This is a genomic window from Bacillus sp. EB106-08-02-XG196 (genome assembly GCF_013396335.1).
Lineage (GTDB): Bacteria > Bacillota > Bacilli > Bacillales > Cytobacillaceae > Neobacillus.
Map to the genome: position 1 here is coordinate 57672 of NZ_JABWSY010000008.1, position 57671 is coordinate 115342.

The 57671-nt window shown below is 39.7% G+C and carries 57 protein-coding genes (2 of these 57 cut by a window edge); 18 read left to right on the top strand and 39 right to left on the bottom strand.

What is annotated here, in order from left to right; all coding sequences use genetic code 11:
* The 3 genes from MLOOGBEN_RS13740 to MLOOGBEN_RS29260 all read left to right on the top strand — a co-directional run.
* Positions 1 to 281, top strand: partial view of an SDR family NAD(P)-dependent oxidoreductase gene (locus tag MLOOGBEN_RS13740; RefSeq protein ID WP_179158834.1) — the final stretch only. The gene continues 505 nt to the left of window position 1, outside the view; 281 of the gene's 786 nt are visible here — the last part of the coding sequence; its start codon lies off the left edge, out of view; its stop codon occupies positions 279 to 281.
* A 712-nt stretch (positions 282 to 993) separates the two neighbouring features.
* Positions 994 to 1650 (top strand): DUF346 domain-containing protein, encoded by a 657-nt coding sequence (locus MLOOGBEN_RS13745; RefSeq protein ID WP_256989086.1) that lies wholly within the window; start codon positions 994 to 996, stop codon positions 1648 to 1650.
* Entirely contained in the window at positions 1589 to 1831 is a 243-nt protein-coding gene (locus MLOOGBEN_RS29260; RefSeq protein WP_368737788.1) for a DUF8189 domain-containing protein, read from the top strand. The genes MLOOGBEN_RS13745 and MLOOGBEN_RS29260 overlap by 62 nt, the downstream gene beginning before the upstream one ends.
* 654 nt (positions 1832 to 2485) lie before the next feature.
* Here the strand turns inward: MLOOGBEN_RS29260 and MLOOGBEN_RS13750 are convergent.
* From MLOOGBEN_RS13750 to MLOOGBEN_RS13760, 3 genes are all read right to left on the bottom strand, one after another.
* The gene (locus MLOOGBEN_RS13750) at positions 2486 to 3424 is read right to left on the bottom strand and encodes a TRM11 family SAM-dependent methyltransferase (protein WP_179158835.1); all 939 of its coding nucleotides are present in this window, start codon (positions 3422 to 3424) and stop codon (positions 2486 to 2488) included.
* A 55-nt stretch (positions 3425 to 3479) separates the two neighbouring features.
* Positions 3480 to 3836, bottom strand: a complete 357-nt coding sequence (locus MLOOGBEN_RS13755) for a nucleotide excision repair endonuclease (RefSeq protein WP_179158836.1) — start codon at positions 3834 to 3836, stop codon at positions 3480 to 3482.
* Positions 3837 to 4006: 170 nt separating this feature from the next.
* The gene (locus tag MLOOGBEN_RS13760) at positions 4007 to 5122 is read right to left on the bottom strand and encodes a mechanosensitive ion channel family protein (protein WP_256989087.1); all 1116 of its coding nucleotides are present in this window, start codon (positions 5120 to 5122) and stop codon (positions 4007 to 4009) included.
* Between the two features lie 180 nt (positions 5123 to 5302).
* Between MLOOGBEN_RS13760 and MLOOGBEN_RS13765 the strand changes: the two genes are divergently transcribed.
* On the top strand, positions 5303 to 5515 hold the full coding sequence (locus MLOOGBEN_RS13765) for a hypothetical protein (protein WP_179158837.1): 213 nt from the start codon (positions 5303 to 5305) through the stop codon (positions 5513 to 5515).
* A 48-nt stretch (positions 5516 to 5563) separates the two neighbouring features.
* Here the strand turns inward: MLOOGBEN_RS13765 and gloA2 are convergent, their stop codons facing one another.
* A complete protein-coding gene (gene gloA2 / locus MLOOGBEN_RS13770) occupies positions 5564 to 5950 on the bottom strand; it encodes an SMU1112c/YaeR family gloxylase I-like metalloprotein (protein ID WP_179158838.1) in 387 nt (128 codons plus the stop codon).
* Positions 5951 to 6466: 516 nt separating this feature from the next.
* Between gloA2 and MLOOGBEN_RS13775 the strand changes: the two genes are divergently transcribed.
* Together MLOOGBEN_RS13775 and MLOOGBEN_RS13780 are read left to right on the top strand one after the other, a co-directional pair.
* Positions 6467 to 6685 carry a DUF1659 domain-containing protein gene (locus tag MLOOGBEN_RS13775; protein WP_179158839.1) on the top strand — a complete coding sequence of 73 codons (219 nt, stop codon included), beginning with the start codon at positions 6467 to 6469 and terminating at the stop codon, positions 6683 to 6685.
* Positions 6686 to 6718: 33 nt separating this feature from the next.
* Positions 6719 to 6937, top strand: coding sequence for a DUF2922 domain-containing protein (locus MLOOGBEN_RS13780; RefSeq protein ID WP_179158840.1), 219 nt, complete (start codon positions 6719 to 6721; stop codon positions 6935 to 6937).
* Positions 6938 to 7134: 197 nt separating this feature from the next.
* Here MLOOGBEN_RS13780 and MLOOGBEN_RS13785 read toward each other — a convergent pair whose 3' ends face one another.
* The 8 genes from MLOOGBEN_RS13785 to MLOOGBEN_RS13820 all read right to left on the bottom strand — a co-directional run bounded on the left by MLOOGBEN_RS13785 (position 7135) and on the right by MLOOGBEN_RS13820 (position 16842).
* Complete coding sequence (locus MLOOGBEN_RS13785; RefSeq protein ID WP_218781181.1) at positions 7135 to 7605, bottom strand: hypothetical protein; 471 nt, start codon at positions 7603 to 7605, stop codon at positions 7135 to 7137.
* A gap of 182 nt (positions 7606 to 7787) precedes the next feature.
* Positions 7788 to 8864, bottom strand: a complete 1077-nt coding sequence (locus MLOOGBEN_RS13790; RefSeq protein WP_368737789.1) for a glycosyl hydrolase family 18 protein — start codon at positions 8862 to 8864, stop codon at positions 7788 to 7790.
* A 19-nt stretch (positions 8865 to 8883) separates the two neighbouring features.
* A complete protein-coding gene (locus MLOOGBEN_RS13795) occupies positions 8884 to 10530 on the bottom strand; it encodes a polysaccharide deacetylase family protein (protein WP_256989088.1) in 1647 nt (548 codons plus the stop codon).
* A 56-nt stretch (positions 10531 to 10586) separates the two neighbouring features.
* Positions 10587 to 12446 carry a glycosyltransferase gene (locus MLOOGBEN_RS13800; protein WP_179158843.1) on the bottom strand — a complete coding sequence of 620 codons (1860 nt, stop codon included), beginning with the start codon at positions 12444 to 12446 and terminating at the stop codon, positions 10587 to 10589.
* An 82-nt stretch (positions 12447 to 12528) separates the two neighbouring features.
* The gene (locus MLOOGBEN_RS13805; protein WP_256989089.1) at positions 12529 to 13968 is read right to left on the bottom strand and encodes a polysaccharide deacetylase family protein; all 1440 of its coding nucleotides are present in this window, start codon (positions 13966 to 13968) and stop codon (positions 12529 to 12531) included.
* A 397-nt stretch (positions 13969 to 14365) separates the two neighbouring features.
* Positions 14366 to 15256 (bottom strand): acyl-ACP desaturase, encoded by an 891-nt coding sequence (locus MLOOGBEN_RS13810; RefSeq protein ID WP_179158844.1) that lies wholly within the window; start codon positions 15254 to 15256, stop codon positions 14366 to 14368.
* 343 nt (positions 15257 to 15599) lie between these two features.
* Positions 15600 to 15908: a monooxygenase gene (locus MLOOGBEN_RS13815; RefSeq protein WP_179158845.1), complete on the bottom strand. Its 309-nt coding sequence runs from the start codon at positions 15906 to 15908 to the stop codon at positions 15600 to 15602.
* A gap of 13 nt (positions 15909 to 15921) precedes the next feature.
* Complete coding sequence (locus tag MLOOGBEN_RS13820; protein ID WP_179158846.1) at positions 15922 to 16842, bottom strand: DsbA family protein; 921 nt, start codon at positions 16840 to 16842, stop codon at positions 15922 to 15924.
* A gap of 143 nt (positions 16843 to 16985) precedes the next feature.
* On the opposite strand from MLOOGBEN_RS13820, the gene MLOOGBEN_RS13825 reads away from it, so the two are divergent.
* The gene (locus tag MLOOGBEN_RS13825) at positions 16986 to 17546 is read left to right on the top strand and encodes a TetR/AcrR family transcriptional regulator (RefSeq protein ID WP_179158847.1); all 561 of its coding nucleotides are present in this window, start codon (positions 16986 to 16988) and stop codon (positions 17544 to 17546) included.
* 607 nt (positions 17547 to 18153) lie between these two features.
* Positions 18154 to 18528, top strand: coding sequence for a YmaF family protein (locus tag MLOOGBEN_RS13830; protein WP_179158848.1), 375 nt, complete (start codon positions 18154 to 18156; stop codon positions 18526 to 18528).
* Between the two features lie 364 nt (positions 18529 to 18892).
* Here MLOOGBEN_RS13830 and MLOOGBEN_RS13835 read toward each other — a convergent pair whose 3' ends face one another.
* The 4 genes from MLOOGBEN_RS13835 to MLOOGBEN_RS13850 all read right to left on the bottom strand — a co-directional run bounded on the left by MLOOGBEN_RS13835 (position 18893) and on the right by MLOOGBEN_RS13850 (position 23459).
* On the bottom strand, positions 18893 to 19156 hold the full coding sequence (locus MLOOGBEN_RS13835; RefSeq protein WP_179158849.1) for a hypothetical protein: 264 nt from the start codon (positions 19154 to 19156) through the stop codon (positions 18893 to 18895).
* A 175-nt stretch (positions 19157 to 19331) separates the two neighbouring features.
* Entirely contained in the window at positions 19332 to 19505 is a 174-nt protein-coding gene (locus MLOOGBEN_RS13840) for a YjcZ family sporulation protein (protein WP_306430741.1), read from the bottom strand.
* A gap of 280 nt (positions 19506 to 19785) precedes the next feature.
* Positions 19786 to 21063 (bottom strand): MFS transporter, encoded by a 1278-nt coding sequence (locus tag MLOOGBEN_RS13845; RefSeq protein ID WP_179158850.1) that lies wholly within the window; start codon positions 21061 to 21063, stop codon positions 19786 to 19788.
* A gap of 104 nt (positions 21064 to 21167) precedes the next feature.
* Positions 21168 to 23459, bottom strand: coding sequence for a glycoside hydrolase family 3 C-terminal domain-containing protein (locus MLOOGBEN_RS13850; protein WP_179158851.1), 2292 nt, complete (start codon positions 23457 to 23459; stop codon positions 21168 to 21170).
* 137 nt (positions 23460 to 23596) lie between these two features.
* On the opposite strand from MLOOGBEN_RS13850, the gene MLOOGBEN_RS13855 reads away from it, so the two are divergent.
* Complete coding sequence (locus MLOOGBEN_RS13855; protein ID WP_179158852.1) at positions 23597 to 24838, top strand: helix-turn-helix domain-containing protein; 1242 nt, start codon at positions 23597 to 23599, stop codon at positions 24836 to 24838.
* A 207-nt stretch (positions 24839 to 25045) separates the two neighbouring features.
* Here the strand turns inward: MLOOGBEN_RS13855 and MLOOGBEN_RS13860 are convergent, their stop codons facing one another.
* From MLOOGBEN_RS13860 to MLOOGBEN_RS13870, 3 genes are all read right to left on the bottom strand, one after another.
* Positions 25046 to 25471, bottom strand: a complete 426-nt coding sequence (locus MLOOGBEN_RS13860) for an SRPBCC family protein (protein ID WP_179158853.1) — start codon at positions 25469 to 25471, stop codon at positions 25046 to 25048.
* Positions 25472 to 25705: 234 nt separating this feature from the next.
* Positions 25706 to 25852: a hypothetical protein gene (locus tag MLOOGBEN_RS13865; RefSeq protein ID WP_179158854.1), complete on the bottom strand. Its 147-nt coding sequence runs from the start codon at positions 25850 to 25852 to the stop codon at positions 25706 to 25708.
* 55 nt (positions 25853 to 25907) lie between these two features.
* Positions 25908 to 27035 carry a 2-methylaconitate cis-trans isomerase PrpF family protein gene (locus MLOOGBEN_RS13870; protein ID WP_179158855.1) on the bottom strand — a complete coding sequence of 376 codons (1128 nt, stop codon included), beginning with the start codon at positions 27033 to 27035 and terminating at the stop codon, positions 25908 to 25910.
* 145 nt (positions 27036 to 27180) lie between these two features.
* On the opposite strand from MLOOGBEN_RS13870, the gene MLOOGBEN_RS13875 reads away from it, so the two are divergent.
* Both MLOOGBEN_RS13875 and MLOOGBEN_RS13880 read left to right on the top strand, forming a co-directional pair.
* Positions 27181 to 28044, top strand: coding sequence for a LysR family transcriptional regulator (locus MLOOGBEN_RS13875; protein WP_179158856.1), 864 nt, complete (start codon positions 27181 to 27183; stop codon positions 28042 to 28044).
* 215 nt (positions 28045 to 28259) lie between these two features.
* Positions 28260 to 29576 (top strand): CitMHS family transporter, encoded by a 1317-nt coding sequence (locus MLOOGBEN_RS13880; RefSeq protein WP_179159011.1) that lies wholly within the window; start codon positions 28260 to 28262, stop codon positions 29574 to 29576.
* Between the two features lie 71 nt (positions 29577 to 29647).
* Here the strand turns inward: MLOOGBEN_RS13880 and yyaC are convergent, their stop codons facing one another.
* Positions 29648 to 30217, bottom strand: coding sequence for a spore protease YyaC (yyaC, locus tag MLOOGBEN_RS13885; protein ID WP_179158857.1), 570 nt, complete (start codon positions 30215 to 30217; stop codon positions 29648 to 29650).
* A gap of 56 nt (positions 30218 to 30273) precedes the next feature.
* Positions 30274 to 31404 (bottom strand): AbrB family transcriptional regulator, encoded by a 1131-nt coding sequence (locus tag MLOOGBEN_RS13890; RefSeq protein WP_179158858.1) that lies wholly within the window; start codon positions 31402 to 31404, stop codon positions 30274 to 30276.
* 150 nt (positions 31405 to 31554) lie between these two features.
* On the opposite strand from MLOOGBEN_RS13890, the gene MLOOGBEN_RS13895 reads away from it, so the two are divergent.
* Positions 31555 to 32427 carry a LysR family transcriptional regulator gene (locus MLOOGBEN_RS13895; RefSeq protein ID WP_179159012.1) on the top strand — a complete coding sequence of 291 codons (873 nt, stop codon included), beginning with the start codon at positions 31555 to 31557 and terminating at the stop codon, positions 32425 to 32427.
* Between the two features lie 59 nt (positions 32428 to 32486).
* Here MLOOGBEN_RS13895 and MLOOGBEN_RS13900 read toward each other — a convergent pair whose 3' ends face one another.
* A complete protein-coding gene (locus MLOOGBEN_RS13900) occupies positions 32487 to 32984 on the bottom strand; it encodes an SRPBCC domain-containing protein (RefSeq protein ID WP_179158859.1) in 498 nt (165 codons plus the stop codon).
* A gap of 81 nt (positions 32985 to 33065) precedes the next feature.
* Entirely contained in the window at positions 33066 to 33437 is a 372-nt protein-coding gene (locus tag MLOOGBEN_RS13905; RefSeq protein ID WP_483296392.1) for a PHP domain-containing protein, read from the bottom strand.
* Positions 33438 to 33750: 313 nt separating this feature from the next.
* On the opposite strand from MLOOGBEN_RS13905, the gene MLOOGBEN_RS13910 reads away from it, so the two are divergent.
* Positions 33751 to 35214 carry a S8 family serine peptidase gene (locus MLOOGBEN_RS13910; protein ID WP_179158860.1) on the top strand — a complete coding sequence of 488 codons (1464 nt, stop codon included), beginning with the start codon at positions 33751 to 33753 and terminating at the stop codon, positions 35212 to 35214.
* 410 nt (positions 35215 to 35624) lie between these two features.
* Here the strand turns inward: MLOOGBEN_RS13910 and MLOOGBEN_RS13915 are convergent, their stop codons facing one another.
* Positions 35625 to 36632: a bifunctional metallophosphatase/5'-nucleotidase gene (locus tag MLOOGBEN_RS13915; RefSeq protein WP_256989091.1), complete on the bottom strand. Its 1008-nt coding sequence runs from the start codon at positions 36630 to 36632 to the stop codon at positions 35625 to 35627.
* A gap of 250 nt (positions 36633 to 36882) precedes the next feature.
* Between MLOOGBEN_RS13915 and MLOOGBEN_RS13920 the strand changes: the two genes are divergently transcribed.
* Positions 36883 to 37362 (top strand): GNAT family N-acetyltransferase, encoded by a 480-nt coding sequence (locus MLOOGBEN_RS13920; RefSeq protein WP_179158861.1) that lies wholly within the window; start codon positions 36883 to 36885, stop codon positions 37360 to 37362.
* Between the two features lie 108 nt (positions 37363 to 37470).
* On the opposite strand, the gene MLOOGBEN_RS13925 is transcribed toward MLOOGBEN_RS13920, so the two are convergent.
* The 4 genes from MLOOGBEN_RS13925 to MLOOGBEN_RS13940 form a co-directional block, all read right to left on the bottom strand.
* The gene (locus MLOOGBEN_RS13925; RefSeq protein WP_179158862.1) at positions 37471 to 38295 is read right to left on the bottom strand and encodes an aldo/keto reductase; all 825 of its coding nucleotides are present in this window, start codon (positions 38293 to 38295) and stop codon (positions 37471 to 37473) included.
* Between the two features lie 273 nt (positions 38296 to 38568).
* Complete coding sequence (locus MLOOGBEN_RS13930; protein ID WP_179158863.1) at positions 38569 to 39576, bottom strand: GGDEF domain-containing protein; 1008 nt, start codon at positions 39574 to 39576, stop codon at positions 38569 to 38571.
* Between the two features lie 19 nt (positions 39577 to 39595).
* Positions 39596 to 40498 carry an EAL domain-containing protein gene (locus MLOOGBEN_RS13935; protein WP_179158864.1) on the bottom strand — a complete coding sequence of 301 codons (903 nt, stop codon included), beginning with the start codon at positions 40496 to 40498 and terminating at the stop codon, positions 39596 to 39598.
* A 171-nt stretch (positions 40499 to 40669) separates the two neighbouring features.
* Positions 40670 to 40912, bottom strand: a complete 243-nt coding sequence (locus MLOOGBEN_RS13940; RefSeq protein WP_179158865.1) for a YczF family membrane protein — start codon at positions 40910 to 40912, stop codon at positions 40670 to 40672.
* Between the two features lie 128 nt (positions 40913 to 41040).
* Here MLOOGBEN_RS13940 and MLOOGBEN_RS13945 point away from each other — a divergent pair, with 128 nt between their 5' ends.
* The 3 genes from MLOOGBEN_RS13945 to MLOOGBEN_RS13955 are packed head-to-tail and all read left to right on the top strand — an operon-like array spanning position 41041 to position 45005.
* A complete protein-coding gene (locus MLOOGBEN_RS13945; protein ID WP_179159014.1) occupies positions 41041 to 42660 on the top strand; it encodes a spore germination protein in 1620 nt (539 codons plus the stop codon).
* Positions 42650 to 43867: a Ger(x)C family spore germination protein gene (locus MLOOGBEN_RS13950; protein ID WP_179158866.1), complete on the top strand. Its 1218-nt coding sequence runs from the start codon at positions 42650 to 42652 to the stop codon at positions 43865 to 43867. Before MLOOGBEN_RS13945 ends, MLOOGBEN_RS13950 begins: the two co-directional genes overlap by 11 nt.
* 31 nt (positions 43868 to 43898) lie before the next feature.
* A complete protein-coding gene (locus tag MLOOGBEN_RS13955) occupies positions 43899 to 45005 on the top strand; it encodes a GerAB/ArcD/ProY family transporter (RefSeq protein ID WP_179158867.1) in 1107 nt (368 codons plus the stop codon).
* Positions 45006 to 45098: 93 nt separating this feature from the next.
* Here MLOOGBEN_RS13955 and MLOOGBEN_RS13960 read toward each other — a convergent pair whose 3' ends face one another.
* The 8 genes from MLOOGBEN_RS13960 to MLOOGBEN_RS13995 all read right to left on the bottom strand — a co-directional run bounded on the left by MLOOGBEN_RS13960 (position 45099) and on the right by MLOOGBEN_RS13995 (position 53788).
* Positions 45099 to 46574, bottom strand: coding sequence for a glycosyltransferase family 39 protein (locus MLOOGBEN_RS13960; RefSeq protein ID WP_179158868.1), 1476 nt, complete (start codon positions 46572 to 46574; stop codon positions 45099 to 45101).
* A gap of 57 nt (positions 46575 to 46631) precedes the next feature.
* A complete protein-coding gene (locus MLOOGBEN_RS13965) occupies positions 46632 to 47570 on the bottom strand; it encodes an FTR1 family iron permease (RefSeq protein WP_179158869.1) in 939 nt (312 codons plus the stop codon).
* A gap of 24 nt (positions 47571 to 47594) precedes the next feature.
* The gene (locus tag MLOOGBEN_RS13970; protein ID WP_179158870.1) at positions 47595 to 48350 is read right to left on the bottom strand and encodes a hypothetical protein; all 756 of its coding nucleotides are present in this window, start codon (positions 48348 to 48350) and stop codon (positions 47595 to 47597) included.
* A gap of 101 nt (positions 48351 to 48451) precedes the next feature.
* Positions 48452 to 49216 carry a glycosyltransferase family 2 protein gene (locus tag MLOOGBEN_RS13975; RefSeq protein WP_179158871.1) on the bottom strand — a complete coding sequence of 255 codons (765 nt, stop codon included), beginning with the start codon at positions 49214 to 49216 and terminating at the stop codon, positions 48452 to 48454.
* Entirely contained in the window at positions 49213 to 50679 is a 1467-nt protein-coding gene (locus tag MLOOGBEN_RS13980) for an alkaline phosphatase family protein (protein ID WP_179158872.1), read from the bottom strand. Before MLOOGBEN_RS13980 ends, MLOOGBEN_RS13975 begins: the two co-directional genes overlap by 4 nt.
* Before the next feature lie 2 nt (positions 50680 to 50681).
* On the bottom strand, positions 50682 to 51617 hold the full coding sequence (locus MLOOGBEN_RS13985) for a lysylphosphatidylglycerol synthase transmembrane domain-containing protein (RefSeq protein WP_179158873.1): 936 nt from the start codon (positions 51615 to 51617) through the stop codon (positions 50682 to 50684).
* Positions 51590 to 52540 carry an NAD-dependent epimerase/dehydratase family protein gene (locus tag MLOOGBEN_RS13990; protein WP_179158874.1) on the bottom strand — a complete coding sequence of 317 codons (951 nt, stop codon included), beginning with the start codon at positions 52538 to 52540 and terminating at the stop codon, positions 51590 to 51592. The genes MLOOGBEN_RS13985 and MLOOGBEN_RS13990 overlap by 28 nt, the downstream gene beginning before the upstream one ends.
* Before the next feature lie 51 nt (positions 52541 to 52591).
* Positions 52592 to 53788: a hypothetical protein gene (locus MLOOGBEN_RS13995; protein ID WP_179158875.1), complete on the bottom strand. Its 1197-nt coding sequence runs from the start codon at positions 53786 to 53788 to the stop codon at positions 52592 to 52594.
* A gap of 278 nt (positions 53789 to 54066) precedes the next feature.
* Between MLOOGBEN_RS13995 and MLOOGBEN_RS14000 the strand changes: the two genes are divergently transcribed.
* The gene (locus MLOOGBEN_RS14000) at positions 54067 to 55371 is read left to right on the top strand and encodes a UDP-glucose dehydrogenase family protein (RefSeq protein WP_179158876.1); all 1305 of its coding nucleotides are present in this window, start codon (positions 54067 to 54069) and stop codon (positions 55369 to 55371) included.
* A gap of 72 nt (positions 55372 to 55443) precedes the next feature.
* On the opposite strand, the gene hprK is transcribed toward MLOOGBEN_RS14000, so the two are convergent.
* The 3 genes from hprK to MLOOGBEN_RS14015 form a co-directional block, all read right to left on the bottom strand.
* Positions 55444 to 56373, bottom strand: a complete 930-nt coding sequence (gene hprK / locus MLOOGBEN_RS14005; RefSeq protein WP_179158877.1) for an HPr(Ser) kinase/phosphatase — start codon at positions 56371 to 56373, stop codon at positions 55444 to 55446.
* Positions 56374 to 56849: 476 nt separating this feature from the next.
* Entirely contained in the window at positions 56850 to 57593 is a 744-nt protein-coding gene (locus tag MLOOGBEN_RS14010; RefSeq protein ID WP_218781183.1) for a hypothetical protein, read from the bottom strand.
* Positions 57580 to 57671 carry the 3' end of a hypothetical protein gene (locus MLOOGBEN_RS14015; protein WP_179158879.1) on the bottom strand. It continues 979 nt past the right edge of the window, so the window shows 92 of its 1071 coding nt (coding positions 980-1071); its start codon lies off the right edge, out of view; its stop codon occupies positions 57580 to 57582. The genes MLOOGBEN_RS14010 and MLOOGBEN_RS14015 overlap by 14 nt, the downstream gene beginning before the upstream one ends.

Here is a 57671-nt window from a genome sequence, read left to right on the forward strand (position 1 = left end):
ATTTAGAGCTTAGAGATACCAATGTTGGCGTAACCGTCGTCTTTCCTGGAGGAGTCGACACGAACATTGTCCAAAATGCTGGAATTGAAATAACAGGCGTTGAAAGCCATTCATATAAGATGCTCAGCCCAAATGAAGCAGCTGCCATCATTATTAAAGGGATGGAAAATAAAAAATACCGAGTATTAGCCGGAAACGATGCAAAAATAATGGACTTTTTATATCGACTAAATCCGAAAAAAGCAACGGACATCATTGCTAAAAAGATAAAAACACTTTAGAAAAAAGAATGACCGCCCACCCTTCTATGAATATTTTTCGTAAACTTTGTTGCTTTCTGTACAAATTACGCTAAATTAATCGCTACTTCGGACAAGTTTGATGAACTTTAGAGTCATGGTGTCCGAACCAGAGGTGACTTCAGACAAGTTTGATGAATTTAAGAGTCGTGGTGTCCGAACCAGAGGTGACTTCAGACAAGTTTGATGAATCTAAGAGTCATGGTGTCCGAACCAGAGGTGACTTCAGACTAGCTTGATGAATCTAAGAGTCTTGGTGTCCGAACCAGAGGCGACTTCAGACTAGCTTGATGAATCTAAGAGTCTTGGTGTCCGAACCAGAGGCGACTTCAGACTAGCTTGATGAACTTAAGAGTCATGGTGTCCGAACCAGAGGCGACTTCAGACTAGCTTGATGAATTTAAGAGTCATGGTGTCCGAATCAGAGGTGACTTCAGACAAGCTTGATGAATCTAAGAGTCATGGTGTCCGAACCAGAGGCGACTTCAGACTAGCTTGATGAATCTAAGAGTCATAGTGTCCGAACCAGAGGCGACTTCAGACTAGCTTGATGAATCTAAGAGTCATGGTGTCCGAACCAGAGGCGACTTAAGCAAAAAACGTATTAACCAATAATAAAAACAAGCTCCTTATTCATTTTCATTCCCAAGTGTCTTTCCCAAACCTATGCTAATGAAAAAGAGGAGGAATCTACATGTATAGAAACCCATATTATTATTGGGTGCAACCCAATATGCCCATGTACTACAATGATTATTCGTATTTAAACACTCGCCAGCAAGTAACTGCCCAGGAGGTTATGCAGAGACTCCGTTCCCAACATAATAATTTATTTTCCCAGCTCGAACGTGCGGGAATGAACAGACAAATTACGGAATATGTTTTTCTTTTTATCGTTAATTACACGCTTAACCAGACAGACACGAATCAATCGGCTACACAAATTTATCGACAGTTTCAAAGACAGGTACCATGGTTTCGCTTATTATTTACGCAATTGAATATACCGGAAAATACCATGGATCGTGTATTAACGAGGGTCATTGAAATTGTATTGGATCTACTGAATTCCGATGGTGGTGGCGGTGGCGGTCAACCTGGCCAAGGCTGGTCAGGATGGGAAAGCCTTGGTGGCACATTAACCTCTGCACCTACTGTTTCCTCTTGGCAAAACAATCGTCTGGATGTCTTTGGCCGTGGCACAGACAATGCACTTTATCATATTTGGTGGGATGGCAGTAGATGGAGTAACTGGGAAAGCCTTGGCGGTGGGTTGACATCTGCTCCAGGTGCTGTTTCTTGGGGACCAAATCGAGGATTGGGAAGACCTTGGCGGTACATTAACCTCTGAACCCGCTGCGGTTTCCTGGAATCCAAACCGGATAGATGTTTTTGCAAGGGGACAAAATAATAATTTAATTCATAAATGGTGGAATGGCCGCTCTTGGAGCAATTGGGAGAACCTTGGAGGAACACTAACAAGTGCTCCAACCGTTTCCTCCAGACGTCCAAATCAATTGAAGGCAGCTTAACCTCAGCACCAGCCGCCGTCTCATGGGGACCAAATCGTACGGATGTCTTTGCCAGAGGACAAAATCAGGATTTAATCCATTTATGGCAAGGTCAATAAGTAACATTTTCACAGGTGCGCTTCCAAGCGCAATTAGAGGGTGCCCCTAACCTTTGGGGCACCCTCTAATTTACAGCATTTCTGTATATTAGGAATGAAGTCATCTTCGACAAATTCCTCCCCACATTATTAAATAAAAGCCTCAATTAGCAGCCATTACTACGAAACTAATCAAACGTTTGATTAGCCAAAAATAAACCAATTAATCGTTTGATTAAAAATGGCTAAAACCCTTTTGGCAATAAACTCAAGCATGCTTACTAGAAAAATTCCTGTCGACGAACCAGTTCAGGCATCGATAAATCTCCCCAATAATAATTCATAAAAACTAGTATTCTACAAAAATCCACACGTTTTGATATTACATAAACGTTTAATTAAAACCACACAGAGCACCTATAAACAAAGAACTTCTGTTATTAAAATGGGGGGAAATATGTCGAACTTGAAACAGTGCCCCTCTGGTAAACCGTGGGGACGGTTCTCCTGGCCTTTTTCACTTGTTTATTGGTTACAAAGGTAGTGAGACTCTTACCAAGTAAGAATAACCAAAGAATTAGTCACGGAGAACCGGTCCCACGGCAACAATTACTTCACGAATAAATACCCCTTTTTTCGCAATAGCTCGATCAACAATCACAAACCCCGCTTCAAGTAGAATCTCATCAACATGTTCAACCGTTACGACTATCACTTTATCCGCAAACCTGCGGGCACTTTGAAGCATCTCCAGCTGTACTTCAGGTGAAATAACCGAACACAAATTGTAGGGGAAATCAATAATTGCGACATCGTAATGCTTGGTGATGTTCCGCATATCTTCAAACTTCACTTCACATGAATACCCAAAGTGTGCGATGTTCTCTCGTGTTCCCGCCAGAATAACAGGGTTATTGTCGCTCCCCACGATGTCAATGCCCATCGACAGTGCTTCTACCAGGACAGTTCCGATTCCACAGCAAGGGTCAATGGCTTTGAGTCCGGCTGGATCCGGAATGGCTATATTCACCACTGCTCTGGCCACACGGGTGCTGAGCGCAGTGGAATATTGATGCGGCTTCTGCTGATGCTGATACCACACCGATTCGCTTTCCACATAATCACCAAATATCCATCTTCCGTTGATATTCATGACCCCAAACAATCGCTGCGGCTGCCGAATATCAGCCACACCATTTATATGTAAACCGACTTCCCTCTCAATGGCGCGCCGCTTCTCGAAGGTTTCCTCAACACTTCCAATTTTCACATACATCACTTTAAACGTTTCCCCGATTTGCAAGGTTGCGGCTTTCTCAAGAAGCTTGTGATAACTCTCCTCTTCAAAAATGACGGCTATTCTTTCTTTAATAAACGGACTTCGACTGGGATCAATTTTTACAGAACTCTCCAAAATACTCGTATGAGATTCATTCCCTAATAATGAGCGCATCTCCAAAGCCCTCAAGGACCGTTCATCTTCATAGCTTGCGTAAGTATAGATATAGGTAGCCATTTCCCTCACCTTTCCATATAAAAAAGACAACAGGATTTCCCCATTGCCTCATTCATTATCTAAAAAATACCTTGTCAACGTTATACTTTGCCTTGGATTCATTAATGATAAACGTCTCATAAATTTCTCTATGTACGGGATCTTCAATGACACAGACTTCAATTTTTGTGACTTCATCACGATGGTTTTTGATAGGGGACACCGTATCCTCAAAATGCTTTTTGATTCGAGGGCGTAACTTCCTTGCTTTCCCTACAAACAGCAGCTCATCGTTTTTGTTATAAAACATGTAAATGCCGCCCTTTTCACGAGTGATAAGGTGAAAATCGGTAAATCCATAAATATTACTCAGCTCAGGGTTTTCCTGTTTGGTAATCGTAACGTCTGGTTTTGGAACAGTTATATTAATCACGTATGCTCACTTCCTTTTCTATATCGCTGTATATGCTAACACAAATCCTTATATAATACTATCTCCTGATTTCAAGCTTTTAAAACCCTGCCAGTGGGACGGTTTTCATCGTTCTTTTTTGAGGTCAGTGTGACCACGAGAACCGTCCCCGAGGTCACGAGGTCACAATTTTAATCAAAAGATCCCATAGTTTGAAATAATTCACTTGATTGTGGAGATACGTAAATGGTTCGGCTTGGAAAGGCGACTTCTACTCCCTCTTCCTCTAATATCCCCATGATATCAATGTTAATTTCATGTTTGATTTTTACATGTTCTGCCCAAACGGTCGTATTCGTGAAAAAATACAACAGAATATCAAGACTGCTATCATTGTACTGATCGAATGCTACCATAATCGTATCCGGATGAATTTCTTCATGCGTTCGTAACATTTGTTCAATTCGATGAACCACTCTTTGGATTTGTTCCTTTGAGGTTTGATAATTAAGTCCCAAATGGAAAGTGATGCGTCGTTTCCCCATACGGCTCCAGTTGGTAATCGGTTCGTTCGCAAGTGTTGAATTGGGAACCGTGACAAGCGCTTGACTAAACGTTCGGATTTTTGTACTTCGGAAGTTAATATCTTCCACTGTCCCCTCCACGCTAGGGGTTAAAATCCACTCACCAATGGAAAAAGGCTTTTCAGTTACAATAACAATTCCACCGATCAGGTTTCCTACCGCTTCTTTTGCAGCTAAGGCAAACGCCAATCCGCCTAACCCAAGGCCTGCGACCAAACCATTTACGTCATAATCAAATTCCTGACCAACAATACTAATGCTAATGGCAATAAGGATGACACGAACCGTTCTTGATATAAACGGAAGAAGAATTAAATCAATCTTATTGTTCATCTTTTGATTCACACTGACTAAAATCCCCGTAGAAGGCGAGGATAAATTAAACAATCCCCATGTAATTAAAACAATAACCATCGAACGCAAAAATTTTAAAAATAACGCATTGTGCTGTTCGATAAAAGGAAAATAGTCCATAGCGAGATACAAGCCTAAAATAATGAACCCCCAGCCTAACGGACGTTCAAAACTCAAACATATTTGTGTGAAAAAATCAGTTGGTGTTTTTCTAGACAATTTTAATATCAACTGAAAGACATACTTCGTAAAGAGGTTTCGAAAAAGAATAAATAAAACCAAAATCCCGATAGAAATTCCTACATTTTTTAACATGTCATAGTCAATCCCTATCGGCAAAAAAGCCATGACAAACCTATCCAAAGACATTCTAAAAATACCTTCTCTCTTTTATTGAATTCAAACCATTCCATCCAAATATAATAACTTCATAAACCGGATATTTGAATACAACAAAAGTCATAGATTTATTATTTTTTTCAGCGTTGACAGCCTTATTAATTAGCTGTGACATATAGTAGTTAAAAGCCATTTTAAGGTGGTGTTATCATGACCAGTATCCAGGATGTAAGTGATGTCCTCTCCAGCCTTCCTCATCACCTGGCCAGAAAGTGGCTGGGCAACGACCTCATCAAAAAAACGATTGCAGTAAGCTATGATTATTGGTTAGAAGATACCGGCATCCCCATGACCTTAGAGGAATTTGTGCTGCAGTATCTTGACCACTCTGAATATCTGGGTGAATTGTTTGCTGATGATTAGTTAAAATTGTAGGGGGAAATCCTGTGATTTCCCCCCTTCAGCTCGATATTAACATTCATAAAGTTCTATAGGTAACTCGTCCGGATCAGCAAAGAAGGTGAATTTCTTTTGAGTCCAGGGATCTATACGAATATCCTCCACTTCCACTTGCATGGTGGTTAGATGACGAACTACCTCTTCGATATCGTCTACTTCAAAGGCCAAATGTCTTAAACCCGAAGCCTCCGGATAACTCGGCCGTGCTGGCGGGTTCGGAAACGAAAACAGCTCAATTTGATATTGGCCATTCACCTCGAGATCTAGTTTATAAGAGTCTCTTTCCTCTCGATACACTTCTCTTATTGGAGCAAGCCCTAAAATTCTTACATAAAAATCCTTTGATACTTCATAGTTAGAACAAATAACAGCAATATGGTGTATTTTCTTTAACTTCATAGCTACACTTCTTTCATCTCGTTATTGAACTGCGCCTTAAATTCTAATGATTAGTATAACATTCGACTGTTTTCTACGAACTCCTCCCTAATCAAACGTTTGATTAGTTCTGGAATATTGACTTGTATATAACGTATTTTCTCATTTCCAAGGAAATTTTTTGTCGAATCCCTTGCTGGCTTTTCTCTGAAAATTCCACACTATCCCTGAAAAAAAATTAAATTCTCCCTTACTTAACATTCTTCTATCATTTTCCCTATACCAATATTCTAACCAAACGTTTGATTAGTTTTTGTTAAAATCCCTCTAAATCAATATTTCTCCACTCCTTTGCAGTAAAAAAGGTGTCGGTTTAATGTTTATTCATAGCTTAAGGCAAACCTTCTATACAACTCAATGCCATGAAATTTTAACTCACTAAAATGAGCTAAATCCTTTTTTAAAAATTTATTTTCAAGGACCCTGTCCTTTTCGCCTACTTTTCCATATATAAAGGGGTGAAAGGAGGTGATTACGATGGCAAGAGCAATTATAGCAACGTCTAAGCTGCGTTTGGTGTTCCAGGTGGGGATGGAAGATGACGGTAAACCGATTCTAAAGGCGAAAACTTTCAACAATATCCAAAAGTTAGCGACAGCTGACCAACTTCTACAAGCAGCACAAGCTGTTATCAATTTGTCCAATGATTCTCTCAACAGCATGGAGAGAGTCGACAGTTCTGAATTACTAGCGTAATGGGAAAATAACGGATAGGGGGAGGTGAATGAAATGGCTAAAACATTAGAATTGGAGTTTGTGACAGAGTATGGGAAACCCGCTCGTTTATCAATCGAAAATCCGAAGGAACCGATTGATGGAACAGTGGTGAAGGCTGCGATGGAAGCAATGATCGCGTCTGGAGTTTTCACTTCTACTAATGGTAACTATGCTTCGGTTAAAGGAGCACGAGTAATTGACCGCAATGTAACAGAGTATGAAATAGTTTAATAGAGTTCGAGGCCGGTTTCCAATGGAAGCCGGTCTTCATTATATTAAAAAAGGAGGTTTCTAATTTAATAGAACCCCTCCCTAACAAAGTTACCAGCATCTACATTGGAATAAACAATTAATATTCCTGCATTGTCTGCGTTCACTGTAATCATGATCATTTTTTTGGTCTCCACAAGGATTACAAGAATCTTTTTTCATTTGATTATACTTGTTGGTTTGTTTATACGTACGGGTATAATCATTCTTTTTGCATCCACAATCATTATGCTTGTCATTCTCGTCCTGCTTTTTGCAATCATCCTGCCTGTCGTTTTTGTCTTGTTTTTTGCATCCGCAATCATTATGCTTGTCATTCTCGTCCTGCTTTTTACAATCATCATGCCTGTCGTTTTTGTCATGCTTTTTGCATCCGCAATCATCGTGCTTGTCATTCTTATCCTGCTTTTTGCAATCATCCTGCTTGTTGTCTTTGTCTTGTTTTTTACATCCGCAATCATCGTGCTTGTCATTCTTGTCCTGCTTTTTGCAATCATCCTGTTTGTTGTTTTTGTCTTGTTTGTTGCAGCCGCAATCATCGTGTTGGTCTTTTTTGTCTTGTTTATTACTATCTTCATGCTTGTCGTTTTGATCATGTTTTTCCTTGTTGTCATGCTTGTCTTTACCATGATGATGCTTATGATGATGTTTCTTCTTCCCTTTCATTCTCCTACTCCCTTTCTTAACAAACCTTTTTATATAATTAGTTTATTAAGAATATGGAAAATGGTTTGGACGAACTACCCTCATTGACAAAGCGTTTTTTCGCTGGCTTCTAAAAAGGGCACCTCGAGGAAAGGGGCATGGACCTTTAATACTCCATTAAAACATCAATGGTTTTTTGATTGATTTCACCTAATCGCCAAAGTGCAATTTTAGTAATTCCCGCTTCTTTGGCAGCTTCAATCCACTTTTTTATTGTTCGGTAGTCCCCATACCATACGGTGTGCTTCATTCCTGTATCGTCCACATACTCGAAGCTTAAACTTCCACTCTCCTCATCCCGCTCAGGAGGTTTACTGCTTAAAGTTGATAACGCGATTGCCTTTTCTTCTGTCAAAGAAGTGATTTTACCATCTTCTCGCCAATCAAAACCGCCAGCCGATAGTGCAATGTAATGCTTGCCTGAAAGATGGGATAATTTCTCCGCGACATTGGAGATTAAGGCTGGATCGGCTTTTGGACCTGGTCCACTATGTGTTCCGTACAAATTATAGGCCATCATCACATAAACAGGCCCTTCAGGAAAGTGGAGACTCTCAAGCGGTGCCTTCGTCTCTAGAACAATTCGCAGCTTCTTCCCTTTGTCCTCTAACGCGCTGTACAACTCTCTGTAAAAAGCAATCAAGTTGTTCCAATCGTTATCAGTGACTTTTTCATAATCAATCTCCACACCAGCAAGCTGATACAAATCTACCATTTCGATGATTTTATGAATGTGCTGGCTTCGACTTTCCTCTGATCCTACGAGCTGGCTAATTAGGTCGGGATCCTTTTGAACGGAAGTTCCATCAAGCTGAATCCGGTCATTAACGATCGTCATAAATACCTCAGAATCATCGATGGATTCCTTATATTTCGGAAGCATTTCCTTAAAATTATGGGTTAACAATAGCTCACCGTCATGATTAAAATAGGCGGCAAAGAGCTGCAGGCTCGTTAAACTTTTGGAAAGACCTTTTGCATCTTCAATCCCAGCTGGCCAATGCCAATCCACCAGCCACGCCGACAATTCAATTGGCACAGGTTCCTCTACCGGCAGCACTAGCTGCTTCTTTTCAGGTGCATTTTTTATCGACTTTAGAAAGAAGCAGGAACCCATCACAACCAGTAAAATAATAGAAGAAGTAAGCAAGTACCACTTTCTCTTTTCTTTATGCTTTGACACTAAATGTCCTCCCTATATGTTAAAAGGTTGCGATTGTCCAATCGATTAGATCCTTCATTTCCTCATCTACCAATTCAATTGCTTTTTGGACTCCTGAATTCGTATTAGAAAATAAAGTTTCTGAACTAGTGAACTCGACAATTTGGACATTGGTAAATACGCTATCATATATGTCTTCTAGATCACCCAACTCATCCTCTTTTATCTCTCGGGGTTCCGAAGCCAATGCCAAACCACCGCTATCAAGCACGGCATCAAATGGCAGCTTTTCGAAAAGAGGTTTTTCATCCTGCCAAAGTGATAGCTGTTGATTGTTCAACTCAACGATAATTTCTTCCTTGTTTACTTCTACTCTTTTTAATATCTCTGCTTTATTGTTGGCCGACGTTTGAATGACGGAAAGTTCATTATTCTCAAGGACCAGCTTGAGATTTGTTCCCCTTTGCTGATTATACCGAAGATAGATGGATTGCTTCCCTTCCGGAGTCCCTCCCACACGCAGGTTTATCCGGTAATTTGGGGTAGAATCGCTATCCCTTAAGAAAAGGAGACCTTCTTTTCCAGGAGGAGAGGTCAGAATCACTTTATTTTCTGCAAACTGAACAGCTCCACCTTGAAGCTTCCAATCCTTAGCAAGCTGCTCATCACCCGTCTCAAAGGTAACCTTTTGACCAGAATCTTCACGGATTTTCATCATTAAGGTGTTGGCAGACCAGTGCGGTTCTGGCTGAACTCTTGTCAGATTGTACTGATTTGAATCTAGAGCATTATAAGCTTGTCCTTCCCGATTAAAATGCAGCTTAAACATCGACTTTATGTTCTGATCATTTGCCTTTTCCACTAAGTTATTCATTCCGTTATAAAGCGAATTCGCATGCATAATCATATAGACATCAGGAATAAACCCAAGTTCCCTAGTATATGTTTTTTTCATCAAGTGGTAGTCAGTGTTAATCCGTTTTTCCATTTCAGCTCTGTCTTCAACAGGGATTCCATTCTTATCACGCAGAAAATCCATTAAATAATGATTAGATTTCTCTATATTGAAAGCTTCAAAATCTGTTTCATCAATCCTATCAATAAAATATCCATCTTTATCATAGTTGTTAATATAGGTTAACCGGTATCCATTGCTTCCGATCTCCCAATATCCCGATTCTTTCATTTTCAATAAATCTTTCGGCTGCAAAAGTTTATATTCCCTCTTACCCAATTTATTTGCATGGGTCAGAATCGTTGCCTTAAAATTAAACTTCTCCAACAGAGTCTGAGCAAGAATACTAGAATCGTTCCGTCCATCCTCAAAGGATAAGAATAACGCTTTATCTGGCAATGGTTCTCCCTTTTGATAAAAATTAATAATATCCTGCTGCGAAACCGTTACATACCCATTGTCCTTTAGCACTTGAAGCTGTTCCTCCAGCTGCTTTTTGGCGATCAAGGTTTGACTTCCAGATGTGCTGACACCGAAATAGGACAAAGCGATAAACCCTTTTTTATTACTCCAGCTCGATTGCTCGAGTGCGGTATAACTTTCATGATTAAATGCAGCTTTAATCAAGAGTGATGCTAAAAAGAAGAGAAAGATCAATTGGAATGTGGTTCTTGTAGTCTTTTTCCTATCCTTCTTTTGATAATCAAGAGCGCTGGATTGCTTCTTTTTCAACCTGCCAAACCTCATTTCCAACCTACCCTCTAACATTAATAAGTTTATAACCCGCTTTATAATGGAAGACTAAATCTCTTTTTATTTCTTAGTTTTCTAGCTTTTCTTTTTTCATCTGCTTCCATATCCTGCGGTGTCATTCTTGTTCCCCATGTTGACTTCCAAAAGGTAAACCAGGCAATCGGCATCTGCCATAACAAAACCAATTCATAATATAAGCAAAAAACAATACCGAATATCCATAAATTACTTCTACGGAACATGAGATGAGAAAAGCTCATAAGCAAAGACATTAACAAAAGCCCTAACAAAAAGGTCGTCGGGAATATCCCATGAACCAATGGAACATAAATAAGGTTATGAACCACAATGGCTGGAGCGGCAATCGGAACGAGTAAACCAATATAAAAGAATAGTGACATCAAAGGTTCCTTGCGCCAGATAAACGAGGCAGCTCTTAATGACTCACGCAGCCATGACCGCTTCCACCTCATTTGCTGTTTCAAAAACACAGTTGTTTTTGAAGGCGCAATCGTCGAACAAATCGCACTATCCTGATAGCCAGTCCGGTGTGTCCGCAGGATATAGTTAGTCATACTGCGATCATCACCAAATGTTGCAGGGTGGCCAAAAAATTTCTGATTCAGCCAATCCTCCTTGTGCTTTAAGACAAGATCCTTTCGATAACAGGATAATGGCCCCGATAAACAAGTGACACTATCAAATATCGATTCTGCAGCCTTCATGACCCGAAAAGCAATATAATAACGTACCGTCTGAAGCTTTGTCAGTGTATTCGTATATTTATTTTCAACATCTGTTCGTCCCGCTACACCGCCCATTTTAGGATCCTGAAATGGCTGGACAATATTTATTATCGCTGTGGATTCTAAGAAACTATCAGAATCTACAAATACGACTAAATCATGTTTGGCGATTTCAACCCCTTTTACTAAAGCTTCCCGTTTCCCTTTATTTTCAGGTAGTGCAAGCATGTGAACACGTTCCACTGTTTTAAACCGTGCGGCTTCTTTATGTAATAAATCGATTGTCTGTTGGATCACCTTAACAGACTGGTCGGAAGAGCAATCATCGACAACAATGACCTCTAATTTATCAATCGGATAATCCTGGTTGATACAGCTTTTGATCGTTCTACCAATCCATTCTTCTTCATTAAAACAGGGGATGACGATTGAAACACCTGGGGTAAAGTTGGAATTAATCGGGACATCCTTATAAAATGCACCAAATAAATATCTTGATAATAAAAAGACAGCCGCAATAATGCTATATAAATAGAGGATAAAGTTGTATTTTAAATAGATGATGCTTTCTAGCCGCATGAGTAATACGAAAACTGTAACCATAAGGAGCAGGATACTTGCAATTGGCAGGGAATAACCCCAGCGTCTCTTTTTATGATAGACAAATAGAGGAATCGAAAATTCAAATGCCACCATCCATTTTTCTTTGCCTTCAACCTCTTGGATAAAGGTTCGAACAACCTTAGCATCCATTTTCACTTTCGACTCTAACCCCTCTGGAATAGTCCCTGGCGGTATGGTAAAACGGAGAAAATAGGTTTCCCCCTTTTCAAAGGTTGTTAGATTAGCTGGAACTTCTAACAGGACCCCGGTAACAGAAATATCGGCCACACGAACATGAATCTTTTGGTCTTTCGCCTTTTGATCTTTTGTAAGAATAGCAGGGAAATCAGCAACATACCTGGCACTAAAATCATTCTCATCCTTCGCATCCCTCACTACTCCACTAAGATCAGGGTGCTTACTCCCTCTTCGATCGGCTGATGTTCGTACAAAATCTGGATCTGGCACTTTCGATAGAAGTCGTCGATCAGGCTTGGTACCAGCCAGTACTTCAACCCTTTCCTTCTTAATTTTTCTATGATTCATGGTATCCAACTCTAACCGATTCCTAATTTTCCCCAACTCCTTCTCAGTGTGGTCTTTAACATAGCCAATGATTTAAAAAACGTTAATTCATCCAATCGGTTATTTTTACAAAGGTATAGCCTTTGCGTTTGAGTTCTTGTATGACAGCAGGCAGCGCTTCTGCGGTGTTAATTTCATCTAGTAAATGAAGGAGGATAATACTGCCATTTTCAGTCTCCTTCAATATAGTGGAGGTGATTTGCTCGGCGCTGACACTTACATCCCAATCCAGTGATGTAACATCGTATAAAATAATCGATGGATAGCCTGCTGCTGCAACTATTTTTGCAGTCTTATCATCAATTTCCCCAGTCGGCGGGCGGAAAAGCATCGCTGGCTTCTGTTGAATCGCTTCGGTTAATACTTGATGTGATTTGACCACTTCATCCTGAATTTCTTCCAAGGTCAAATCCGAAATAACCGGATGGGAATATGTATGATTCGCGACTTCATGCCCCTCTTCGACAATGGCTCTTGCCAGGTTAGGGTTCCTTTCAACACCATTCGTCCGTAGAAAGAAGGTGGATTTCACATCATACTCTCGTAATATATCTAATATTTGCGTTACCTTATAATCAGTGCCCCAATCATCAAAGGTTAAGGCAATTTCCTTTTTATCCGTATCCTTGGACTCGATGATTTCATACTTCGATTGCTGATAATCTTTATTTCGTTTCGCTGCATCATACCCTGGAATTTGAGCTAACAGTTTCCTTTCACTGCCACCTGCAGCCAGTTTCCCCAATGGGACAATCTCATAGCCAACCCGCTTCACCGCTTCGGCAATTAATGGAATCGCCTTAATAACCTCGGGGTTTACATCGGAATTTAGGGTAATAATCCCACCTCTTGTAATATATTTTGAAACATATTCAGCGATTGTCTGGGCATCCTTCATATCCCAATCTTGAGGGTTTACACTGTAATACACGACAGCATCGAGCCCCGCTTGTGCGGCGGCTATTCTTACCTCTTCATTGTATTCACCTGTTTTCGTTCGAAGGTATTTTGGTGTTATCCCCGTCTTCTCTTCAATAATCTCATTCGCTAATTGAATCTCCTTAAAAATCTCAGCATAAGAAAGCTTTGTCAGGTCCAATCGGTTCAGGGTATTGTTCTCAAGCTCATGTCCTCTCGAAACAATTTCTTTCGCAATATCCGGCTCCTCTGCCACTCTCATACCTGGAACAAAGAATGTCGCTTTGATATCATATAAGTCTAATTGATCTAAAATTTGCTCCATCCTATCTTTGTCACCCATACCGTTAAACGTAATCGAAAGCTCCTTCTTCGTTGTATAAACAAATGGCAGTTCTTTACTCATTTCACCCTCGTACCGGGTTTGGGCTCCTGCCTTCGGATCGGGCAGTCCTGATTTATTTCTCCCATCTACTTCGCTGGTTGAACAACTAGTTACCATCAACATGAAAATAACCACCACGATAAACATCCACTGTTTTCGTTCCACCCGAATATTTTCCATTTTGCTCTCCTTCTACTAGAACTTCCTACAACAAATCAAACCATTTATCATAATAATCTATACTCATAATGGAACATCAACAAAATATGTTTTTAATGTTAGGAATATTAAAAATAATTATGCCGCACATACGACTAGATTAGTAGTATTTACACAGGATTAACTTACTGTATAAATTGAATAATCACCCTTTTGCTAATTCGATTATACCATTTCCAATCGGCCGAAATTGCTAATTTTTGATAATGTTCTACTATTTTTTTTACAAAAAACGAGAAAAAAAGGAATCAGCGAGATGATCACTGATTCCTTTTCTATGGGTCCTTGGTGGTCCTTGGGGATGGTTCTCATGGTCCTATTTGGTTAGTTCTGACCACAAGAACCGTCCCCACGGTCACTATTTTTTAGCGTAAAATCGATCTCGTACGCGTTTAAGTCTTGCATGGTAGTTAAGGATATCTAACCGCGCCTTTTCTGCTTCTGGAGCAATCGGTCTAAGATTGGCGATGTCCCAATAATCAACTATGACATCCAGTACTTGATCAAAATACTCAAGCGGTCCGTAATTGGCTTCCTTTGCAATAATAGCCATCCGGTCATCAAAATCAGGCATAACTGTACCCGGCATCTGGAAATTTTTAATTACATAACCGAGATAGTAGCAATAATTCGGCTCCAGTTGCAGGTGTAGCTTAATGACATCGCGATAGAAAGCATAATGCAAAGTTTCATCCTTGGCAAGCCGTCTAAGGAGCGTAGCCAATTCTTTGTCATGCGGTCCTGCTACCTTCGCCACATTATAATAGAAAACCATGGTCGCGAGTTCCTGCAGGGAAGTGTAGACCATCGTCTCAAAAGGGGTATGAAAATCAGGCTCCCATCCACCTTCAACCGTCTGTTTGTGCAATTGGCGAATGCGCATAGGATCAGCGTTTCTAGTAATCAACAGATAGGTCTCCAAAAGGTTTGAATGCTGGTCCTCTTCCGCCGTCCAAGTATGGACAAAATCCTTGATGACCGTCAGCGACCCCTTAAAGGTTTGATCTAGGTAGGATGTGAACCAAGGCAGATTCACCTCTGTCAAAAGAGCCGTCTCTACTGCCGTTACCACACCCGGCGGCAGTGTTACCTGTTCAGGGTTCCAGGGCACCCTCCTGAAATCCTGCGCCTTATCCCAAGGCAGGAAATCATGATAGCCCCAATCTATTTTTTCAGCCCTTCTCTTGTGTTCCTCATAGAGCTCCTTTAATTGCGGCTCCAGTCTAAAGTCTAAATGGTTTGTCAGCAAATAGTTCCCTCTCCTTACTACAAATTTTCCGTATTGCTCTATTAAAACATATAATTTAAAACATTCCGAATTTACAGCTTCCATTTTCAAAAAGTATTTAGGCTGCCAAGCTGAAGTTTCTGCGATATTTACCTATGTATCCAACAAAGTCCTCTAACAATATAACCAATTAATCTTTGATTAAAACTGCCTTAACCCCTTTTAAAAAGTGAATTTTGGGTCGTATTCATTATTTTTTTGTCGAGGACTAGAACAGTTTCTTTATAAATGGATCTGACCGTTTAAAAATAAACGGAAATAGGGAGCAGACATCAGAGCTACTCCCTTTCTATTTAATTCGTGATTATTTCAAACCCGGAGCCTTTGTGATTTCACTAAGCTTAGAATTGATGGCAAAGATTTTTGCATTGACACCTGTGATACCAAATCCAGCCAGTCTTTTGGTATGCATATCCAAATATTTTTCAGCTGTTTCTTTTGTTTCGAAAAGATAAATGCCGCCTGATTCGTTTGTTTCAGGGCTTTCTGTCCAGATTTTCCATATGAAACCTTCTTCTTCAGTAATGCTTTGTGCTAAGCCAGTAAACGCCGCCGTCATTTCATCACCGAATGGTCCATTCATTGGGAAATCCACTTGTAATAGGTATGCCATAGGTCTTCTCCTTTTATTTTGTAAAATATGATTCGCCTAGAATTTCTTTCTTTTGATAACTGCCTGGTGGTAGCTCCTTTTCAACAAAAGCGTTAATTTCCGTCTTTTCAAGATTGTACATCACTTCAATTTCTTTTGAAAATAACAGTTTTTCTTTTTCAAGTAAGCTAGAAAGAGAAGGTTGTGGGTTTGGCTGCAGTTCTTCCTTGTTTAAAACCTGCTTTAATCCGTCCACATAATATTCAAACGGATGACCGCCTACCATTTTTACCCCTTTGTTGTCTTCATTAATCATAATAATCGTTGGAAATCCTCTAGCACCCAGACTTCTAGCAAGAGCAAAATCTTCATTTAATAATGGTTGTCCTGCTGGCTGTTCCGCTTCACTTACTATAGCTTCTCCATCAAGCCCGAGTTTATTGACGATTTCGATTAGAACAGATAGATCCGAAATATTTTGATTGAATGCGAAAAGCTCTTCTCTTGCGCGTCTTAAAAATTCATAAGCCAGTGCATCGTTATAATTTTTTTGAATCACTTTATAGACACGTGAAGGCGGGAAGGATGATTGAACCGGATTGTCAATCATGAGTGATCCATCAATCGGCATGCGAGAATGCTCGCCTACTTCCCTCCAGTGAGGAGCAACGTCCGCAGGCTTATAAATACCGTTTGCCGGATCAATCGGTCCATCATGCCATTTTTCCAATAATCCACCCATCACCGGATGAAAGTTAAAATAGTGTCCGTACTGCTCTTTGAAACGACGAAGGATCGGTTCAATCGCCCAGCAATGAGAGCAAATGGGATCTGTTACATAATAAACTTCAATGGACTTTTTTGGTTGATTAAAATCAATCAGCCCCATTTCTTCCTCCCCAGATACTCCACATACACCTGTTTCTAAATCACAAATCATATTATTGTTACTCATGTTCAATCCTCCTACAATGGTTTGTATTTGCTTTATAATTGAATTTTAGTAAATAATGAGAGTAATCAATACCAATAGTTCCTTCGATTTGTCGGAATTACAACACATTGAAGAAATTGTTGTAAAAGTAGGAGTGACCCAAAATGACTCAAGCAAAGACGGATCCCCGGGTTATCAGGACTCGCAGATTAATTATGGATTCTTTTATTGAACTTTCCGCTAAAAAGGAATTTAAGGATATTACCGTAAAGGATATTACCACAGAGGCGATGATCAATCGCGCCACTTTCTATTATCATTTTGAAGATATCTATGATTTATTGGAAAAGGCATTATCAGAAGTATTGTTAGTGAATTTGAAAGGGGATTTTTACGAAAATGACAAACTAAATGAAGAGGCGTTCGTTAGTATTTTCATAGCGATCACCAATTTTCAAAAGTCATTATCCAATCGCTGTCATAGAGGATACGAGGATACCATTGCCCGTATTATTAGGGACCAGCTCGAAGTAATTTTTTATAAAATGCTTGTCAAACAAAAGGCAGCGGAAGAAGATGAAGCACTTAAACTTAATGCGGTTATCTTAAGCTGGGGGATTTACGGAGCTTCTGTAGAATGGAAACGAAAGGGTATGAACGTACAGCCGGAGGACTTCATTAAACCAGCCCTTCCCTATTTACTGTCTGGGATTGATACTGTTTAAAGACACCGCGCTTGAGGACAATAAAAAATCACTTTCGACAAAAGACGATGGAATTCCTCTTAATTCTACGTTTGATTAAAACTTCCCTAAACCCTTATGAAAAACGAACCTTGTCCTCATTTCAAGAGAGTTTCTTGTCGAGGAGGAGGTTTGTTTTTTCCCAAAACCCCTCAAGGTCAGCCAATAAAAACGACTTTCCCCAAGCATTGACGGGTTCTTCCAAAATAGCATGGTAATCAAACGATTGTGTAAAAGTGAGATAAACCCCGTCATGAAAGGCTTTCTTTATTAATTCAAGTAAATGAATTGTCGGCCGGTGGGTAGAATTTAGCGATAATCTTGGTCAAATTTTCAAATACGAGTTATTTCCCCTTTATACCGCATTCTTTTGCAAAAACCTTGTTTTTCCCCTATTACACAAACGTTTGATTAAATATGTGTTTATCCTTATAAACACATGGCTCCTGTCTATTATTTTAAGAAAAATAGATCGAATCCTGCGACTAATTCAGGATAGATGCTTTGGTTATTTTCGGAATAGGAGCATGAGCACAATTTAATTAGTGGTTGAATACTGTGTTAAAAAGCTTTTTAGGAGTGATGACTCATGGATATCCCTGTTTCTGGCTTTATGTATGCTTCAGATGACTCAGACCCAATGCATTCCCATCGACTTTATATTACTTCCTGGGATGGAAGGCCCGTTCATGTTCACGGATTTAGCGGCATTACTTCGTTTGATGATGGACACAGCCATCAATACGCCGGACAGACTGAACCGGCACCCACCGGGGTCCCGCATACCCATCGATATTTTACCTTTACTTCTGTTGATGACAGACATAGACACCAAATTCAAGGGGTAACTGGCCCTGCTATTCCTTATGGTAATGGTGGACATTATCATGAATTTAATGGTTTTACCACTGTAGAAGGCGCCCGACCGCATAGACACCATTATGGCGGAAGAACAGGCCTCTAAAATCAAACCAATCGAAGTGATTTTTTTCATATTGGCTGTGTTATGATTCATTGTTGATTTTCGTGTAGGGTTGATTATTCATAGGCGGAGAATTTCCGGCTATTGTAGATAAAGGAACCTTAAGAAGCCGATATAAGCGGAAATATTCCGGTTAACTGCTTCAAATAAGACAAAATCCAATGATTTGGATACCATAAGCGGAAAAACTCCGCTTATTATGAAGGAAAAATGTGAATTTCCCAATTTAAACGGAAATTCTCCGCTTATTTTCCTAACACAGTAAAATCAACATTCAGCTTTAACACAGCCTTCATATTTAAAAAAAGGGAGGTTTCTAAGAAAATAGAAACCCTCCCTTTTTACATTACCAGCATCTGCATTTAAATAAACAATTAATATTCCGGCATTGTTTCCGTTCATTATGATTATTGTTTTGTTTATTATTATGATTGCCATTATTATTGTCTTTCATTTGACCACATTTATTATTTTGATGATCCGTACACTTTTTTTGCTGGTCTTGTTTGTCGTTTTTGTCCTGTTTTTTGCAATCATCGTGCTTATTACTATCTTCATGCTTGTCTTTACCTTGATGATGCTTATGATGGTGTTTCTTCTTACCTTTCACTCCCCGTACTCCCCTTCCTAACAAACTCTTATATAGTTAGTTTATTAAGATATTGGAAAACGGCTTGGACGAACTGCCATCAAAAGGCGGTTTTTTTCCTGAATTAAACACAACAGGGACGGTTCTCATGGTCTTTTTTGGCTAGTATGACCACAAGAACCGGCCCCATGTCCTGTTAATCGCAGAAAGCAAAGGCACCAATAATGATTAATAAAATAAACAAGACGATTATAATGATAAAACTATCGCAGCCACGTGTTTGAACACATGGGGCACCAAAGCCGTAATGCATTTGTTGCTGGGGAAGTACATTGGCCCCCATAGTATGTGACGGAATCATATTATCCATTGTAACACTTCCTTTCATTTGCATAAGAGCTACTATGCAATACCCTATATCATACACAGTGAAAGGAAATTGGAGCCCGTCTAGATTAAAAATATGAATTCATTACGGTTATGAACGAATTAGAAGTCTGATTTTCATAGGAAAGACCCTCTTGCAATAAGAGGGACTTACTCTACATTCTATCTCCTCCGGGACCAGCGCTTTTTGCGGCTGTGTCCCCTGATTCATCCAGCCATGTGACAGATTCTTGGTGCTGACCACAAGAACCGTCCCCTTGTCCCTAGGCAGTTTTTTCTAACTTTTCACCTTTATATGCCCCTATTTCTGGAAGCGGTCTTAGGGCTAATATAGCAATGACCATAAAACCAGCCAGGAATAGGTAGAAGAAGGTCCAACCGCCAATTCCTAACAGCAGCGGTGCAATGGCAGGTACGATGGATTGTGGCAGCGCATTGGCTACGTTCATTAAACCAAAGTCCTTCGCCGCATCCTCTTTATTTGGTAAAATTCGAGTCACCAATGCCATGTCAACAGACGAAAAGCACCCATACCCCAGACCCAAGATGACGGAGGCAATGATTACCGCAGTATAATTTGGAACAAACGTAAAGATTAATAAACCTACTAAAATAACAAAGGCTGAACCATACAAGAAGGGCTTTTGTTTTTTCAATTTGTCAGATAAGACTCCACCAAGAATACTAGTTAGAGATGTTGCAGCTAATCCGATGAGCGTGATGGTTCCAACGCTTGTCGTTGCTTCTGCTTCAGAATATCCTAATCGATTGACAAACATTACAGTTGTATAGAGCGTTGCACAATACCCCATCATGAGTAAAAATTTTGAAACGATCGCCCATGTAAATTCAGGAAACCTACGAGGACTTGGATATACCTTGCTAAGTTTTTCCTTCAGTGATACGTTCTCTTTCACCACATTAGAAATTTCCACTTTACCGTCACGAATGATGAACAGGCTAATGATTGGACCAACGATACCAATAATGGAAACGAGAGACCATTTAGTGAGAGTGGATGCTGAAGGGATCAACATCATCAGTACCATCCCGATTGCGATTCCGACCGGAATCGCTAAGCCCAATAACCCAGAAATCGTCCCACGCCTTTCTTCCATTACTTGGTCTGGAATTAAGGCTGTGTAGGCGGCCATTCCAAAATTGAAGAAAAGCTGTGCCACACACCAGCCAACTACCACATGCCAAACTTCTGTCGCCAGCCCAATTCCAAACAAGGCGGCGCAGCCAAACAAGGGACCAAATAGAATCCAAGTACGACGGCGGCCAAACGCAATGTTAGTCCGGTCACTGACAGCTCCTCCGATAGGATTACCGATTAACGCAAAGATTGCACCAACACCAGCAATCAATCCATAAGAGGCTGTGTACCCATTCGGGTCAATTTCCATCATTTTAAATGTTAGCAGCATCGCGGCCGGCGTCAACAGTCCTACCATCATGAATGTATATCCAAGCATAATTCCAAAAGTTAATCTGCCGAATGGCGTTTTTACCTGACCCTTCATTGTTCGTTCAGCCATATTACTTCCTCCTAAGTGAGAGCGATTTCATAAATTTTTAAAAAAGTAATGAACTTCTCTCATGACTTCAAGCCGGCATTTGAAATCATGAGAGGCAAAGTCTATTAGTTTGTTACAAGTTGACCATTTAAGCGGTTCATCATTTCAGTTAACATTTCCTCTGTAAATGCCCCCTGGCTGAAGCTCACCATCGCACGAAGCGGCATATACTTCATCATGGCAGCCATCATTTCCGCTGCATCAGCGTCCTGTTCTTCCATATTGAATAATGGATTATGTTCATTGGCTTTTGCTAAAAGCTCTTTCGCAATCGGAGCTAACACTGGATCGGCAAGCAAATCGCCTACTAATGTATTACGATGAATCCGTTTTCGAATTTGCACGGTCGATTCAACATGAATAGTATCTGTTAAAACAATGTCTCTTGAGGACTTACCAATAAGAATCTCAAAATCTCCCGTTTCAACATGCCAGTCTTTCAATTCCACGTTATAGTAAGCAAAAGAACGCTTATCTAATGTAAAAGTAACATTTTTTTCTTCTCCTGGTTGGAGCTCTACTTTTTCAAAGCCCTTAAGCTCTTTGTTAGGACGAATCACACTGCTAACAACATCTTGCACATAAAGCTGAACCGTTTCTTTCCCTGCCACGCTCCCTGCATTTTTTACCGTTACCGTCACGGACACGGTATCTGTGTCCTTGATAGTCTTGTTATCAACAGTAAGATTGCTATATTCAAAGCTTGTATAGCTTAAGCCAAAACCGAATGGGAATAATGGCTCAATGTTTTTCTTGTCATAGTAACGGTAACCGACAAACAAGCCTTCTTTATATTCCACCCGATCCCCTTCACCAGGGAAGTTTAAATAGGAAGGATTGTCACTTAAAACTTTCGGGAAGGTTTCAGCTAGCTTTCCGCTTGGAGTTGACTCACCAAACAGTAAATCAGCAATCGCGCCTCCAAGCGCTTGTCCACCTAAATAGCCTTCTAGTACTGCTTTAACTTTACCAATCCATGGCATTTCGATGGGAGCACCATTACTTAAAACGACCACGATGTTGCTTTGTACCTCTGCAATCTTATTGATTAATTGAATGTGATTTTCTGGCATGCGTAAATGTTCACGATCATATCCTTCTGACTCATAACGGTCAGGCAAGCCGACAAACAAAATCACAGAATCCGCAGAAGCTGCCACTTCTTTTGCTTCCTTGATCAAGGCCTCATCTACCTCATCACTTGCAAGGTTGTAGCCTTGTGCATATAGAACCGTTGTATTTTCACCTGAAACAGTATCAATTTCTTCTAAGATATTTTCAAGTTTTGTAGGATTAATATGAGAGCTTCCACCGCCTTGGTAGCGTGGGTTTTGAGCAAACCCGCCAATAACTGCTACGGTTCCACCCTTTTTCAAAGGAAGAATAGAATCCTCATTTCTTAATAGAACCATACTTTCTCTAGCTACTTCCCTCGCAAGCTGATGGTGTGCATCTTTGCTATAAACGGCATTCTCTTTCTTATGGTCAACAGCCTTAAAGATAATAGTAAGGAGTCGTTCTACCGCTTGATCTAATTTTTCCTCAGCTAATTGACCGTTTTTGACAGCTTCAACAATCATCTTATCGCCAATTCCATTGCTTGAAGGCATTTCCAGTTCTAACCCGTTTTCTAAACCAGTCGCACGCTCATTCACTGCGCCCCAGTCGGAAACGACAAATCCTTCAAAGCCCCACTCATCTTTTAAAATTTCGTTTAAGAGATAGTTGTTTTCAGAGGCATATTCGCCATTTACCTTGTTATAAGCGCTCATCACTGTCCATGGCTGCGCTTTCTTAACGGCCCCTTCAAAACTAGCCAAATAGATTTCACGCAATGTTCTCTCATCCACGATGGCATCCGTTGACATCCTGCGGTGCTCCTGATTATTGGCAGCAAAGTGCTTGAGTGAAGTTCCTACTCCCTGACTTTGGACACCCTTAATATGACTAGCAGCGATCTCTGAAGATAAATAAGGATCTTCTGAAAAATATTCAAAGTTTCTTCCACAAAGGGGCGAACGCTTAATATTGGCACCAGGTCCAAGCAGCACGGCTACATCTTCCGCTTGGCATTCTTCCCCTAAGGCCACCCCTACTTGATGAATTAATTCTTTGTTCCAAGTACTGGCTAAACCTACTGCAGATGGAAAACAAGTAGAAGGAACACTATTATAAATTCCTAAGTGATCGGCTCCCTGCGCTTGCTTTCTAAGTCCGTGCGGTCCATCCGTTACCATTACGGAAGGGATATCTAAACGTTCAATTCCCTTCGTATTCCAAAAGTCTAATCCTGAACATAAGCTTGCTTTTTCCTCTATCGTCATTTCAGCGATTAATTTCTTTATATCTCTTCCCATGATAATCCTCCCAGTAAACGTTTTTAGAAAGCGATTTCTTGTTTTTATTATAGTTTCTCTTCTTCTGAAATAATGGTATATTTTTTAGAAAAGTAGTAATATTTTACGGAATATTTTAATGACTGGGGGTAAAATTAGTGGTTTTTTCCGAATTAGGGGAATTAGATTATATTTGCAGGCTTTTATTTAACACATACAAAATACCGATTTCTTTTCTTGATCAGAACGGAAATTTGGTTTTTGAACATGTGCTAAACGAGCAGCCTCATCCGCTTTTTCCTTCAAGAATGGATCTTTTAAGACAGTTGAGTGCTGAAGACGATTATTACCCTTTTCCAATATTTAAGTCGACCACCAATCTTGAAAACTATTTTCTGATTCAGATACCCTTACACGGAAGCATTTTGGCAGGACCTGTCCTTTATTCAAAGCTGCCAGAGGGATCGATTGATGGTCTCATTCATGATCTTCATATAAGGGTAAATAAAGTTGAAATGATTCAGTACTATCAAGCTCTTCCTGTTTTAAATAATTTAAAATTTATCAATATGAGTATGGTTTTTCACTACATGCTTTTTCAACAACAACTAGACTTAGTTGAACTCTTACAGAAAAATAAACTACTGGAGAATGTGAAAATAGAAATCGAACAGCCTGATGTTGAGATCGCTGAACGACGCCAAAATACAAAGGTTCATCATGATCCAATGGCAGAGAAGAAAATATTTGACTGCATTCGAGAGGGAAATACGGCGGATGTCGTCAATACGTTGAAGTCCTTAGGGGAAACAGGTGAAGCTGGGATATTATCGAAAAAAAGTCATTTACGCAGCCAAAAAAACATAGCAATCGCGGGAATCACTCTCGCAACAAGAGCGGCTTTAGATGGAGGGCTTTTTCCTGAAATTGCCTATACACTTAGTGATTTATATATCCAAAATCTTGAGGAAGTGAATGATAGTAAGGGAGTGGACCAGTTGGTGGAGCACGCCTTTTTAGAGTTCACCCAGCGGGTTGAGCAAAGCAAACGGGATCAATATTCTACCCCCATCTATGCCTGTCAAAATTATATCTTCACCCATCTCTATGAGGATATTACGCTGAATCAGCTGGCGAAAATGGCAGCGATGAATCCTAGTTATCTATCTGCACTATTTAAAAAAGAAGTGGGTGTTTCGATTAGTGGTTATATCCAACGTGCAAAGGTTAATGAAGCAAAAAGCTTAATGACCTATACGGCACACAGCCTGACAGAAATTAGCAGCCTCTTAAACTTTCATGACCAAAGTTACTTTACGAAAGTCTTTAAAAAATTTGCCGGGGTAACACCAAAGCAATATAAAAGCAGACTGGTTGCTTCTAAACCAAATGAAGTGTAGAACCAGCCCAAAACCCCCTTAGAAAACGAACTTTTGGCAGATCACTTTCAAGTTCCACATCCAAAACAGCTAAAAAGCCTGGCGAACACCAGGCTCATGTCAATGTCATTGCTTTTCATCCAGGTCCAAAATAAAATGGCAGTGTCCGTGGTGATTTAAATTATCATAGCCACTGACACACTCCACTAGTATAGTTTGGTGCCTTTTTTAATTGGATGTTTGCTCTGCATATTTTTTGAAATTATCTAGAATCGCCCGCCATCCTTGTTGTTGTAGCTCAATGGAATTCTCAGTTTCCGCATCAAACGTTTCAATTACCTGGGTTGCGTTATCTTGACCTTTAAAAGTGATAGTAACTTTCCTTCCATCACCCATTGTATACGCAATAACCTCATGTAATTTCACTTCATCATAAATTCCACCAAAATCGAAACCAAAACTGCCATCCTTGGCTTCCATTCTTGAATGGAATTTCCCACCTGCTCTTAAATCATTCTCAGCAATTGGTGTGTGCCAGTCATCTGAAGCTGAATTCCATTTTGTTATATGAGTCGGCTCTGTCCAATATTCCCAAACCTTTTCTACTGGTGCTTGAATGGTTGTTTCTACCGTTACTTTTTTAGATGTTTCCATTTCATTTACCACCTCTCCTAATACAAATATTTTTATGTGATTCTTTCACAATAGATGCCTAGCTATATTGTAGATGATTGAGAAAAGTTACGCTACTTCTTCATTATTACCTTTTTAACCCCCTTATAATCTACTTCTTCCCATCTATTTGTGCACATCAGGCACATCGGGGACGGTTCTTATGGTCTTTAATTTGGCTAGTGCCGACCACAAGAACCGTCCCCACGGCCCCCTTTATACAAAACTAGGATCATTAAAGTATACTATTTTTGAAAGAAATTTTGTTCCTTGAATATTTTTGAAAGCTTCATTAGCTTCCTCTTCTTTGTCAAATTCAAACATTTTAATATTTCCATTTAAATAGATAGTTATGACCCACATTTGAAAGCCTCCAATTAAAATAGATTTGATACTGTGAATTTCAGATGAGTTTTAGTTAAGCAAATTGATAGGAAATCTCATGATTTTTTTTCGTATACACATAGCCCTCTAATATGGTTCTCGCAGTACGAACCACTTTAATGGCACGAATGTGGCCTGCCAGGAAATCCACTTTCGTTTCCATAATTCCCGCAGGGTGAGCTAATCGAAAAACATCCTGTTTAATGTTCACCATTTCTGATAGAATCGTTTCCTCTAAGAAGGCTCCTGTAGTTGCACAGATTGCCCCTGTGATCGCAAGAGCCTGATGGGGCTTTTGCATTGACATCATTCTAATCATCAAATCCATTTCTTCTGCATTTCGCTCTGTACCAGCCATATCTATGTAATCCATAGGCGGTGAAATGATGGCCATCTTTGGTACAGCAGGAGATAGAAGTGTTGCGGATCTCCTGTCAGCGAAACCGCACATTTCAGCCGCAATTGAACGAATTTCTTCCAGTTCAATTAACTTTTCCTGTGTATAGTCAGAAGGTAATTCACTCCCAGTCAGACCGATATCTTGAGCTCTAACGAAAACAAGTGGATTGGCGGCATCAACAATCGAAACGGGAAAAAGTCGATTACTTGTTTTGATCATGTCAATTGGATTACCAGTTGGAAAGAGTTTCCCGGTAACAGCTCCTTCAGCACGATTAAAAGTAAGATAGATTGGTGATCCTGTGCCAGGCACTCCTGGAATGGAACAGCTTCCTTCCGTTTTCACTTGGCCATTTTCAATTTCTACCTCTGCTAGTATTAATTTTTGTGTATTAGTATTAAAAATTCTTACCGTTGTGACAGGTTCCTTTATCGGAACTAATCCTTGCTCAATTGCGTATGGTCCTACCGCGGATGATATATTACCACAATTCCCTTTAAAATCAACCATTTGATTATCAATGCTTATTTGAGCAAATGTGTACTCCACATCAAATTCTAACGAATCCGACTTTTTTATTATTGCTGCCTTACTAGTCAACGAATTTGCCCCGCCAAGACCATCAATCTGCCTGTGATCCGGACTACCCATTATATCGAGTAAGAAGTCTTCCCAATGCGAGCGATTCAAGGGCAAATGTTCAAAATTAAGAAAAACTCCTTTACTTGTTCCGCCACGCATCAAAACCACGGGTACCTTCATTACATTAACCACCTTTATATAAAATGTTTTACCACTACTAGTTCCTTTGAAAATATAGTATGATAGGTTTGTTCATAAGTAAAATACATATTTTTTTAAATAAAAGTAAAAAAAAAGTTATAATCTAAAACGGGTGGCGAATAAATTGGACGAAAAAGACTGGTTCGCTTTAAGGATATTGTATGAGGAAAAAAATATTAGCCGTGCTGCAGAGCGGTTATACATTTCGCAGCCAGCGTTAACATACCGGCTTAAGAATATAGAAAAAGAATTTGGAACGAGTATATTTTTTAAAATAAAAGGTGGTATTGAGTTTACTTCTGAAGGTGCACATTTAGCGGGGTATGCGGAAGAAATGATTATAAAACTCCAAAAGACGAAAGATTACATGTTAAATATGCAAAATGAAGTAAGGGGTACTCTGCGCTTGGGCGTTTCTAGTAATTTTGCTCAATATAAACTTCCAAAAATCCTTAAAAAGTTTTCAATAAAATATCCACTTGTCCAATTTAACGTCAATACAGGATGGAGTACGGAAATCATGAATCTCCTAGATTCTGCTAGTGTTCAATTAGGAATATTACGGGGAAATTACGATTGGTATGGAATTAAAACACTGCTGCACAAGGAAAGACTATGCTTAATTTCAAAAACTAAGGTGGATATGGAGAACCTGCCAAATCTTCCATTCATAAATTATAAAACAGACAGCTCATTAAAAGGTTTAATGAATGGCTGGTGGCATGATAGATTTTCTGAACCTCCATTAGTTACTATGGAAACGGATCGGCAGGAGACCTGTAAAGAAATGGTTAAAAATGGTCTTGGGGTTTCTATCTTACCAGAGATATGCATGCAGCCATCTGATAACCTGCATACATATGGGTTATCTTATAAGAATGGAGAACCTGTATTAAGAAATACATGGTTGATGTATAACGAGGAGTCTTTAAAACTATCCTCTGTAAAAAATTTTATTGATTTTTTAAATAGCAATCCCAATCTTTGATGAAAAAGCACAATGAGATCTTGACGATTTTATTGTGCTTTTGTTCGGTAAAAGGGATTATAAGTTTTTTTATAAAAAAGTATAAAAAAACTTCTATTTTACTTATTTTAATATTTAAATTATTCTAAAAAAGAGAAAAGGGAGCAAGGAAATGGAAAAGGATTTTATGTTTATGCATTTGTAAGCGATTTCTTATCAATGGGAGGGAGATTAATATTCTTACTTTTTTGGGAATTTCAATGGTAATTGTGTTTACTTATTTAATTATGTCCAAACGCTTATCCCCGGTTACTGCCCTAACGATCGTACCGATTGCCTTTGCCATCATAGGTGGTTTTAGTTCTAAACTTGGGGAAATGATGTATGAGGGATTAAAGGTTGTTGCCCCCTCCGCTGCTTTGTTATTGTTTGCTATTCTGTTTTTTGGAGTTCTAATTGACGCTGGATTATTTGATCCACTTATTAAAACGATGTTGAAAATTGTAAAAGGGGACCCAGTTAAAATAGCGATAGGAACTGCAGTGATCGCCATGACTGTTGCTTTAGATGGTGATGGTACGACAACTCATATGATTACCATCTCTGCCATGCTGCCGCTTTACTTGCGACTTGGTATGAATCCTCTTATTCTTGCCACCATTTCAATGCTTTCTGTTAGTATTATGAGTGGAATGACGCCTTGGGGAGGACCCGCTACAAGAGCGATAGCATCTCTAGGTCTAGATGCAAATGAATTCTTCATTCCAATTATTCCAACACTGCTCGCAGGAATGGCATCTATTCTTTTTACCTCTTATGTACTTGGAAAAAAAGAACGTAAAAGGGTTGGAGTTGTCCAAATCAATACAGCTCCTAGAAGGAGCACCGCTCTTGGTGAAGCTGCAGTTGCTGCCGCCATACAAGCGGATTTAAAGCGTCCTAAATTAATATGGGTCAATCTTCTTTTAACGCTTACGATCATGGTCGTTCTTATTATGGGTTTAATACCTGTACCCGTTTTGTTTTTAATTGGATTTGTAATTGCTTCCGTTATTAATTACCCAAATTTAGAGCAGCAAAGGGAGCGGATTGTTGCACATTCTGCAAACGCTATAACGGTTGTTACATTAGTATTTGCGGCAGGTATTTTCACTGGAATTTTTTCCGGCACAAAAATGGTTGATGCCATCGCAAATTCATTAGTGGCCATCATTCCGGATTCTCTAGGCTCTTTTTTTCCGGTAGTCGTTGCCCTGACTAGCATGCCATTTACATTCGTTTTATCCAATGACGCTTATTACTTTGGGGTTTTACCAATTCTTGCTGAGGCAGGAACAGCTTATGGGGTGAGTCCTTTAGAAATTGCCAGAGCTTCTGTATTGGGTCAGCCTGTACATTTTTTAAGTCCACTCGTGGCTTCGACTCTTTTATTAGTGGGAATGGTCAATAAAGACATCGGGGAACTACAGAAGTATGCATTTAAATGGGCTCTTTTTTGTTCAGTAGTTCTTATCCTTGTCGCTATCTTAACAGGGGCTATCACTCTATTTTAATTGTCTAACCTTAATCGAAGCAGGGCTGTCCCAAAACCAATTCTAATGGCTTTTGGGCCAGCCTCACTTTTTTAAGAGGTTGCTTGAATCTCGTTGGTTGCTTGAGTAATGATTTTTACAATTGTTTTTGCAAGGTTCATAACTGTGAATAAACGAGTATCATTTAAAAATTGCATGGCTGGTAAAGGGTCTATATAATTTACCATCCCAATAATATGATAGTCTCCTACTTCCGGCAATACTTTTTTTAGGGCTTCCCCCGGAACCAGAGGTCCTTCTTTCAAAAAAACATAACCCACTTGATTTTGATCGCCTAAACAGGCATCCACACTAATAATAAGCGGCTTTATAAATTCCTTTTTAATTTCTTTTAATGTTTCTTTTAAATTAAATGCATGAACTGGCTTTTCCAAGGTCCCGTAGATACGGTATGGTACCTGATATTCCTTGAGCATCGTTCCAACTAAAGGGCCCAATGAATCTCCTACAGAGCGGTCAGAACCAATGCAGAGAAAGATAATATCTTCTTTTTGATATCCAGACGATTGAATAATTTCCTTCATTAAAGATGCTAGTTTTTCTGTATTTTTATCGCTCGGATCACCGAATATACCTGCTCCGTTTTCATGTAGATTGGACATATCTTGATTCCCCTTTTTACTATTATACAAACAATAATGATCTTAAACATATCAAATTAAGCTGAAGCATGGGAAGATAGGTGCTTTTTATGCTCCCAATAATTTAGTAGCCTGAAAAATGGCGGTAATATAACACACACAATAATGATTCGTAGTACTTGCACTGCTATGACAAATGTAGAATCTGCATTTAGCACAACAGAAGTTGTTGTCATTTCAGCAATACCGCCAGGAGCAAAGGCAAGAACAGCGGTAATAAGTGCGATCCCTGTTACTTTTGAAACAAAAATGGCACACATAATCATGGAGAAAATAAGACCAATCGTACTTAAAAAGGCGACAATTAACGTCTGTTTTAATCCGATAAACATGCTTTTATGAAAACGGGAACCAATACTTGCCGCAATAAAAATTTGAGATAAAGTGATCACCACGTGCGGCCACCATGAAACCATATCATGACCCATAAACAAAGAACCGAATGATTGGACAACCGCCACTGCCACCATACTTCCAATCAACCATGGAGCAGGAAATTTTAAATACTTGCCCAAGAGGTATCCCCCATATGCAATTCCAATTAACACTAAAGTCCAGAGCAGCTTCTCGAATTCAAAGGGTGAGACAGTCTGGGCAGGTAAGGTGACGTGATTTACCGGATTACTAGCCCATAAAGAGACAAAAATAGGAATAGTAAGGATAACTAAAAATACGCGCATAGTTTGGATAATGCTGACGACAGCCGTATTCGCCCCGACCTCTTCCGCAATCCCCGGCATCGCGGACAATCCGCCAGGAGCCGTTCCAAAAAAGCTAGTAAGCATATCAGTTTTACTGTATTTCCAAAGTAGGAAACCAGAAAGTAAAGAAAAAAAGATTGATAGAAGTAGCATGAGAATAATGGTCATCCAATATTCTTTAAAAATATGCAAAAAAGATAAGTTTATTTTCTGTCCCAATTCAATTCCTAAAATACATTGTCCTATAAACAACCAGTATTTTGGAACACCCTTTTTGGAGGCATCATGCCTTAGTAGTGATGGCTTCAAAAATGATAGTAAGGCAGCTGCCAGAAATGTGCCAATCATCCATCCAATGGAAAGACCTGTCAACGAGAGAAAAAATCCGCCTAAGCCGCTGATTGCTATAAACCAAACACTTCGAAAAAAAGTGTTGTTTCTCTTCAAATAAACCGACCTACTTTCATTGAGTCTAAAATAAAACACCGCTACTTGTGTTATGTATTATTAATATAGTATAAACATAGCAATAAATAAAATATCGAATTAATATGTTTAACCATAAATAAAGGTTATTTCTAATTAGGAGTGAAAATGTTGGACGAAAGAGACTGGATGGTTTTACAAACCCTTTATCAAGAGAAGAATATAACAAATACTGCTAAAATATTGTATATTTCTCAGCCAGCTTTGACGAATCGTTTGAAAACGATGGAAAAACAATTTGGTGTCCAAATTGTTATCAGAGGCCGGCGCGGAGTCCAATTTACCTCGCAGGGTGAATATCTGGCAAAAAGTGCTCATGAAATGTTATGGCGTATACAAAAGATAAAAGAAACGGTTTTGAATATGGAGGATAAAATATCCGGTATTTTGAGATTGGGTGTTTCAAATTTCTTTACTGATTATAAACTACCTGGGCTATTAAAACTCTTCAAAAATCAGTACCCTGATGTTGAGTTCAAGGTAACAACAGGATTAAGCAGCCATATTACCCATTTAATGCACAATCAAGATGTACATATTGGCTTTGTAAGGGGAGATTATAGCTGGCAAGATCAAAAGAAACTGCTCTTTGAAGAAAGCATTTGTATTGCTTCAAAAGTAGAAATTGATATCCACCGCCTCCCCTATTTACCAAGAATTGATTATCACACTGATCCATTACTAAAAACTGCAGTGGATAATTGGTGGACTGAAAACTATTCCCAGCCGCCATTAGTCAGCATCAACGTCGATAAAGCTGACACATGCAAAAAGATGGTTGAGAATGGGTTAGGATACGCAATCTTGCCAAGTTTGTTAATAAATGATCTGGACAATATCCATAAATTTGAGATTAGAACAAAAAGTGGAGAGAAAATCATACGTAAGACTTGGATGTTCTACCATGAGGAATCTTTAGAGTTAAATATTGTGAAAGCCTTTGTTGAGTTTGTAGAAGGAATGGACTTGCATAATATTAAATGAGAACCGTCCCCACGATCACCAAAAAAACACCAATGTTGGTGTTTTTTTCTGCGGTTATTTTAAACGGTTTTTATCTTTGTTAAGTATTCATCTAATTGATAATAGGTTCCGCTATATCCTTCTTTAGCCATCTCTTTTGAATCCTCGAAGGTTTTGAGCTCTTCCTCAGTCGGGGATACGGGAGCCACAATCATAGTAAGGTTTGTTTTTCCCTCGGCTTCGCTGAACGTAATGGTATTCAGGGTTTCCACCGGCCAATTTGCGTGAAAGGGGGCACGTACAGTGTTACCTTCTTCATCGGAAAAGAAACTGGAGTAAACGATTTTCTCTGGTGTAATCATTTCACTGTATACAAATTTAACCCACATTACATTACCGTCAGCAGGTTTCTGGCTGTAATGAAAAACACCACCGGGGAGGAAATCTGATTTTAAAACCTCAAACGTCCATCCTTTTGGCCCCCACCAGTTCTTTAAGTGGTCTGATTCTGTGAAAGCCTTAAACACAAGTTCACGTGGAGCATTAAAAGTATGAGTGACTTTGATTTGAGTTGACATGTAATTCCTCCAATTAGTCCTAGGGGACGGTTTTCATAGTCTATTTTGTTAGCATTGCCAATGGAACTGTTAAATGATTCCTTACACATTGATATTTTTACAGGCCGCCGCCAATTTGCCCCTATATAAAAAGCCATTAGAACCGTCCCCTTGGTCGCCCTGAAGTTCCGCATTATGATTTTCATCATTTCTCTCATGACCCGGTTCAATAAAATAACCGAGAATGTGAACACGGCGGCCTCTTACAAAATCGAACCCTGACATTTCAATACATGGAATCACTTCAATTCCATATCTCTTTCCAATTTCAATTGCTTCATTCAAACCTTTCGTGGTGTCATGGTTGGTAACCGCTAAGTGTGTAACCCCTTCTGCGACAGCTAACTCCAAGACCTCATCAATCGACAATAGACAATCAGAAATATTCGTATGACAATGTAACTCAATTTTCACGCAGGTCCCTCCTTTATCTTTATTTTAAGAATAACTTGGTGCCAAGTTAAAAGTGTTAATTGTCGGTAAATTGTTTGTAAATAAAGCAAGAGTTTGCCCCTAATCGGGGAATATGCTCAACTAGAAAGTTTACTAGTCTATCAATCTTCGAGAAAATCAGAAAGTGACGGACGTGGGTACCCACTTACCTGTGTTTTATGTCGGAATATTCACACTTTTTAAGTCCGTAATTCGACAAATATATTTAAGAGCTTGTAATAAAATTTAATTCTACGTGTCTCACGTAATGTTACATATAAATGGAGGAATGTAAATGAAGAAGAAACTAGCTGTACTATCTATTTGTTCTGCTCTATCATTTTCACTACTAGTTGGGGTCCAACCCAACAAAACAAAGGCTTCACCAGAACTGGAACATTTTGTTGTAGCCTATAAGGGGAAACTGCCATCCAATTTCTCTGAGAGAATTGAAAAATCAGGCGGAAAAATAGAACGAATCATAGAAGAAATTGGCATAGTAGAAGTTGCATCCGCTAATCCTGCTTTCCTTACTAATGTAAAAAAAGATGCAAACGTACAATCAGCAGGCAGAGAACTTGAAGCATACTTAGAAACAGACCCCGATACAAAAGTTAATTTTACCCCGGGAACTCCTAATGGAGCTAAAGTTACGTTAGATGCAGCCGCAGACACCTATTGGGAAAAACAATGGGACATGCATCGTCTTACTAATGATGGGGAATCTTATAGCATAAATGATGGAGATAAAGATACGGTGGTTGCAGTAATTGATACCGGTATTGACTTTAGCCATCCGGACTTGAAGGATAATGCTGATCTGGCAGGCTCTAAAACCTTCGTTCCAGGAACTACAGATGCTTGGGACAAAAATGGCCACGGCACACATGTTGCTGGATCGATCGCTGCGAATGGCAAGGTAAAGGGTGTTGGTCCGGATTTAACGGTCAGAGCGTACCGTGTGTTTGGAGCAACGGGTGGTGCACAGCAATCATGGATTACCGATGCCATTGTCGCTGCAGCAAACGATGGCGTTGAGGTGATTAATATGTCCATTGGCGGCTGGCGCTGGATGGCTCATAACCTAGAAGAGAAAGGTGATTCCGCTTCAATGGTTGCCTATCACCGTGCCGTTCAATACGCGATTCAAAAAGGAGTTACAGTGGTCGTATCTTCGGGGAACGACTCAAAAGATCTAAACAATTTACATGATATGCAAGCTTATTGGAAAGCTACTTATGGATTAGATATTAAGGGTCCTTCTCGTGTCGTTCCAGCACAAATTCCTGGAGTGATTACAGTGTCTTCATCTAATGAGTGGTCAACAGATGGAATCGCATTCTACTCCAATTACGGTAATGCCATTGATGTTGCTGGTCCTGGAGGCGATAATGGCCCAACGTACGACAGCCTTTACCGTCAAGATCCGGCCGGAAACTATTTAAATACACGTGATTTTACGTATCGTACACTATCTACTTATCCTAGTTACCCAGTAGGCGGGGGAAATGCTACAACCCAATTTAGCGACGGACAATGGCATGGGTATTCATATTTGCATGGTACTTCCATGGCAGCACCGAAAGTTGCTGGAGTTGCTGGAGTCATTAAAGCCGCTCACCCTGAGTATAGCCCTGCACAAGTTGCAGCAGCCATCAGACAAAGTGCCATTGATTTTGGAAAAGTTGGAGTAGATCCACTATATGGAGCAGGCGAAGCAAATATTTATAACTTCTTATCGAAGGATACTGCTAAGTAGTAATTGAAAGAACCACTGAGTTTAATCTCAGTGGTTCTTTTTTAAAAGGCTGTGTTAAAGCTGAATGTTGATTTTACTGTGTTTGGAAAATAAGCGGAGAATTTCCGTTTAAATTGGAAAATCCCCATATTTCCTTAACAATAAGCGGAGTTTTTCCGCTTATGGTATCCAAATCATTTGATTTTGTCTTATTTAAAGCTGTTAACCGGAATATTTCCGCTTATATCGGCTTCTTAAGGTTCCTTTATCTACAATAGACGGAAATTCTCCGCCTATGAATGATTAACCCTACACGAAAATCAACAATGAATCATAACACAGCATTTTAAAAAGAGGCAGCCAATCAGTTTGGCATTACCAATGTTCCAGTAATGCCCTCGCTTTTGGCCAGATGGACCGTCCCCATGTCCCTAGTTCTTCTCTGCACGATATTCGTCGATAATCGTTTGGATTTCCGGGTCCGCAGGAACATTTGTGACGTCGTAGAGGAATCCATCGGAATCTACCAGCTTCATTTGGCCGTCAATGACTTCAAAGGTCAAATTCAGGCGGCCCAAATAATTCTCTTGTTCTCCACCTGCTTGCGTAATGGGCACCATTACCTCGCCGTTGAATTCATATTCAGGCGTTTTGATGACTTTGTGTGTATCAGCTCCGATTACCGCGGAAACTCCGGGAACCTTTGCCAAGTTGTGATCTTCAGGGTTTCCGGCATGTGAAAGGACAATGTTAATGTCCGACTTTTCACTTACCTCAGGAAGCAATGCATGTAACGCTTCAACCGGTTCAATAAAGTCGAGGTCTGCGACGTCATTCCAACCGCGAATTTCCGGCTTCATCGAAGTAAGGCCAATCACCCCGACTTGAACACCCTTGAAGGTAAAGCCCTTCCAAGGCTTGACATTTTGTATGTACTTTCCTGTTTCTTTGTTCATGACATTACCAGTAAGAATCGGGAAGTTCACGTTGCGGTGGTAATTCTTCAACTGTTCATAAAGACTGTACGGTGTGCCCTCTCCTGCAGGGTAAACACGGAAGTCGTTGTTTCCGAGAACCATCGCATCATAGTCCAGAGCTTTCAATAGAGACGTCTCTAACTCTCCTTGGCCCGCCTGAAACTCACCTCGCAGGAAGACATCCCCGCCATCGACGAGCAGCACATTCTCCTCTACATTGCGAACATTCTCAATGATGGTAGCATACTTCGCAATCGAATTGTAATGAACCGTTCCGTCATCCAGTGTGACGATATCATCCACATGCCCATGAAAGTCATTCGTCTGAAGAATGGTGAGTTCAAACTTTTCTCCCTCCTTGAGATTTTCCTCGGCATCTGCCGTTACGGGCATTGCAACAAAAGCAGCAGCCACCGCCAGTGAAAAGCAGCCCGTCCATAAATTCTTTCTCATTTTATTCATACACTCTCCTCCTATTCATTACCCTCTTAAATTGTAAAACTAGAATGTAAAGTTACGATTAACTTAAGATTAAAATCACGATAAGGATTCGACGTGACCTTGGGGACGGTTCTCATGACCTTTTTTGAAAGACTCCAGTAATAACACCGTTTATTGCCAACAGAACCGTCCCCATGTCCCCCAAAAAAGGTTATTTTCACCAAAGGTAGAATATTAAAGTAGAATTAAAATGTGGATTAGAGGGAATGAAATGATTACTTTAAAAGATGTAAATAAACAAAACTGGATAGACATTGTCAGACTAAGTAGCGCAGAAGATCAACGAAACAGAGTATTCGAAAAAACACTTGCCTCAAACTGTTTGTCCTTAGCACAAGCCAGTATAGAAGAAAATTGGACAGTTAAAGCCATTTATCTAAATGATAGGCCCATAGGCTTTACCATGTATGGGTATTCGGACGAACTTTCTGGCTATGAAATTTGTAGAATCATGATTGATTACAAGTTTCAAGGAAATGGTTATGGTAAGCAAGCATTACTCTTAGTAATAAAAGAAATGGTTAATCAATTTCATTGTGACGAAATATTTATAACCTTTGTTCCTGAAAATGAAATAGCCAAACAACTATATCTATCCGTAGGTTTTAAAGATACCGGCAAAGTAATAAAAGCTGTTGAAGATGAATTAATCTTTTCCATTATTAGCAAGGACCAATTGGAACAGCCTTGACTTACATAAAGAAGAACAACAAAGGGAGAGGGCATTATAGCTCCTCTCCCTTTCCTTCATCATAGTATAGGGGGCCTGACCATCAGAACCTTCCCCGTGTCCCCCGACTCAGCGAACATGCATGTCGTTTGGATGTGAGCCTCTGCGTCGATTGCGATTAAGTTTATTTATTTGGTCCATTTCATTTGCAGAAAGTTCAAAATCAAATACGTTAATGTTTTCTTCGATTCTTGAGGGTGTTACCGATTTCGGAATGACGATGGTGTTGTTTTGTAAATGCCAGCGCAACACAACCTGTGCTGGAGTCTTGCTCTGTGACACAGCTATCGATTGAATAACTTCGTCTTGCAGGACCTCGCCTCCCTGCTCAAGAGGACTCCAGGCTTCTACAAAGATATTATGCTTTGCACAGTACTCTTTTAACTCATTTTGAGCAAGGTATGGATGACACTCAACCTGATTCAATACCGGTACGACGTCACATTCTTTTAAAATGCGCTCTAAGTGCTCAACTTCAAAGTTACAGACCCCAATTGCCTTCACTCGGCCATCATGATAAAGCTTTTCTAAAGCCTTATAGGTATCAACATATTGGTCAAAGTTAGGAGTTGGCCAGTGAATCAAATATAAATCCACATAATCAAGACCTAATCGGTCCAAGCTTTCATCAAATGCACGTAAAGTCTTGTCAAAGCCTTGATCAGCATTCCAGACTTTGGTTGTAATAAATAACTCATCACGAGGAACGGAAGACTCAGCGATCGCCCTTCCCACGCCCTTTTCATTTTTATAGATCATCGCCGTATCTATAGAGGTGTAACCAACTTTTAGCGCCACAGCTACTGTCTCTGTCGCCTGGTCGTCTGCAACCTGCCAAACACCAAATCCTAGCTGCGGCATTTTCACACCATTATTTAAAGTGACAAAATTCATCGTACATCTCCTCCTTGTGTCCTTGGCCTTTTTTGAAGGTAATAATAGAGAATGCTTGTCAGCACCTCATATTTTCTGCAATATATTTTTACATAAAAAGCCAAGATATACAACCTATGTGTAAGCCACAATGACTTTTTTGAATAAATCACGTACTGCCTCTGAATGATGAACCGTTACATCAGCAGAAGGAATGTACCGTGGCGGAAACTCGTTACTCGTAGAACAAAAAGGCATTACCAATGTTCCAGTATGCCCATAAAGGTATAGATATCATACTAAAATTCCAGGATAAACCAGTCCAGAAGAACCGTCCCCATGGTCATGGTCCCCCTGGTCTTCATTATTAATCAAACAACAGCTTCCTTTAATCTTCTTGCATCTTTTTTTAACGATTGCAGCATATTCAACAAGTTCTTCAACTGTTTGAAAGGGCTGACATTCATTCGTAACCGCAGCGATAGACAGTGAGACAAGTGCTATTTTTTCCTTCACACCTTGGCGATTTTCGGTTATGACGAAATCTTGTGAAAGATGAGTAGAATGATAGAACCTGACAATACTCCTGTCGAAATCCTCCATGATAGGTTCGCAAATGGATAGAACATCATAATGATTGAGAACACCAATAAAATCATCGCCGCCAATATGTCCTAAAAAAACACCCGATTTCTCAAATGTCCTTTTCAGAAGATCAGCAGTAGCCTGGAGCAGCTCGTCCCCTTTTTTAAAGCCATAGGTATCGTTATAAGCTTTAAAATGATCGAGATCGAAGTATAAGATACTAAAATTCTTCTGGTTGATGATCTCTTTTAGCTTATCGTCTATAATATGATTTCCTGGCAAGCGAGTCAGCGGATTTAATAGGCTGGCAAATTCTGTTTGAACCTCAACCAGCGTCATAAGTAATCTTTGTATACTTACAATACCAATATACTTATCTTCCTTTGTCACAATCACATAATCGTAGCGATCCTCTTCCTTCCTCTCCATTGCTAATCTACTTACCTCTGTAATAGACTGAAAGTAATCAACAATCAGAGGTTCATGGTTTGCGATTAATTCGATAGACCGCCCCATATAGAGATTGTAACCATACAAAGTCCCCATTTTTTGATAAAAATTCGTTCGTGTAATGAGGGATATCGGCACCTCTTCATTTACAACCACCACACCATGTATCTTCGTATTTTCACTAAAGATCTTATCGACCTCTTTACTAATACCCATCTGAGAAATACAGGGTACAGGTTCTGCAATATCACCTATATAAACTGCCATAAGATCACCTTTTCGCCTATCAAATGATAATCGAGAGTTTTTCCTTTTTCATTAAACACGGCGGAATCCTTCCTGGTTTTACCTCCTGATGAGGTTTGCCCAATGCATATCCTTGTCCGTAATGAACTCCTTGTTCCATTAAAAAAGCCAGATCTTCGTGCCTTTCTATTCCTTCTGCAATAATTTTGGTTGAAGATAGTTTTGCATAGTCTAAAATCAACTCTACTAATTGCTGTTGTTCTATCCTTTGGTCAATATTTTGAATAAGGGACTTATCTAGTTTAATAAATTCAGGCTTTAAATAAATTAACGTTTTTAGGCTATTGTACCCAGACCCTACATCATCGATGGCAATTCGAAATCCTTGTGCGCGATAATTGGAAAGGACCTTCTCAAAAAGAGGAAAGTCCGTCACAGCACTTTTTTCCGTCAATTCAAAAACGACCTGCTTCGGTTCGATCCCAAGGTCAGATAAAAGCTGAAGGGTTTCACCGCTATGGTAATTAGAATCTAGTAAAACATGCGGGTGAATATTGATAAAAAGCAGTGAATTCTTCTTATGCAATTGATCTTTTAATCGTTCCATATACCGTTTAAGGGAAATATTTCTACAAAAGCACTCAAACAAAAACACCTGGTTCGATTGGCCCACAAAGTCATAAAATATTTCAGTGTTTGGAAATTCATTTGTAACCGCAGGTCGATTTAACGCTTCATAACCAATTGTTTCTCCTGAATGTAAGTTTAACACAGGTTGAAAGAAGGTATCCAAGGCATTGTTTTTCACAATTTTTTGCAATTCCCTCAGCCTTTTATAATATAAAATATCCTTTTTTCTTCTATTATTTAGGTATATTAAATAGGAGTAAAAGCTACTCTTTCTCAGAACTGAAAATAACTGGTTATGATTCTGACTGTCCATTAGCTGCACCTGCTTCGGTTAAATAATTAAATATACCTATATTTTAATTATCTAATGTTGAGGCAATGTAAATTTTATAATATTTTTTTGTTAATTTAGCGTTTCCTTGGGGACGGCTCTCCTGGTCTTATGTGGTTAGTGATGACCACAAGAACCGTCCCCATGGTCTTCCTACTCTACCATTTTCGACAGTTTTCTGCTTATCCTTTTATTTACCAAACTATATAGTTTTTTAATTAAGTAAATTGCAATCAGAAGAATAAATACAAAGTATTCAGGAACTTCCATTACTCTAAAAGGGCTTATGGCATTTCGCCATGCAGTTTTCATTTCAAATCCTAACATGAGGTCAATTCCGAAGGCACAACTTATTAATGTTGCTAGCATCACTAGTGTAATAATGATTATTTTCATTTTTTATCACCTTTTTATGGTAGGATTCCTCTTTCCCTCCGGAAGTGTGCTGGTACTTTCTAGAAAATAAGGAATACCTTTTCAATATTGGTGGAAAATAATAAAAAAGCAGGAAAGGTTTAGTGACGATGTCTCTATTTTCCCTATCCAAAAAAGTAAAAAAATTAAAATTGCAGAAGAAACATACTCAATATAGCGAAAAGTCATCCAAGGCCATTCCTAGTTCTTTACAAGATCAAATACATTACATTAAAGAAAAAACAGGGAATAGCATTGATGTTGTCATCCGAAAATTGCAGCTTAGCGATGGCAATGGGCCCGATACAGCGGTTGTCTTTGTCGAAGGGATTTCAGATAGTAAGGCCATTAACGACTTTTTGATTGAATCGATTATGAATAATAGTACTGTTCACAACAGCAGGCCAATTTTCGAAATCCTTTTTGAAAAGGTAGTAGCGCTGGGGGATGTAAAAGAAATTACGGATTGGGACAACTTGTACCTGTCTTTAATGTCTGGTGAGAGTATTATCCTGGTTGATGGTACACAAAAAGCACTTAGTGCCAGCACAAGAGGCGGGGAGCAGCGTTCCATTGAAGAACCAGGCAGCCAGGTAACCGTTCGTGGCCCTCGAGATGGGTTCACCGAATCCATTCGCACCAATACCGCTTTAATTCGCAGACGTATTCAAAACCCTAATTTATGGCTGGAAAATATGAAGATCGGCAGCGTCACGAAAACAGATGTTTCCATTATGTATATAAAAGGCATCGCAAAGGATGAAATTGTGGAGGAAGTCCGGAATCGATTAAAAAGAATTGAAATTGACAGTATCCTTGAATCCGGTTATATTGAGCAGCTTATCGAAGACCAGGGATTTACGACATTTCCAACTCTCTATCATACGGAAAGGCCAGATATGGTCGCCGGTAATCTCCTTGAAGGCAGGGTTGCGATCATTGTGAATGGAACGCCATTTGTCCTGATTGCACCGGCTGTTTTTATCCAATTTTTTCAGTCGGTAGAAGATTATTATGGTCGGGCTGATATTGCAACTGCACTGCGCTTCTTAAGGATTTTAATATTCCTTATCTCGATTATCGCGCCAGCTACTTATATTGCGATTACAACTTTTCATCAGGAAATGATACCGACACAGCTGTTAGTTGCCATCGCAGCCCAGAGGGAGGCAGTCCCTTTTCCGGCATTGGTCGAAGCACTGATTATGGAAGTTGCTTTTGAAATCCTCCGTGAAGCAGGGATAAGGATGCCTAGAGCAGTGGGGTCAGCGATTTCCATTGTTGGTGCACTGGTTATTGGTCAGGCAGCCGTACAAGCAGGGATTGTTTCCCCTGCTATGGTCATTGTTGTGGCCATTACTGCCATTGCCAACTTTGCAACTCCAGCTTTTGCAGTGGCCATCTCAGCACGACTCATTCGCTTTGGATTTATGTTTGCAGCTGCAACTTTCGGCTTTTATGGAATCATTTTGGGGGTCATTGTTCTTGCTGTACATTTATGCAGTCTTCGGTCTTTTGGAGTCCCTTATTTAACCCCAATGGCCCCCCTTATCCTAGCTAACATAGGCGATTCAATTATCCGTTTGCCACTTTGGGCACAAAAAAAACGTCCCAAACCTATTAGCGGAGATAACGAGAATCGGGTAGGCGATGATCAGAAACCCACCCCACCTGAAAGCAGGGGGATGGTCAACTCTGTAGTAGAAAAAGGTGACCAGGATGAACAATAAGCGATTTTTGCTCTTATTGGTATTTTTTAGCAATACACTCCTTTTATCAGGTTGTTGGAGCAAAAGTGAATTAACCGACTTGGCTATTGTTGCTGCCTTAGGAATTGACAAGAATGAAGAAGGCCGATATGTTGGCACATTGCAAATTATCAATCCTGGTACCGTTGCAGGTGGTATGCAAGGCGGCGCCGGAAGTCAAGGACCTTCCGTTTCCATCATTACGGGAACAGGAGATAATATTGTCGAGTTGAGCAGAAGGACATCTCGTAAATTGTCAAGAAGACTGTATTATGCGCATACAAATTTAGTTGTCATTAGTGAAGAGCTTGCAAAAGAGGAATCCATCAGCAGCATTCTTGATCCACTTGAACGGGATGCGGAATTCCGGAGTACAGCGATCATTGTCATCGCCCAGGGAACGAAAGCTTCCAACATTGTTAAAGTGTTAACAGCAATAGATAAAATCCCAGCAAATAAAGTAATCAAAACGTTAAAATTTACTGAAAGGACCTGGGGAGAAAACATCTCTGTTAACATGCAGGATGCGATAAAGACACTTGTCTCACCTGGTAAGGAACTGGTTGTTTCGGGATTTCGTTTAAGCGGAGATGCTAATACAGGTAAAAAAGTCGATAATACCCAGCAAACGGAATTCTCTTCCTTCATTTACGCAGGGAGTCTTGCGATATTTAAAAACGGGAAGCTAACTGATTGGATTGATGGTGAGGCTGCAAGAGGGTCGGTATTCCTCCTCGACAAATTAAATGCTTCTGCAATTGGTGTAAAGTGGGAAGGAAAAGACGAGGCTATAGTATATGAATTAATCAGACAAAAAACAAAGGTAATGGCAAAAATGAAAAAAGGAGATCCCCGCGTTTCCATTGAGGTTCAGGCGGAGGGAAATATTGGAGAGGCAAGAGTACCCATAGACCTTACTAATCCTGATGTTCTTTTAAAAATAGAAGAAGAAATTGAAAAGGAAATTAAAAAAGAGATTTTGATGGCTGTGAAGCAGGCCCAAAAAAATAAATCCGATATTTTTGGATTTGGAGATGTACTTCATCGAACAAATCCTAAGGAATGGGAAAAAATGGCCTCTAAATGGAATGATGTTTATTTTCCAGAAGTTAAAACAGATATAATAGTGGATGCCTTTATTCGTCGAACAGGATTACGTAACAACTCCCACCAAGTAAATAAGGAATAATCAAAAAGGATGAAAAGGATGTGACAAAAGCGTGGAAAAGGCAAAAATAAGCTTATACCAGCTTTTTGTCCTAATCTTGTTATTTGAACTCGGCAGTGCGATTTTGGTACCTCTGGCAAGTGATGCCAAACAAGATGCCTGGCTGGCCATCCTCTTTGGAATGGCAGGAGGTCTATTCTTATTCTGGGTAAATTACCGTTTATTTCTTTATTATCCAGAGTTAGCCCCCCCGGAATATATGCAAAAGCTGCTTGGAAAAATAGTAGGTACAATCCTTGCCTTTTGTTATATTATTTTTTTTATGTATACGGCAGCCAGAGTACTTCGCGATTTTGGAGAGATGCTCCTGACCTTTGCCTATCTTGAAACTCCACTATTTATTGTAAACGCCTTATTGATGCTGGTTATTATTTATTCTGTTAGTAAAGGTATTGAGGTTTTGGCAAGAACGGGAGAATTATTCTTTGTTTTTATCTATTTTCTTGCTATTGCTGGTTTTATTCTGATTGTCTTATCTGGGCTCGTTGATCTAAATAATTTAAAACCTATACTAGAGAAAGGCATTTTTCCTGTAGCAAGAGTAGTTTTCACCCAAACCTTATATTTTCCATTCGGTGAGGCCATTGTTTTTTCAATGATTTTCCCCTATGTAACAAAAAGAAAAAGTGTGAAAAAGATAGGGTTATTTGCCATTATGCTGAGCGGAATTAATCTTGCCATTACCATGGCGATTAACGTTGGTGTATTGGGCGTTGACCTCACCGCCCGCTCGCAATTTCCGCTTTTAAGTACCATTCAAAGCATACAAGTAGCAGAATTTCTCGAACGTCTTGATGTTTTTTTCATGATATCTACCGTCATCTGTATTTTTTTTAAAGTAAGCATCTATTTTTATGCTGCCATTGCAGGCACTGCGGTCATATTTAAAATAAAAGAACCTTCAAAGTTAACATATCCAATGGGAATGGTTATATTGTTCATATCTGTTACAATCGCAAGCAGCTATGCTGAGCATTTAAAGGAAGGGTTGGAATTTACCACACACTATTTGCACCCGTTCTTCCTTATTGGTATTCCCTTATTGCTTTTAGGAATTGCCTTTTTAAAGAACCGGAGGGGACCAAGGGGACGGTTCTGATGGTTTTTTTTCGCTTGGTTACTGGTTAAAATGTAGTGAGACACCTATCAAGTGAGTATGACCAAAGAAATGAACCACAAGAATGTCCCATGGTCACCCATGGTCACTCCATTCAAAAAGAGTAATACTGCTATAAACAGGTTCGAACAAGGGATTTGATTGGAAGGTCTTAACTTTTTTGACATGCCTTTCTGCCTGTATGCCTTGTCTTTCAAATCCTTCTAATACATGGTCCGTTATAAAAATTTTTTTATTACCGCGCTGCTTGATGCTGCTAACAAACTTTTCATAGGTAAAAACTCGTTCATACGGGTATTCAGCTTCTAAATAATCCATTACTCTTGCTTCTTCCCACGTATAAATGACAAACGGCTCTTTCATTTCTTTTAAATAATTTGTTAATTGGTAGCTTGCCGGGTACTCATTTGCTTTTTCCTTAACAAAACCGTAACCATGAACAGACTGAATAAGCAATAGACACGAAATAATCAGGATTTTAATTCCGCGGCCCTTCTGTGACCTTAGCGCGGTTACAATGATAAAGAAGGCAATGAGAAAAATCAGCGGCAGGGCGTGGCGCGGCTTATCAATGTTTTGTGCAAATAACGCCCATAAAAAATAACTAACAGTCAATCCCATTGAAGCTGAAAAGTACAGCTTGTTTTTTAGAATATCGCTCCCTATTAAAATCAGGAGCAGCCCCCACAAAACAGCCGTAAGAAGAGATTCCCCGCACAGCCCCACCCAGAAAATATTAATAAACAAAAGCTGTGAGAACCTCTCAATAAGCGGCGTTGACTCAGCCGTAATCGCTCCGCCCCAATCATTAAAATGGCCAAAGGTAAACTGGTAAGAAAGCAACAAAAAGTTACTGATACTTCCCTCGGTGGCAGCTAGCCCTCCTATCCAAATAAATTGAAAGAGGATTGCAAGGACAAGTTGCTTAACAATATAACCCAGGTACCCCTTTTTGTCCGGAAATAGCGTACGTTTTGAATAAAGGAGAAGGATAATACCCAGCCCAAAAGCAATGTAAGAAAGGCGGATGCCCATAAGCACACTAAATAAAAACATCGGCAATACAGTTAGACTTCTTGCCTGCATTTCTTTTGCACGCTGTAAACTCCATAAAAACCACCATAAAACACTAACTGCCGCTGCCTCACTCATGGGTTCAGTTGCCATTATCCAAAAGTAAGAAAGCGATTGAACTGCTGTGCAGGCAAGTAAACTAGCCATTGTGGATAAATACCTTTTAGCCAGCCAATAAATGGGAAGCACTGAAGAAAGCAGCATTAGCGTATTAAAAATGGAAAGTGCCTGTGCCGGATTCTCGATCAAACGGTTAAAGACCATACCGCCAAATACAAAATACGGATAACCGGGAAAATGCGGCTGCATAGCTAATAAGTCAAACCGTTCTAACGCTAAAGAGAAATCCACCTGATCCCATGACCTCGCAAATGGACTGCTGTAGAGCACACGAAAATAACTAGTTAATCCTATCGTAAAAATTAGAATTACCGCACCCATTTTGGATAAAAAAGATAGCTTCTCTTTTCCTAACATTTTAGTCCTTCCTTCTATAGAAAAAAAGACAAGACGAATGACCATCGCCTTGCCCTTCTATACGGTTTTCTTCACTTGATGATCAGCTGTCTCTGTCTTCATGGATTGCTTACCTTCTTTTTTCGCTTTTGAATCAGACTTGCCATTCACATTTACTAGTAAATAAATAGCGGCAAAATAACCTAAATAGGCAATAATCTCTTCGATGGAAGGCATCGATGAATAGCCAAACAGGGCTTTAAAGAAAATGCCAACATCACCGGAAAACACAGGCGCAACTCCCGTATCGCGTAAAAAGTGTGAATGATCAATGGGATGTTCAGGCAGGAACCAGGTTAGATCATAAACATGCGGTATCAGGCTCCCAATCATTTTAATATCCTGCATAACGGAAATTCCTTGAACCAGAAGTCCAGCAGCAATTAAAACAATAAACGCGCCAGTGACCTTGAAAAATGTTTTCAAAGGGATGCGCATCGTTCCTTTAAAGAAGAAATAACATACCGTTGCAGCAATGATGGCCCCTGTAATAGCTCCCCAGCCCTCAAGAGCCTTTCCAATATCTCCGCCGGTAATCGCGGCGAAGAAAAAGACAGTTTCGATTCCTTCACGCAGGACGACAAGAAAGGAATGAATGACCATACCGATAACATTTCCTGTGGTAACAAATTGATTCATTTTCCCTTCCATACTTCCCTTTAAATCTTTACTGTGCTTCGCCATCCAAAAGACCATTTGGGTTAAGAGAATAGAAGAGATAAGCATGATTCCTATTTTCAAATATATTTCGCTTCCCATTGCAGCAAAGCTTGTAAATACCACCTGGAATAGAAACGCAGCACCAATACTCGCAAGTACAGCAAGACCGGCTCCCAACCATACAAACTTTGTATATTCTGCGTTTTGAGTGCGTTTTAAATAAGTGGTAATGATCCCTACAATGAGTAAGGCTTCCAACACTTCACGGAAAGTAATCAGTAGTGCTTGTATTTCCACTCCATTTCCCTCCTCACCATGGTCCTAACCTCTATTTCTTTTTCTAACAAAAAGAACTACAGCTATAATTGCACCTATAAGGATAACAATCGGAATCCAGTTTTTTAGATTAGAATAATCTGTCCATCCTTCATTTTTCACATTGTCAGACCCTTCGAAATCCTCCTCCGAAAAATGGCCAACTTCAATGCTTTTCATTTTAAAAGTGTTTTTCAAGGTCAGCAGGATTTCTTCTTTGTCTTTCATAAATTGGTCATAGTTGGATTCCTTTTCTCCAACACCAAAAAGGCCGGGATTCCCCAATGATTCAAGTGCAGATTCAAAGTGTTTGTTTAGCTTTTGATCATCTTCTGGGTTCTTTTCATTGACTACTGGTGATAATGCTTTATATGTAGCAAATGCTTTTGCTAGAAGCTTTTTACTTGTATCATATTCTTTGAAATTTTTATCGATATTTTCTAAACGACGGGCAATATTTAAGACAAGGATTTTCTCCATATTCGAGATGACCGCTTCTTTATCCTCATTTTTTAAATGAGTAAGCACTGCTTTAGAAGGTTCAACTCCCATATGCATATCCAATTCCTCTTTCACCGTTTCAAAAATAGCTGCTGCACTTGTAAAATCTGGCGGTGACTGATTTAATTTTGCTGCCATTTCTTTATAAACTTCAGCAACTACTTCTTCATTAGGATCTCCATAGGAGTAGCCGAAGGCCGGCTTACTATAAGCCGGGAAACTTAATAAAAGCACACATAAGGCAAGGATAAATTTTTTCATATATATCTATCTCCTTCCATTGTTAATGATAATCATTATCACTTACTATGTCAATAAGGTATCGCTTATTTTTATGATTATTCACACAATTACCACAGTCATTATGAGGATTTCCGGTTTCTCTCATTTACACGCAATAAATGAGCGTTTGCATCGATTTCCACCTTGTCAACACGCCGACTGATCTCACGTAAAATCGCTGGAAAAACAGAAGTCATATATGCCTTAAACTTAATAAAGGATTTCCCTTTTGTACGAACTTGATAGTGGATAGGAATTTCTTTCACACGAAATCCTTTTCGGACTAAATTTAAGGTGATTACCTGTGCATAGTTATAATCATGAATGATTTCCGCATGTCGTATCGCCTGTTTGGAGAAAGCGCGCATGCCTGACTGTCCATCGTAAATCCATTTTCTTAACAACAAGGACTGCAAAAAGGTAAAGAAGTAGTTTCCTAATCGACGATTGAGACGCATGCCATTAATATTGCCTAAGAATCGTGATCCCATCGTATAATCTGCTTCCCCATTAAAAATAGGAGCGAGAAGCTCTGGAATTTGCCATGCCGGATACTCATTATCTGCATCAATCATAACCGCTATATCAGCACCAAGTCTGTCACAATGCTTGAGCCCCTCACGAACAGCTGCACCAAGCCCCCTATTTTTAGGGAGTGAAACAACGTGATCGGCTCCAGCCTTTTTGGATACTGCAACCGTTTGATCCGTTGAACCATCATCGATAACAAGGACCTCGACTTTCACCATTGGATGAAAGAGACGAGGAATCCTCTCTATTACCTCTGTAATGGATTCCTCTTCATTATGTGCTGGTAAAAAGACAATCACTTTCTGCGTATTCATGAAACTCCCTCATTTTCCATTTGTTTAATGGCGTCCAATAAAACGGGGCCGCGGCTGTGACCTGGATAGGGTGCACCTAATAAATAACAAATCGTAGGTGCCAGTGAAACGAGACTATGATGTTCTTCCACCATTTTCCCCTTTTCAATTGCAGGACCATGCATAAAAAACGGTACAAATCGCTCTCCTTCATCTAAATGACCGTGACCGCCAATTCCATCTGCTTGCCCATGGTCTGCACAAATAATTAAGGTTGTATTTTTCATATAGCCTTCTTGCTCAAGCCAGCCTACAAAGTTCTCAATAAGACGGTCTGCTTCAGCAATCTTTTCTAAGTATTCATCATATAATACCCCGCGGCTATGGCCCGTTTGATCGGTACTAATGAGTTGAACTTTAAAGAAGTCTGGATTTTTTTCTTTCATTATTTTTTTTGCTCGTTCCAAAATTTCATAATCGACTTTACTATTATCCATAACCGCCGTAAACGTATCGACATCATCTCCCATGGAATCGACCAAATGTGCAACCGCAAGCATTCTGCCTTTTTTCCCTACTTTCCGAAGAGAATCAAATACCGTCTCTACTTTTGTCCCAAGCTTCCAGACCATATTCGATTTTATCCCATGTTCATGTGGATAGGTACCTGTCATCATCGATGTAAAACATACGACCGTACGTGCAGGGTAGACGGTTTCCATTTGCGTATATTCCGTTCCATTTTTTCTAAGCTTGTCGAGAAATGGTGTATCTGCAATTTGAAAACGATCCTTCCGCATGCCATCAATGACAATGGTAATAACTCGTTCATTTACCGCTTTTGAGTTTGGCGGCACATTATCTGTCAATGATGTATATTCCTTAGGCTTCCAATCAAAAAGATTGCGATGCAAAACCAAGCTGAAGACTAAGACACCAAGGAGAAAAAAGAAATAATTTGGCCAGTGGATGTCAATTCCAGCTGAAAACTTTTCTAAATACATCTGCCATAATGAGAGCAATAATAAGAATTTAGGCATTTGTTCCTGAGCATTGCCGCTGGTAGAGTCACTATTCTTTAAAACCAGCTTCCAAAATCGAGTGAAATTCCACCACGAAGTCCCGATGCGAAGATGATAATAAAAGGTTCCCCAGAAATAGACGGTAAAAAAGAAATAAAGTCCAAGTGCTAATAAAAGTAAAGTTAATTCGAATTCATTAAATAACATTAAATAGGCGACAAAAGGAATCCATAAATAATTTCGAAGCAATAAAGGAAAATCGAACAGATAGTAAATAGCCATCATTGGCACAATAAGGATGAAAGATAATAAAAAGGACAGCCAAAAATCACCTTCACCCCATGATGAGAGGTGGAACAAAAGCATCGTCCCAAAGATAAATATAGGCGTAAACGGTTTCCCCTCATTTAATAAATTCCAACAGCGTGCTGCTGTTTTTTCAAATTTTGAAGCTTGTTTCATAACTATTCACCTTTCTTTGTTCTCCATGCTTTTACCTGCGTTAATGAAATAGGATGAAGTATAAAGGCTACAGCACCCACAACGTAGGAAAAGATAAATTTATACCCATGTGTGATGAGTGCGGCGTGATAAGCATCCTTCCAATCCATATCCAATTGTACTAAGGCAAAGCTCATCACACTTTCATAGGTTGCAAGACCTCCTGGGGCGAATTGAAACACCTGTGCGGCAACTGTTACGCTATTCACCCATATGGCATGGAGAAATGACAATTTGAATTCAAGTGCCTGGAGTACTCCGTATACGACAGCAGCCTCAAGGACCCAGCTTAAGGCAACAAAACTAACCATTCCTAGTGCTTTCTTATGAAAAAAAGCCTCTCTTACTAGCGACATATGCTTCAAATAAAAAGCAAACCATTTCTTCCTTAGAATGAACAGGAAAAGTATGCATGCTGCAGCTAAAACAATGATCAGCTGCAAAAAGAACGTGTAGCTTAGTGAAACACCAATGAACATTGCGCCAATGAAGGAAAACAACCCTAAACACAATAGGTCAAGGACCCTCATAACCACAACCGAATGGGCTGCTGTATCCCAGCTGACTTCTTTTTTATTGGCAAGTACCCCAATCCGAACAACGTCTCCAATTTTAATAGGAAAAATATGATTGAAAAATAAACTATAGTAAAGGCCGTAAAGAAAAAGGCTAATGGGCTGTTTGTTTTCCCCATACATTCGCCAAGCAGCTGCCCGAAAAAGAAAGGCAAAAAAATAACAAACTGTCGTGAATAATAGCCAGTGGTAATTAGAAAAAAACTGCTTTGTTTGTATAAATAATGTTTGTACATCGAAAAAATTCAAGCTTAATGATAAAAAAGAAACAAATAATAACAGGCTAATAACAAGAATTAGTCTTCGAAGTAGTTTCTTGCCCATTGGATTGTCCGCTTTAACCCTTCCTCAATATTTACTAATGGTTTGTAGCCAAGCATTTGCTCCGCCTTTTCAACATTGCTCCAGGTCATTTCCACATCCCCTTGGCGAGAGGGCAACCGATTTATTTTCATATCAGGAAAACTTCCACTTAAATGGTCTAAAAGAGTTTCCATAGAAATAGGTTCTCCATGTCCAAGATTATACGTTTCATTTCCTTTTGAATAGAGGATGGTCCGCTCGATCCCGTCAATAATATCATCGATATAGGTATAATCCCTGGCCGACCCGCTCCCGTAAATATCAATACTTTCGCCTGACATCAATTTCTTGATGAATTTTGGGATTGCCATATCCGTTCTCCCCCATGGACCATACACGGTAAAGAAACGTAAGATCGATAATTGAAATCCATACAAGGATTGGTAAGCGTGACAAAACGATTCCGCTCCATACTTTGCTGCTGCATAAGGAGAAGCCACTTGGCCATTTGCCATGTCTTCAGATAGTGCTGCGCCGGTTTGATTACCATAAACGGATGAAGAGGAGGCAAACACGAAATGTTTAACCTTTGTTTCTCCTGCATACTTTAAAAGATTAATCGTAACTTTTATATCATAATCTACATATTGATGTGGTTGTTCAATGGAGAAGGGGACACCAGGAAGTGCCGCTAAGTGAACAACTACATCAAAGGAATTTTCCTCCAAGACTTTTTTGCAGCCATTTTCATCGAATAGATCTACTTCAAAAAATCGAAAGGGGATTCCAAGTTTATTTATTTCATTAAGATGTTCTCTTTTTTGTTCAGGACTGTAATAAGGATGAAGATTATCAATAATCGTGATTTGGTGATGGTTTAAGAGAAGCTTTTTAGCGAGATGGCTTCCGATAAAGCCTGCTCCGCCAGTAATTAGGATGTCCATTAACAGTTCACTCCCACAAACAATAATAAAAAAGCCGCATAAGCGGCTTTTTTATTTTACTACACCTGAAAGGACAGGTACAATCGCTCCACTGTGCGTTGCAGCTTCTTCAGCATTTTCAGCTGTAATGGCCTCATACCACTTTTGGCCGTTATCAAGTAATTCTGCAGTCTTTTCTTCACCAAGTTTATTATTTAAAACAAGCTCGATATCCTTCATAAAGACAATGCCTTCCATAGCTTGAACACGAGCATTCGCAGTATCGCCTGCTTCTAAAGTTTTGCCTGCCTTTTCGTGATATCCAGTAATTTTACCAATAAATGCTTGGGCAAATAAATTAGAGACCTCTTCAGGATTTATAGTTGCTGCTTTTGTTTGGCTAAAGTCAAACAACACTTGAAGCTTATTGGCTGCTTCTTCATTCCCGCCAGAAAGTGAACCCTTAATAGCTTGATAGAATCCTAATGCTTCTGTTTGCATGATCATTAATTCTGTTTCATCTGTCTTGCCTTCTTTAACAGCTGCTGCAATTTTTTCAGCATAAGAATTTGCTGCTAAATAATAGCTTCGGTAAACAGACTTATCAGTGATTTGCTTATAGACATTGAAGTCAGCAGCATTTTTACTTGCAAGTGCCTCTTCTTGAAGTTTTAACCCATTTTGGATGTTCTCTACTAGGCTATCTTCACCCGTTAACTCGTAATATCCATCACGCTTCTCAGCAGTTGGGATAATGACCTCGCTAAGAACATGTTTTAACTCCTCAAATGTTCCTTCTGCTTTCGCTTGGTCGCCAGCTTCTAATGCTGTTCCAACCTCGCCATGAAGTTCCTTTTGTTTTGCATAAAAATATGCTTGTGTTCCTTTATCAATTAATTGACGGGCTACATTTTGTTCCAATTCCCCGCTTTTACCAGCATTAATTCCAGATGCAATGAATGTATCCAAGTCGCCAGTAACGGCTTTTAATTCCTTTTGATATGTAGATTCAACTAAATCCCAATCCACTTCTTGATTTTCTTTCATTTTGTTTAACTCATCCATCATTGCTTTATAATCAGCAACTTGTTTAGCACCAGCGGTTTCTTCAAGTACAAAAGCTTCGCTTTGTGCTTTGTCCTCTGTTTTTGCTTCCTCCGCTACTTTCTCTTCCTCTTTCGGTTTACTAGAAGTTTCTTCTGAGCCGCAAGCAGCTAGTATCGAACCAGCTAGAGTAATAGACGCAAATAATAACAAAGATTTCTTCATTCCTTAACTCCCCTTATTCTTTTTTGTAATGATCATTTATTAATGATAATGATTTTCATTACCAACTATCTGATTTGATTCTATCGATAATGATTATCAATGTCAACTGTATTTTTTGCAAATTTTTCAAAAAATTGTGTTCAAATACAGACAACATCTTCCTTTCAAAAAAACAAGGCTATGATTGAATTTTTTCCACGGATAAGACAAACTAAAAGAAGCAAAGGAAGCAGGGGACGGATCTTTGCATCCACTCTGACTTTGAAAGGAACTATGAAATGAGAAACATTACTGTTATTGGGGCAGGCCGCGTTGGTTTAGTTACCGCAATCTGTTTGGCTGACGTCGGTCATTTTGTTCGGTGTTTTGATTTGGATAATCATAAAATTAACCAATTAAAAAGCGGTATTCCCCCATTTTATGAACCAGATTTGGAAAACTACTTAAATAAGAATCTCAATAAGGGAAGATTATCTTTTACAAATAATATCCAAGAGGCTTTGACCGATATAGAAATTATTTACCTTGCAGTCGGTACACCACAAAACGAAGATGGTACGACGAATCTAGATTTCATCATGAAAGCAGCGGAAGATATCGCGGAAAACATCGGCGATAATCCAACCATTATTGTGACAAAAAGTACGGTACCAGTTGGAACGAATTCTGCAATTAAAAAGTTCCTCTACTCCACTCTTAAAAGGGATATTAAAGTTGAGGTTGTATCAAATCCTGAATTTCTTAGGGAAGGATCGGCCATCTATGACTCTTTTCACGGGGACCGCATTGTAATTGGATCAGATAATGAATGGGCTTCGGGTGTGATAGAGGAAGTGAACAAACCTTTTGGTATTCCTATCTTTCAAACCGATATTCGAAGTGCAGAAATGATTAAATATGCTTCGAATACCTTTCTAGCAACAAAGATTACTTTATTGAATGAACTAGCAAATATATGTGAGCATGTCGGGGCTGATATAGAAGAAGTGACTTATGGCATAGGCCTTGATCATCGAATCGGCAGCACATACATGAAACCAGGCATAGGCTTTGGAGGCTCCTGTTTCCCGAAAGATCTTCTTTCCCTCCTGCAAACAGCAAAGGAAGTTGGCGTTCGAGGAGATCTCATCGAATCAGTCATGAAGGTAAATGCCAATCAAAATATTCAGCTGCTACAAAAAGCAAAAAATCGATTTGGCCGTTTACAAGGGAAAAAAGCTGCCCTGCTAGGCCTTTCATTTAAACCAAACACCGATGACATCCGGAACTCAGTCGCTCTCGTATTGGCAAAAGAGTTAATCAAGGAAGGGCTCATACTAACTGCCTACGACCCTGCATCAATTGAGAACGCAAAAGCCGAGCTGGGAGATACAGTCAAATACACGCAATCGATTGAAGAAGCAATCACAGGTGTAGAGATGGTTTTTATCGCTACAGACTGGGATGAAATAAAAGACTTCCCACTGAGAAGATATGAAGAGTTAATGCTCACTCCAATCCTATTTGACGGCTGGAACTGCTACCCATTAAACCAAGCAGCAAACCATCATCTAGAGTATTTCTCGATTGGCAGGAGGAAGTAGGTCCGAGGGGTCCATGGGGACGGTTCTCCTGGTCTTATGTGGTTAGGCCGACCACAAGAACCGTCCCCACGGTCACTCCTGGTCTTTGATTTCAGCCTCTACCCTGCTCATGAATTCTTCTACTGCGCTATACCCCTGCTGTTTTAAATACCAGTTGTTTGCGGCTGCCTCGATCAGGCCTGCCACATCACGTCCAGGCTGAAGCTGAATTTCCATTGAGGGGATTTTCACTCCCATGTAATCGGTATAATGATATTCCTGTTCTAAGTCATTATATAAGGCGTCCTTCTCCCACTTGGTCAAATGGATATCAAGGGAAATTCGCGTTTCATCTTGAAAAGCCTTACGACCATATAAGCGGACCACATTTAACAATCCAATACTACGGAGAGCCAGGAATTCCCGCGTCTTTCCATCATGTGTCCCCAGAATCGTTTGCGAGCTCAGCTTCTTAAGGACAACGACATCATCCGATACCAGCCGGTGTCCGCGGCGAATTAGTGTATGGGCCGTCTCGCTTTTTCCTACCCCCGAATTTCCACGAAGGATGATTCCAATGCCCGACACATTCATACAAACCCCATGAACCGCCATTTCAGGTGCTAGTTCCTTCACCAAAAACGCATCCAATTTGGGAATGTACTCCGAAGTAGTCTCAGGCTGATTGGTAACTAACAAGGGAATCCCCTGCTCTGTACAATGATGAATTAAATAGGTAAGTCCTTCTTCACCAGCCGTTACGATAAAACAAGGCGGATGATAGTGAACAATATTTCCAATTCGAATTTTGCGTTCCTCTTTACTTAACTTATGTAAATAGGTAACTTCTTTTTTTCCTAATATTTGAACTTGTTCAGTTGGAAAAAAATCAAAATGCCCCACAAATTCCAGTCCTGGTCGATGCACCCTTGATTGCGTAATGACCTTCTGCAGGTGATCCTCGCCAGCCAATACCTTCAATGAAAACCTTTTAACCAAGCTTTCTACTGTTACTTTTTTCAACCTATACTCACGTCCTATTGCTTTTAGTAAAATTATACTTAATAACTTTGGAAACGTCATCATTTAAGGATAACACGGGGAACCCCCTCCAACAAAACGAATGAAAAAGTTGAGGTTCTGTTATAACTGAATGTTGAATGTGTATGAAAAAATAAGCGGAGAAATTCCGTTTAAATTGGGAAATATGTGTATTTCTCTATAAATAAGGGGAGTTTTTCCGCTTATGTCATCCAAATCTTTAGATTTTGTCTTATTTAAAGAAGTTAATCGGAATATCTCCGCTTATATCTGCTTCCTAAACCTTCCCTATATACATTAGCCGGAAATTCTCCGCCTATGAGTTCTATACCTACACGAAATCGATACGAATATGGGCCTACAGCAGCTGGTGCCTTTTCAGTTTGTACTTTTTTTCGTGCCAAGGATAGAATCTAATGAAATAAAGCCAGGCCGGCAGCCTGGCTAAAGTATTTAAATTACTTCAATAGAAAAATCAACACCATCAATAAAACCGAAACACCCTGTCCAACACCCAGCCCAATCAGCCATTTTTTAAACAGGCGCTCTCTCCTCAAACCACTCTCAACACTCTGCTTCCACTTTTCTTCCCATTTACCCTGAGCGTCTTTTTGGACTTGCACCATCTGCTCGGTCAACTGCGCAATTTCAGCCTGTCTTCTGTCTTCAACCGCCGTAAGCTCTGTTAATATTAGACTTAATCGATCACTCACTACTTCATATTTCACATTCAAGACGCCAGCCTGCTCACTCAAAGCTTCCGTCAGCTGCCGAATACAAGTCAGCACCTTTTCCGTTTCCCCGACGATAAACGCTTGATCCTCCTGCTGAAACCCTTTGGCACCGGCTAACAGCTTTTCAGTCCTCTCCATATATTCCTGGTATTGCTGGTGCCAAAAGGCAATTTTCTTTTCCAGCACCAGGATATTCTCATCGAACCGTTCCATCCCGCGGCCAAACAACTCCGTCTGCGGGTCAATGAGCACTTCCTTTAACTGCTCACTAACCTGCACAGGGAAACTGTCCATCGATTTCTTCATGTTTTCAATCGATTCATGGACTTCTCCATTCAGTTCCGTAATTGCTTCTTCCCGGTCCTTCATCAGCTTCTTCAGGTCATCATAGAAAAGTTCGTTATTGATTTTCTTCAATGATTGAATGGCCTCGTTATATTTCTCATCCATTGTATTAGAAGTATTCATTTCCAATAATCATCTCCGCTTGCTTTAAAATAATTTGGCCGTACTGGTGATAGGTCCATCGTTCCTCGTCAGAAGCAT

Excerpts from the sequence above, each read along its gene's own strand:
- MLOOGBEN_RS13745 (WP_256989086.1), top strand. The coding sequence starts at position 994 with ATGTATAGAAACCCATATTATTATTGGGTGCAACCCAATATGCCCATG.
- MLOOGBEN_RS13750 (WP_179158835.1), bottom strand. The coding sequence starts at position 3,424 with ATGGCTACCTATATCTATACTTACGCAAGCTATGAAGATGAACGGTCC.
- MLOOGBEN_RS13760 (WP_256989087.1), bottom strand. The coding sequence starts at position 5,122 with ATGTCTTTGGATAGGTTTGTCATGGCTTTTTTGCCGATAGGGATTGAC.
- MLOOGBEN_RS13765 (WP_179158837.1), top strand. The coding sequence starts at position 5,303 with ATGACCAGTATCCAGGATGTAAGTGATGTCCTCTCCAGCCTTCCTCAT.
- gloA2 (WP_179158838.1), bottom strand. The coding sequence starts at position 5,950 with ATGAAGTTAAAGAAAATACACCATATTGCTGTTATTTGTTCTAACTAT.
- MLOOGBEN_RS13775 (WP_179158839.1), top strand. The coding sequence starts at position 6,467 with ATGGCAAGAGCAATTATAGCAACGTCTAAGCTGCGTTTGGTGTTCCAG.
- MLOOGBEN_RS13780 (WP_179158840.1), top strand. The coding sequence starts at position 6,719 with ATGGCTAAAACATTAGAATTGGAGTTTGTGACAGAGTATGGGAAACCC.
- MLOOGBEN_RS13785 (WP_218781181.1), bottom strand. The coding sequence starts at position 7,605 with ATGGTAAAGACAAGCATGACAACAAGGAAAAACATGATCAAAACGACA.
- MLOOGBEN_RS13800 (WP_179158843.1), bottom strand. The coding sequence starts at position 12,446 with ATGAATCATAGAAAAATTAAGAAGGAAAGGGTTGAAGTACTGGCTGGT.
- MLOOGBEN_RS13805 (WP_256989089.1), bottom strand. The coding sequence starts at position 13,968 with ATGGAAAATATTCGGGTGGAACGAAAACAGTGGATGTTTATCGTGGTG.
- MLOOGBEN_RS13815 (WP_179158845.1), bottom strand. The coding sequence starts at position 15,908 with ATGGCATACCTATTACAAGTGGATTTCCCAATGAATGGACCATTCGGT.
- MLOOGBEN_RS13820 (WP_179158846.1), bottom strand. The coding sequence starts at position 16,842 with ATGAGTAACAATAATATGATTTGTGATTTAGAAACAGGTGTATGTGGA.
- MLOOGBEN_RS13825 (WP_179158847.1), top strand. The coding sequence starts at position 16,986 with ATGACTCAAGCAAAGACGGATCCCCGGGTTATCAGGACTCGCAGATTA.
- MLOOGBEN_RS13830 (WP_179158848.1), top strand. The coding sequence starts at position 18,154 with ATGGATATCCCTGTTTCTGGCTTTATGTATGCTTCAGATGACTCAGAC.
- MLOOGBEN_RS13840 (WP_306430741.1), bottom strand. The coding sequence starts at position 19,505 with ATGGATAATATGATTCCGTCACATACTATGGGGGCCAATGTACTTCCC.
- MLOOGBEN_RS13845 (WP_179158850.1), bottom strand. The coding sequence starts at position 21,063 with ATGGCTGAACGAACAATGAAGGGTCAGGTAAAAACGCCATTCGGCAGA.
- MLOOGBEN_RS13850 (WP_179158851.1), bottom strand. The coding sequence starts at position 23,459 with ATGGGAAGAGATATAAAGAAATTAATCGCTGAAATGACGATAGAGGAA.
- MLOOGBEN_RS13860 (WP_179158853.1), bottom strand. The coding sequence starts at position 25,471 with ATGGAAACATCTAAAAAAGTAACGGTAGAAACAACCATTCAAGCACCA.
- MLOOGBEN_RS13865 (WP_179158854.1), bottom strand. The coding sequence starts at position 25,852 with ATGTGGGTCATAACTATCTATTTAAATGGAAATATTAAAATGTTTGAA.
- MLOOGBEN_RS13870 (WP_179158855.1), bottom strand. The coding sequence starts at position 27,035 with ATGAAGGTACCCGTGGTTTTGATGCGTGGCGGAACAAGTAAAGGAGTT.
- yyaC (WP_179158857.1), bottom strand. The coding sequence starts at position 30,217 with ATGTCCAATCTACATGAAAACGGAGCAGGTATATTCGGTGATCCGAGC.
- MLOOGBEN_RS13900 (WP_179158859.1), bottom strand. The coding sequence starts at position 32,984 with ATGTCAACTCAAATCAAAGTCACTCATACTTTTAATGCTCCACGTGAA.
- MLOOGBEN_RS13910 (WP_179158860.1), top strand. The coding sequence starts at position 33,751 with ATGAAGAAGAAACTAGCTGTACTATCTATTTGTTCTGCTCTATCATTT.
- MLOOGBEN_RS13915 (WP_256989091.1), bottom strand. The coding sequence starts at position 36,632 with ATGAATAAAATGAGAAAGAATTTATGGACGGGCTGCTTTTCACTGGCG.
- MLOOGBEN_RS13920 (WP_179158861.1), top strand. The coding sequence starts at position 36,883 with ATGATTACTTTAAAAGATGTAAATAAACAAAACTGGATAGACATTGTC.
- MLOOGBEN_RS13925 (WP_179158862.1), bottom strand. The coding sequence starts at position 38,295 with ATGAATTTTGTCACTTTAAATAATGGTGTGAAAATGCCGCAGCTAGGA.
- MLOOGBEN_RS13930 (WP_179158863.1), bottom strand. The coding sequence starts at position 39,576 with ATGGCAGTTTATATAGGTGATATTGCAGAACCTGTACCCTGTATTTCT.
- MLOOGBEN_RS13935 (WP_179158864.1), bottom strand. The coding sequence starts at position 40,498 with ATGGACAGTCAGAATCATAACCAGTTATTTTCAGTTCTGAGAAAGAGT.
- MLOOGBEN_RS13940 (WP_179158865.1), bottom strand. The coding sequence starts at position 40,912 with ATGAAAATAATCATTATTACACTAGTGATGCTAGCAACATTAATAAGT.
- MLOOGBEN_RS13945 (WP_179159014.1), top strand. The coding sequence starts at position 41,041 with ATGTCTCTATTTTCCCTATCCAAAAAAGTAAAAAAATTAAAATTGCAG.
- MLOOGBEN_RS13950 (WP_179158866.1), top strand. The coding sequence starts at position 42,650 with ATGAACAATAAGCGATTTTTGCTCTTATTGGTATTTTTTAGCAATACA.
- MLOOGBEN_RS13960 (WP_179158868.1), bottom strand. The coding sequence starts at position 46,574 with ATGTTAGGAAAAGAGAAGCTATCTTTTTTATCCAAAATGGGTGCGGTA.
- MLOOGBEN_RS13970 (WP_179158870.1), bottom strand. The coding sequence starts at position 48,350 with ATGAAAAAATTTATCCTTGCCTTATGTGTGCTTTTATTAAGTTTCCCG.
- MLOOGBEN_RS13975 (WP_179158871.1), bottom strand. The coding sequence starts at position 49,216 with ATGAATACGCAGAAAGTGATTGTCTTTTTACCAGCACATAATGAAGAG.
- MLOOGBEN_RS13980 (WP_179158872.1), bottom strand. The coding sequence starts at position 50,679 with ATGAAACAAGCTTCAAAATTTGAAAAAACAGCAGCACGCTGTTGGAAT.
- MLOOGBEN_RS13985 (WP_179158873.1), bottom strand. The coding sequence starts at position 51,617 with ATGGGCAAGAAACTACTTCGAAGACTAATTCTTGTTATTAGCCTGTTA.
- MLOOGBEN_RS13990 (WP_179158874.1), bottom strand. The coding sequence starts at position 52,540 with ATGGACATCCTAATTACTGGCGGAGCAGGCTTTATCGGAAGCCATCTC.
- MLOOGBEN_RS13995 (WP_179158875.1), bottom strand. The coding sequence starts at position 53,788 with ATGAAGAAATCTTTGTTATTATTTGCGTCTATTACTCTAGCTGGTTCG.
- MLOOGBEN_RS14000 (WP_179158876.1), top strand. The coding sequence starts at position 54,067 with ATGAGAAACATTACTGTTATTGGGGCAGGCCGCGTTGGTTTAGTTACC.
- MLOOGBEN_RS14010 (WP_218781183.1), bottom strand. The coding sequence starts at position 57,593 with ATGAATACTTCTAATACAATGGATGAGAAATATAACGAGGCCATTCAA.